The sequence below is a fragment of the Micromonospora mangrovicola genome (assembly GCF_047200535.1).
Classification (GTDB): Bacteria; Actinomycetota; Actinomycetes; order Mycobacteriales; family Micromonosporaceae; genus Micromonospora.
In genome coordinates this window covers 55,432-99,126 of the sequence record NZ_JBJZOG010000015.1, presented here as the reverse complement: position 1 = coordinate 99,126, position 43,695 = coordinate 55,432, and the positions used below count along the sequence as shown (strand labels likewise).

General features: G+C 73.7%; 40 protein-coding genes (1 of these 40 only partly in view). 35 read left to right on the top strand and 5 right to left on the bottom strand.

The window, feature by feature from the left end; all coding sequences use genetic code 11:
- Positions 1–16: 16 nt before the first annotated feature.
- Positions 17–844, bottom strand: a complete 828-nt coding sequence (locus tag ACL02O_RS09305) for an SGNH/GDSL hydrolase family protein (RefSeq protein WP_412817582.1) — start codon at positions 842–844, stop codon at positions 17–19.
- A 247-nt stretch (positions 845–1,091) separates the two neighbouring features.
- On the opposite strand from ACL02O_RS09305, the gene ACL02O_RS09300 reads away from it, so the two are divergent.
- Positions 1,092–2,141, top strand: a complete 1,050-nt coding sequence (locus ACL02O_RS09300) for a S1 family peptidase (RefSeq protein ID WP_412817581.1) — start codon at positions 1,092–1,094, stop codon at positions 2,139–2,141.
- Positions 2,142–2,307: 166 nt separating this feature from the next.
- On the opposite strand, the gene ACL02O_RS09295 is transcribed toward ACL02O_RS09300, so the two are convergent.
- Together ACL02O_RS09295 and ACL02O_RS09290 are read right to left on the bottom strand one after the other, a co-directional pair.
- Positions 2,308–3,060, bottom strand: coding sequence for a DUF998 domain-containing protein (locus ACL02O_RS09295; RefSeq protein ID WP_412817580.1), 753 nt, complete (start codon positions 3,058–3,060; stop codon positions 2,308–2,310).
- A gap of 35 nt (positions 3,061–3,095) precedes the next feature.
- The gene (locus tag ACL02O_RS09290) at positions 3,096–3,797 is read right to left on the bottom strand and encodes a hypothetical protein (protein WP_412817579.1); all 702 of its coding nucleotides are present in this window, start codon (positions 3,795–3,797) and stop codon (positions 3,096–3,098) included.
- 172 nt (positions 3,798–3,969) lie between these two features.
- Between ACL02O_RS09290 and ACL02O_RS09285 the strand changes: the two genes are divergently transcribed.
- The 5 genes from ACL02O_RS09285 (at position 3,970) to ACL02O_RS09265 (ending at position 9,621) form a co-directional block, all read left to right on the top strand.
- Positions 3,970–4,782 (top strand): hypothetical protein, encoded by an 813-nt coding sequence (locus tag ACL02O_RS09285; protein ID WP_412817578.1) that lies wholly within the window; start codon positions 3,970–3,972, stop codon positions 4,780–4,782.
- Positions 4,783–4,890: 108 nt separating this feature from the next.
- The gene (gene aspS / locus ACL02O_RS09280; protein WP_412817577.1) at positions 4,891–6,696 is read left to right on the top strand and encodes an aspartate--tRNA ligase; all 1,806 of its coding nucleotides are present in this window, start codon (positions 4,891–4,893) and stop codon (positions 6,694–6,696) included.
- 69 nt (positions 6,697–6,765) lie between these two features.
- Positions 6,766–7,575, top strand: coding sequence for an SDR family oxidoreductase (locus tag ACL02O_RS09275; protein WP_412817576.1), 810 nt, complete (start codon positions 6,766–6,768; stop codon positions 7,573–7,575).
- A gap of 85 nt (positions 7,576–7,660) precedes the next feature.
- Positions 7,661–8,284, top strand: coding sequence for an ArsR/SmtB family transcription factor (locus ACL02O_RS09270; protein WP_412817575.1), 624 nt, complete (start codon positions 7,661–7,663; stop codon positions 8,282–8,284).
- On the top strand, positions 8,281–9,621 hold the full coding sequence (locus tag ACL02O_RS09265) for an MFS transporter (RefSeq protein WP_412817574.1): 1,341 nt from the start codon (positions 8,281–8,283) through the stop codon (positions 9,619–9,621). The genes ACL02O_RS09270 and ACL02O_RS09265 overlap by 4 nt, the downstream gene beginning before the upstream one ends.
- Before the next feature lie 63 nt (positions 9,622–9,684).
- Here the strand turns inward: ACL02O_RS09265 and ACL02O_RS09260 are convergent, their stop codons facing one another.
- Complete coding sequence (locus ACL02O_RS09260; protein ID WP_412817573.1) at positions 9,685–10,425, bottom strand: GNAT family N-acetyltransferase; 741 nt, start codon at positions 10,423–10,425, stop codon at positions 9,685–9,687.
- A gap of 163 nt (positions 10,426–10,588) precedes the next feature.
- On the opposite strand from ACL02O_RS09260, the gene ACL02O_RS09255 reads away from it, so the two are divergent.
- From ACL02O_RS09255 to nusB, 15 genes are all read left to right on the top strand, one after another.
- Positions 10,589–10,801: a hypothetical protein gene (locus ACL02O_RS09255; protein ID WP_412817572.1), complete on the top strand. Its 213-nt coding sequence runs from the start codon at positions 10,589–10,591 to the stop codon at positions 10,799–10,801.
- Positions 10,802–10,874: 73 nt separating this feature from the next.
- Positions 10,875–12,377, top strand: coding sequence for a replication-associated recombination protein A (locus tag ACL02O_RS09250; RefSeq protein ID WP_412817571.1), 1,503 nt, complete (start codon positions 10,875–10,877; stop codon positions 12,375–12,377).
- 2,681 nt (positions 12,378–15,058) lie between these two features.
- On the top strand, positions 15,059–15,676 hold the full coding sequence (locus tag ACL02O_RS09245; RefSeq protein WP_412817589.1) for a hypothetical protein: 618 nt from the start codon (positions 15,059–15,061) through the stop codon (positions 15,674–15,676).
- A gap of 149 nt (positions 15,677–15,825) precedes the next feature.
- The gene (locus ACL02O_RS09240) at positions 15,826–16,287 is read left to right on the top strand and encodes a DUF948 domain-containing protein (RefSeq protein WP_412817570.1); all 462 of its coding nucleotides are present in this window, start codon (positions 15,826–15,828) and stop codon (positions 16,285–16,287) included.
- A gap of 31 nt (positions 16,288–16,318) precedes the next feature.
- Complete coding sequence (locus ACL02O_RS09235) at positions 16,319–16,624, top strand: DUF6167 family protein (protein ID WP_412817569.1); 306 nt, start codon at positions 16,319–16,321, stop codon at positions 16,622–16,624.
- The gene (gene alaS, locus ACL02O_RS09230) at positions 16,621–19,299 is read left to right on the top strand and encodes an alanine--tRNA ligase (protein WP_412817568.1); all 2,679 of its coding nucleotides are present in this window, start codon (positions 16,621–16,623) and stop codon (positions 19,297–19,299) included. The genes ACL02O_RS09235 and alaS overlap by 4 nt, the downstream gene beginning before the upstream one ends.
- Positions 19,300–19,373: 74 nt before the next feature.
- On the top strand, positions 19,374–19,835 hold the full coding sequence (gene ruvX / locus ACL02O_RS09225; RefSeq protein ID WP_412817567.1) for a Holliday junction resolvase RuvX: 462 nt from the start codon (positions 19,374–19,376) through the stop codon (positions 19,833–19,835).
- On the top strand, positions 19,832–21,055 hold the full coding sequence (gene mltG, locus ACL02O_RS09220; protein WP_412817566.1) for an endolytic transglycosylase MltG: 1,224 nt from the start codon (positions 19,832–19,834) through the stop codon (positions 21,053–21,055). The genes ruvX and mltG overlap by 4 nt, the downstream gene beginning before the upstream one ends.
- Entirely contained in the window at positions 21,052–21,861 is an 810-nt protein-coding gene (locus ACL02O_RS09215) for a shikimate dehydrogenase (RefSeq protein WP_412817565.1), read from the top strand. The genes mltG and ACL02O_RS09215 overlap by 4 nt, the downstream gene beginning before the upstream one ends.
- Positions 21,862–22,000: 139 nt before the next feature.
- Positions 22,001–23,179 carry a chorismate synthase gene (aroC, locus tag ACL02O_RS09210; RefSeq protein ID WP_412817564.1) on the top strand — a complete coding sequence of 393 codons (1,179 nt, stop codon included), beginning with the start codon at positions 22,001–22,003 and terminating at the stop codon, positions 23,177–23,179.
- Positions 23,176–23,685, top strand: coding sequence for a shikimate kinase (locus tag ACL02O_RS09205; protein ID WP_412817563.1), 510 nt, complete (start codon positions 23,176–23,178; stop codon positions 23,683–23,685). The genes aroC and ACL02O_RS09205 overlap by 4 nt, the downstream gene beginning before the upstream one ends.
- Positions 23,686–23,702: 17 nt before the next feature.
- Positions 23,703–24,779 carry a 3-dehydroquinate synthase gene (gene aroB / locus ACL02O_RS09200; RefSeq protein WP_412817562.1) on the top strand — a complete coding sequence of 359 codons (1,077 nt, stop codon included), beginning with the start codon at positions 23,703–23,705 and terminating at the stop codon, positions 24,777–24,779.
- On the top strand, positions 24,776–25,216 hold the full coding sequence (gene aroQ / locus ACL02O_RS09195; protein ID WP_412817561.1) for a type II 3-dehydroquinate dehydratase: 441 nt from the start codon (positions 24,776–24,778) through the stop codon (positions 25,214–25,216). The genes aroB and aroQ overlap by 4 nt, the downstream gene beginning before the upstream one ends.
- Before the next feature lie 444 nt (positions 25,217–25,660).
- Entirely contained in the window at positions 25,661–26,218 is a 558-nt protein-coding gene (efp, locus tag ACL02O_RS09190) for an elongation factor P (protein ID WP_412817560.1), read from the top strand.
- A 23-nt stretch (positions 26,219–26,241) separates the two neighbouring features.
- Positions 26,242–26,652 (top strand): transcription antitermination factor NusB, encoded by a 411-nt coding sequence (nusB, locus tag ACL02O_RS09185; protein WP_412817588.1) that lies wholly within the window; start codon positions 26,242–26,244, stop codon positions 26,650–26,652.
- 68 nt (positions 26,653–26,720) lie between these two features.
- Here the strand turns inward: nusB and bldD are convergent, their stop codons facing one another.
- Complete coding sequence (gene bldD, locus ACL02O_RS09180; RefSeq protein ID WP_013285505.1) at positions 26,721–27,209, bottom strand: transcriptional regulator BldD; 489 nt, start codon at positions 27,207–27,209, stop codon at positions 26,721–26,723.
- 285 nt (positions 27,210–27,494) lie between these two features.
- Here bldD and pyrR point away from each other — a divergent pair, with 285 nt between their 5' ends.
- The 14 genes from pyrR to ACL02O_RS09110 form a co-directional block, all read left to right on the top strand.
- On the top strand, positions 27,495–28,079 hold the full coding sequence (pyrR, locus tag ACL02O_RS09175) for a bifunctional pyr operon transcriptional regulator/uracil phosphoribosyltransferase PyrR (RefSeq protein WP_412817559.1): 585 nt from the start codon (positions 27,495–27,497) through the stop codon (positions 28,077–28,079).
- Positions 28,076–29,002 (top strand): aspartate carbamoyltransferase catalytic subunit, encoded by a 927-nt coding sequence (locus ACL02O_RS09170; protein WP_412817558.1) that lies wholly within the window; start codon positions 28,076–28,078, stop codon positions 29,000–29,002. Before pyrR ends, ACL02O_RS09170 begins: the two co-directional genes overlap by 4 nt.
- Positions 28,999–30,330 carry a dihydroorotase gene (locus ACL02O_RS09165; protein WP_412817557.1) on the top strand — a complete coding sequence of 444 codons (1,332 nt, stop codon included), beginning with the start codon at positions 28,999–29,001 and terminating at the stop codon, positions 30,328–30,330. The genes ACL02O_RS09170 and ACL02O_RS09165 overlap by 4 nt, the downstream gene beginning before the upstream one ends.
- Positions 30,330–31,475 (top strand): glutamine-hydrolyzing carbamoyl-phosphate synthase small subunit, encoded by a 1,146-nt coding sequence (gene carA, locus ACL02O_RS09160; protein WP_412817556.1) that lies wholly within the window; start codon positions 30,330–30,332, stop codon positions 31,473–31,475. Before ACL02O_RS09165 ends, carA begins: the two co-directional genes overlap by 1 nt.
- Complete coding sequence (gene carB, locus ACL02O_RS09155; RefSeq protein ID WP_412817555.1) at positions 31,468–34,890, top strand: carbamoyl-phosphate synthase large subunit; 3,423 nt, start codon at positions 31,468–31,470, stop codon at positions 34,888–34,890. The genes carA and carB overlap by 8 nt, the downstream gene beginning before the upstream one ends.
- 100 nt (positions 34,891–34,990) lie before the next feature.
- On the top strand, positions 34,991–36,028 hold the full coding sequence (locus tag ACL02O_RS09150) for a quinone-dependent dihydroorotate dehydrogenase (protein WP_412817554.1): 1,038 nt from the start codon (positions 34,991–34,993) through the stop codon (positions 36,026–36,028).
- Positions 36,029–36,110: 82 nt separating this feature from the next.
- Positions 36,111–37,385, top strand: coding sequence for an adenosylmethionine--8-amino-7-oxononanoate transaminase (locus ACL02O_RS09145; protein WP_412817553.1), 1,275 nt, complete (start codon positions 36,111–36,113; stop codon positions 37,383–37,385).
- Positions 37,386–37,508: 123 nt separating this feature from the next.
- Positions 37,509–38,345: an orotidine-5'-phosphate decarboxylase gene (gene pyrF / locus ACL02O_RS09140; RefSeq protein ID WP_412817552.1), complete on the top strand. Its 837-nt coding sequence runs from the start codon at positions 37,509–37,511 to the stop codon at positions 38,343–38,345.
- Positions 38,346–38,524: 179 nt separating this feature from the next.
- Positions 38,525–38,842 carry an integration host factor, actinobacterial type gene (mihF, locus tag ACL02O_RS09135; protein ID WP_046564635.1) on the top strand — a complete coding sequence of 106 codons (318 nt, stop codon included), beginning with the start codon at positions 38,525–38,527 and terminating at the stop codon, positions 38,840–38,842.
- Positions 38,843–38,868: 26 nt separating this feature from the next.
- Complete coding sequence (locus tag ACL02O_RS09130) at positions 38,869–39,402, top strand: nucleoside/nucleotide kinase family protein (protein ID WP_412817551.1); 534 nt, start codon at positions 38,869–38,871, stop codon at positions 39,400–39,402.
- Between the two features lie 44 nt (positions 39,403–39,446).
- Positions 39,447–39,713 (top strand): DNA-directed RNA polymerase subunit omega, encoded by a 267-nt coding sequence (rpoZ, locus tag ACL02O_RS09125; protein ID WP_013285517.1) that lies wholly within the window; start codon positions 39,447–39,449, stop codon positions 39,711–39,713.
- A gap of 15 nt (positions 39,714–39,728) precedes the next feature.
- Positions 39,729–40,943, top strand: a complete 1,215-nt coding sequence (gene coaBC, locus ACL02O_RS09120; RefSeq protein WP_412817550.1) for a bifunctional phosphopantothenoylcysteine decarboxylase/phosphopantothenate--cysteine ligase CoaBC — start codon at positions 39,729–39,731, stop codon at positions 40,941–40,943.
- A gap of 91 nt (positions 40,944–41,034) precedes the next feature.
- On the top strand, positions 41,035–42,225 hold the full coding sequence (gene metK, locus ACL02O_RS09115; RefSeq protein WP_412817549.1) for a methionine adenosyltransferase: 1,191 nt from the start codon (positions 41,035–41,037) through the stop codon (positions 42,223–42,225).
- 59 nt (positions 42,226–42,284) lie between these two features.
- A protein-coding gene (locus ACL02O_RS09110) for a primosomal protein N' (protein WP_412817548.1) crosses the window boundary here: on the top strand, positions 42,285–43,695 show its 5' portion. The gene runs 524 nt beyond the window's last position; 1,411 of the gene's 1,935 nt are visible here — the first part of the coding sequence; it begins with the start codon at positions 42,285–42,287; the stop codon falls past the right edge of the window.

The window sequence follows — 43,695 nt, the reverse complement described above, 5'->3', positions numbered from 1 at the left end:
CCCGGGCGGGGGAGGGTTACCAGCCGAAGCCGTTGGCGTACGAGACGCTGGCGAGCACCGCCTGCCCGCTCGTGTTGGGGTGGAAGTAGTCCCAGGTGGACACCTGGCTCAGCACGAACGGGTAGTTGAACACGGCGTTGTCGTCGAAGTCGCAGTTCGCGCCGTACGCGGTACAGGCCTGGGCGAGCTGGGTGTTGTAGTCGACCACCCGCTGCCGGACCCGGGCCCGACGGTCGACGTCGGTCTGGCTGGTCGAGGTGGGATTCGCCAGCATGGACTGGCAGATCCCGAAGAGCGCCCAGGCAGTGCGGGCGCTGCTGCTGCCCTTGCCCACGTACCACAGGCGGTAGATGTCCGGGATGCTGATCACGGCGACCCGGGCGTTGGGCAGGCCCGCCTTGATCCGGTTGAGCGCGCTGTCGATGTTGGACCGGAAGGTGGTCACCGGGGTCATGGTCGATTCCGAGCTGGTGCAGGCGTCGTTGGCGCCGATCAGCATGGTGACGTACTCGACGCCCTGGCCAACCGCGCTGCCCGCCTGGCCGTACATGTCGGCGGACTTGGCGCCGGTCTTCGCGTCGTTGTAGTTGCGGCCCTGGATGTTCGGGTTGACCGCGCGGATCCGCAGGTAGTGGCTGTTGACGCTGGAGTAGTCGCCGGTGCTGAACGACCGCGAGGTGCAGTCGGAGTACCAGCCGCAGGCGTTGAAGCCGCGGGTGATCGAGTCACCCATGCTGGCCATCGAGTTGGGTGGTGGGGTGGTGGCGGCGGCGGGACTGGCGGCGAGCAGGACGAGGGCGGTGGCGCTGGCGAGGACGGCCAGCGCGCGGCGGGTGAGGGTCATGGTGGCCTCCGGATCGCGGGTGCCGGCGTGCTGCGGTGGCCAGATCGTATAGACGACTCTCTGTGTCCACAATGTTGCGCCGGGGTTACGCCCCGCGCCCGGGTGAATTCGGGCAAAGCGATACCTTGCTTACGATCTTAAATATGTGAATACTTGGTTCGCTCGGCCGGTTCCCCCAGGTCGGCCGGGTTGCCCCCGGGTGCGTTCCTGTGACGACACCCGTCGCCCCTCTTCCGGAGGTTGTTACATGCGACCCACGAGGTCCTCACTGCGCCGCGCCGCCGCCATCGCCGTGGCCGGCACCCTGGTCACCGGCTCGCTCCTCGGCGCACCCGCCCAGGCCGCCCCCGCCTCGGCCGCGTCCCCCGACGCCGCCGCCGCCCTCGCCGCCCAGCTCGGCAACCGCGCCGCCGGCGCGTACGCCGACGCCAGCGGCAAGATGATCGTCGCGGTGACCGACGCGGCCGCCGCGCGCCAGGTGCGCGCCGCCGGCGCCACCGCGAAGATCGTCACCCGCGGTGCCGACAAGCTCAACGCCGCCGCCGCCGAGCTGGAGCGTTCCGCCAAGATCCCCGGCACCGCCTGGTGGACCGACCCGGCCACCAACCAGGTCGTGGTCTCGGTGGACAGCACCGTCACCGGCGCCAAGCTGGAGCAGGTCAAGGCCGCCGCCGCCCGCACCGGCGGCACCGTGCGGATCGAGGCCGAGGCCGGCGTGCTGACCACCCGCATCTCCGGCGGCCAGGCCATCTACAGCAGCGGCTACCGGTGCTCGCTCGGCTTCAACGTGCGCAGCGGCTCGACCTACTACTTCCTCACCGCCGGGCACTGCACGAACCTCGGGTCGTACTGGTACTCGAACTCCAGCCAGACCTCCGTGCTGGGCACCCGGGCCGGCACCAGCTTCCCGGGCAACGACTACGGCATCGTCCGGTACACCAGCAGCGTGTCCCACCCGGGCAACGTCTACCTCTACAACGGCAGCTACCAGGACATCACCACCGCCGGGAACGCGTACGTCGGCCAGTCGGTGAAGCGCAGCGGCAGCACCACCGGCGTGCACAGCGGCAGCGTCCTGGCCACCAACGCGACGGTGAACTACGCCGAGGGCAGCGTCTACGGCCTGATCCGGACCAACGTCTGCGCCGAGGGCGGCGACAGCGGCGGCTCGCTCTTCGCCGGCAGCACCGCCCTGGGCCTCACCTCCGGCGGCAGCGGCAACTGCAGCTACGGCGGCACCACCTACTTCCAGCCGGTCACCGAGCCGCTGAGCGTCTACGGCGTCAGCGTCTACTGAGCGCAAGGAGGGAGCCCTTCTCAACGCCTCGTGCATAGGAAGGGGTCCTGCTTGACAACCCGTGAACGGGCCGCCGGGCGACCTGCGGCCCGTTCCACCTACCGGGCGGGCAGGCCCGGGCGGGCGGGACGGCGCCTCCCACCCGTGCCAAAGCGGAGCACGCGACTCACCTGTGCCCTCCGCAGGCCCCCGACGGCGGCGGAGCAGGGCGCGCAGGCGAGCCCACACGGTGATCGAGCTGGGGCCCCGACGGCCGTACGGTCTCGACCGGCGGCGGGTCGGCGGCCGACCCGGGCGGCTCCGGCCGTCCCAGGGACCACCGCCGGTGCGCCCGCCGGGCGGAGAGGACCGCGAGCAGCGGCCAGAACGCGACCGCCACCGCCGTCACCCGCTCCGCCAAGCCGGTCCGGGAACCGCCGGTCACCTCCGCCACGAACCAGCCGAAGAGCGTCAGCAGCAGCAGAGTCCCGGTCAGCGCCACCGGCCGCCGGAACGCCCACGGCGGCTCCGCGCGGGCGGCCACCCGGGGCAGCCGCAGGGCCGTCGCGGCCGGCCAGAGCACCAGGGCGAGCACGGCGACCGTCGCCACGGTGCCGTGCGCCAGCGAGCCACCGACCTTCGGGCGCGGAAAGGCGACCAGCCCGACGGTGGCCGCCCCGCCCAGCGCGAGCAGGAACCGGGCGGGCAACCCCGCGGCGTGCAGCACCGCGGCGGTGCCCAGGTAGCAACAGCCAAGCAGCACCAGGCAACCCGTCATGATCCACCGGTCGGTGGCGCCCTGGCCGGCCAGTTCGCTGAGGGTGTCCCGGACCGGGTCGTACCCGGCCGGCTGGCGGGTGCCCGCCACCGTCCAACCGGTCACCAGCAGCACGGGCGCCGCCGCGGCCGTGACGACGGCCCGGACCGGTACGGCTCGCATCCGGTCACGGTAACCGGCTTCCGGCCGGTCGCGGGTCAGGCCGATGTGATCCGGGCGTCGGCCAGCATCACGACGGAGGCGGGCGACTCACACTCGACCCGTAGGGTGAGGTCGTCCGCGCCCGCCACGTCGGCGGTGAGCCGCCCCGGCGCGTCCTGCCGGGCGTCCGCGCTGCCGCGCGCCAGCCGGTCGACCGTCCCGTCGGCCCGGCGGACGGCGACGTTCACCGTCAGCCGGACGGCGGCGGGCGGGTCGTCCGGCGAGTAGGCCCGGACGGTGACGGTCAGATCCTGGTAGCGGCGCCGCAGCTCGTAGGTCACCTCGCGCTGCTTGTCCTGCGCGGTGTTCTGCGGGCACCGGACCGCGATCGCCCGGTCGAGGCCGGCCTGGCCCGTCAACGGCCGGGGGAGTTCGACGATGTTGCCGGCCCCCGCCTTCACCGGCAGGCTGTCGAGGTGCACCCCGGTCGGCTTGGTGACCGACGGGGACGGGTTCGCGGCTCCGCTCATCGGGACGGTCGCCCCACCGACGTGCGACGCGCCGTCCAGGCCCGCCGGGGTCCGGCCGCCGTCCGGATCGGTCCGTTCCCAGCCGAAGTAGTCCCGCAACAGGGCGCCCCCGCCGACGAGGACGCTGAGCACCGCGGTGATCGTGGTGATCCACACCACCCAGTTCGGGCCGTCCCGCCGCTCGGCCTGATCGGCCTCGATGGGCTGCTCCTTGTCGACGGTCGCCACGTCTCTCCCCCGGGTCGTCTGTGGTCGACGCGATTGCGCCCGTGTTTCTATCATCACGTCAGTCCACAAGCGACTCTGTGTACCCGTGCTGTCCGCTTGGCGACAGCGCGCGCTCCCCGATCCTGCGATAACCGCAGTTCGTCCGACCGTCACCTGTTCAGGAGAACCTCCCATGAGCGAGTCCCGCGGGCCGAACGACGCCCAGCCGACCTTCCCGGGAGCCAACCCGCCCGCCGGCGGTGGCGCGACCCCGCCCGGCGGCCCCGGCCGGCCCGCTGCGGCCCGACCTGGCGGCCAGGGGTTGACCCTGCTCGCCCTGGGCGTCGCCGGGCTCGCCCTGCTGCTGGCGTTCGGTTCGGCGGTCTTCGCCTGGCGGGCCATCGACCAGGCCGAGGACGCCAAGGCCATCGCGCTCAAGCCCGCCACGGTGGGTGACCGCGCCCCGGCGACCGGGCCGGCCGGCGGACAGCCGACCGAGAGCGCGCCGGCCGGAGCCGACAGCGCCACCCCGGACGACACGCCCCGCTCTCCCGGTGAGGCGCCGCCGCTCGACGCGCAGACGGTCTACCGCCCCCGGTACGAGAAGCAGATGCTGGTCCTCAAGGCATCCTGCAGCTACTCGATGTACGCCGACCTGGACGAGCCCCGCACGCAGAACGACGAAAACGGGGCGGACATCCGGTTCACCAGGGGGTGCGGCAACGATCCGTCGACGCTGCGGCTGGAGGAGGGGGTCGAGGGCACCGACGCGGCCGGCCCCGGTATGACGCCGCAGGAGTGCGCCGACAAGATCCGTACCGTGCTGATCGGCGAGAACCAGCGGGTCCCGGTGCGTAAGGGCACCGCGATCTGCATCACCACCGACTACTCCGACGCCAAGGCGCACGGCCGGCCGTGGCGGATGGCGCTGGTCGAGGTGGTGGCCGTGGCCAACGACGGCGCGGCCACTCTCCAGGTGACCGGCTGGGACATCCCCGACGCGTGAGGTCGGTCGGTCGCTCGGGTGACCGGGTTGCCGGGTGGCGCGGGGCGCGCTCCGCCAAGCTGACAGAATGCGGGGGCAGCCCCGTTCAGCGATGAGGAGACGCAAGCCGTGATCCGTACCCACAATGCCGGAAGCCTGCGCGCGGCGGACGCCGGCTCGACGGTGACGCTCGCCGGGTGGGTGGCCCGCCGGCGCGACCACGGCGGTGTCATCTTCGTCGACCTGCGGGACGCCTCCGGGGTCGTGCAGGTCGTCTTCCGGGAGGAGGACGCGCACGCGCTGCGCAACGAGTTCTGCGTGAAGGTCACCGGTGAGGTGACCCGGCGGCCCGAGGGCAACGAGAACCCGGACCTGCCGACCGGCGAGGTCGAGGTGACCGCGACCGCACTGGAGGTGCTCTCCGAGGCGGCGCCGCTGCCGCTGCCGGTCGACGACCAGGTCGAGGCCGGCGACGACATCCGGCTCAAGTACCGCTACCTGGACCTGCGCCGCAGCGGCCCGGCCAAGGCGATGCGGCTGCGCTCGCGGGCCAACCAGCTTGCCCGCACGGTGCTGCACGAGCGGGACTTCCTGGAGATCGAGACCCCGACGCTGACCCGCTCCACCCCGGAGGGCGCCCGCGACTTCCTGGTCCCGGTCCGGCTCCAGCCGGGCAGCTGGTACGCGCTGCCGCAGTCGCCGCAGCTGTTCAAGCAGCTGCTCATGGTCGGCGGCATGGAGCGGTACTACCAGATCGCCCGCTGCTACCGGGACGAGGACTTCCGCGCCGACCGGCAGCCGGAGTTCACCCAGCTCGACGTCGAGATGTCCTTCGTCACCGAGGACGACGTGATCGACCTCGGCGAGGCGATCGTCTCGGCGCTCTGGTCCGACCTGGCCGGCTACGAGATCCCCCGGCCGATCCCGCGGATCACCTGGCACGACGCGATGTCCCGGTACGGCTCGGACAAGCCGGACCTGCGTTACGGCGTCGAGCTGACCGAGCTGACCGACTACCTGCGCGGCACCGAGTTCCGGGTCTTCGCCGGCGCGATCGACGCCGGCGGGTACGTCGGCGCGGTGGTGATGCCGGGCGGCGCGTCCCAGACCCGCAAGGAGCTGGACGGCTGGCAGGACTGGGCCAAGGCGCGCGGCGCGCGCGGCCTGGCGTACGTGGTGCTCGACGCGGAGACCGGCGAGGCGCGCGGCCCGGTGGCCAAGAACCTCTCCGAGGCGCACCTGGCCGGGCTGGCCGACGCGGTCGGCGCGAAGCCGGGCGACGCCATCTTCTTCGCCGCCAGCACCAACACCCGCGAGGCGCAGGAGCTGCTCGGCGCGGCCCGGATCGAGATCGCCAAGCGGGCCAACCTGGTCGACGAGAGCGCCTGGGCGTTCTGCTGGGTGGTCGACGCGCCGATGTTCGAGCGCACGGACGAGGGCGGCTGGACGGCGGTGCACCACCCGTTCACCTCGCCGAACGCCGAGTGGGTGGACCGGTTCGAGGAGGCCCCGGACCGGGCCCTGGCCTACGCGTACGACATCGTCTGCAACGGCAACGAGATCGGTGGCGGTTCGATCCGTATCCACCGCGGCGACGTGCAGCAGCGGGTCTTCGACCTGCTCGGCATCACCGCCGAGGAGGCGCAGGACAAGTTCGGCTTCCTGCTGGAGGCGTTCAAGTACGGCGCCCCGCCGCACGGCGGCATCGCCTTCGGCTGGGACCGGGTCTGCATGCTGCTGGCCGGCGCGGACTCGATCCGCGAGGTCATCGCCTTCCCGAAGACCCGGGGCGGCTTCGACCCGCTGACCGGCGCGCCGACGCCGATCACGGCGCAGCAGCGCGCCGAGGCCGGCATCGACGCCAAGCCGAAGGCGCCGACCGGCCCGCACGCCGGCACCGCCGGCCCGGCCGCCCCGGTGGCCGACCCGACCTGACCGGGACCGCGTGATCGAAAGGTCTCCGCCATCATGGCGGGGACCTTTCGATCTTTCTGGGGGTGCGGCATGACGTTGCTCGTGGTGGGGGCCAGCGGCTTCGTCGGCGCCGAGGTGTGCCGGCAGGCGGTCGCGGCCGGGCAGCGGGTGGTCGGGACGTACCACTCCGCCGCCGTCGCGGTGCCGGGCGTCGCGGCGCGCCGGCTCGACGTCACCGACCGCGCCGCGGTGCGCGCGCTGCTGGCCGAGGTACGCCCCGACGCCGTGGTCAGCACCCCCTACCGGTACGACGACTGGACGGTCACCGCGGACGGGGCGGCCCACGTGGCGTACGCCTCCGCCGAGGTGGGGGCGCGGCTGGTGCACCTGTCCAGTGACGCCCTGCACGCCGGGCGCCCGGAGCCGTACGCCGACGACGAGGCGCCGAGCCCGGTCTTCCCGTACGGCGCGGCGAAGGCGGCGGCGGAGACGGCGGTGCGTGCGGTCGACCCGGGCGCGGCGCTGGTGCGGACGTCGCTGATCGTGGGGGAGGGGAGCAAGCAGATCCAGCTCTGCCGGGATGCCCTGGCCGGCCGGGGGTCGCTGTTCACCGACGAGGTCCGCTGCCCGGTGGACGTGACGGACCTCGCCGCCGCCGTCCTCGAACTCGTGCCGTCGGACTACGCGGGCCTGCTCAACGTGGCCGGTCCGGACGGGGTGAGCCGGGCGGAGATGGGCCTCCTGGTCGCGCGCCGGTTCGGTCTCGACCCGGCCGGTATGAAGACCACCACCAGCGCCGCCGCCGGGCTGCACCGTCCCGCCGAGGTGCGCCTCGATTCCGCCCGCGCCGCCGGCCTGCTCCGCACCCGGCTGCGCGGCATCACCGAACTGCTCGCCTGACGCCCCGTCGCGCCACTGTCGGATCGTGCACACTTTCTATGCACATTCCTTGTGCATAGAAAGTGTGCACAGATATTGTGCATGCATGACCAACGAGGAGAAGCCCGCGCCGCGTCGGGTGCGACTCGACCACGAGCAGGTGCGCGTGCTGGCGCAACCGCTGCGGACCCGGCTGCTCGGCGCGCTGCGGGTCAACGGTCCGGCGACCGCCACCCGCCTCGCCGAGCTGCTCGGCACCAACACCGGGGCGACCAGCTATCACCTGCGCCAGCTCGCCGAGGTCGGACTCGTCACCGAGGACCCGGACCGCGGCACCGGCCGGCAGCGGTTCTGGCGCGCGGCACATGACATGACCAACTGGGAGAACACCGACTTCGACGACGACCCGGACGCCCGCGCCGCCCTTGAGTGGCTCCAGGGGGAGCAGGTGCGGCACTTCGCCGAAATCGCCGAGCGGTGGTTCGCCGCCCGCGACGAGTGGTCGCCCGCCTGGCGGGACGCCTTCGGCATGGGCGACATCTTCATGACCATCCCGTCGGCCCGCCTCGAAGCGCTGAAGGCGGAGGTGTGGCAGCTGCTCGAGCGCTACCGGAATGAGGCCGACCCGGCGGAGCCGGGCGCCGAGCAGGTGCAGATCTTCCTCGCCACCCTGCCGATGCCGGCGGACCTGCGGCCCGCCACCCCGCCGCCCACCGAGGAGCAGCGATGAGCGCCCTGTCCGTACGCCAGGTCCACCGCCGTTACCTCACCCTCTACGCCCTGCGCTGGCTGCCCGGCGGCCTGCTCATCCCGGTGATGATCCTGCTGATGCAGGAGCGCGGCCTGTCGCTGTCCCAGATCGGCCTGGTCGCCACCGCGCAGGGTCTGATCGTCCTGGCGCTGGAGCTGCCCACCGGTGGGCTCGCCGACGCGCTCGGGCGCAAGCCGGTCCTCGCCGTCGCCTGGCTGATCTGCCTGGCCTCGCTGATCCTGTTCGCGGTGGCCGACTCGTTCTGGCTCTTCGCCCTGGTCTGGGCGTTGCAGGGCGTCTACCGGGCGCTGGACAGCGGCCCCCTGGAGTCCTGGTACGTGGACGCCACCCTGGCCGCCGACCCCGAGGCCGGGTACGAGCGCGGCCTCGGCCACGCCGGCACGGTCAGCGGTCTCGCCATCGGGGCCGGTGCGCTGCTCAGCGGTGGCCTCGTCGCGCTGGGTCCGGTCGGGCCGGTCAGCGCGCTGACCCTGCCGGTGCTGGTCGCCGTCTTCCTGCAGGCGATCTCGGTGGTGGCGCTGTTGGTCCTGCTGGTGGAGCAGCGGCCGGCCAAGGGCCCGGGCGCGCTGCGCGCCTCCGTGGCCGAGGCGCCCCGGATGGTCGGCCAGGCGGTCGGCCTGCTGCGCCGCTCCCGGGTGCTGCTCGCGCTCGTCGCGGTCGAGCTGTTCTGGGGCTTCGGCATGGTCACCTTCGAGTCGCTGCTGCCGATCCGCCTGTCCGAGGTGGTCGGCGGGGCCGAGCGCGCCGCCGCGCTGCTCGGACCGGCCGGCTCGGCGGCGTGGCTGGCCAACGCCGCCGGCGCCGCGCTCACCCCGTTCCTGCTGCGCCGTCTCGGCGCCGCGCCCGCCGCCGCGCTGATGCGGATCCTGCAGGGCGTGACGGTGGCCGGGATGGGCCTGCTCGCCGGCCCGGTCGGCGTGCTCGTCGCCTACCTGGCCTGCTACACCGTGCACGGCGCGTCGAACCCGCTGCACATGGGGCTGCTGCACCGGCAGGTCGACGGGCCGTACCGGACCAGCGTGATCTCGCTGAACTCGATGATGGCCCAGCCGGCCGGGGCGCTCGGCGCGGTCGTGCTGACCGCCCTGGCCGACCGCACCAGCGTCAGCCTCGCCATGCTGGTTGGCGCGGTGATGCTCGCCCTCGCCGCCCCGCTCTACCTGCCGGCCTGGCGGGCCGGTCGGGCCGGCGCCCCGGCACCGGTGGTCGACGCGGGCCCGGTCGGCCTGATGCCCGAGGGCCGACCGGAGCGGGCGACCGACCGAACGGCAGAGGCTACGAACTTGATGACGTGAACGAGTCGGTGGGCGGCGGCGGCGGACATGGCGCCGCCGCCCACCGGCTCCGCCAGGGCACCTTCAGCCGAGGTGGATCGAGGTGCGGGGCTCGCAGCCGGTGTAGCCGAGGCGGTGGTAGAGCCGGGTCGCCCCGACGTTGTCGGTGTAGACGCCGAGCGCCACGTGGTCGTAGCGGCCGAGCAGGGCCCGCGTCATCCCGGCGGTCAGCGCCGCGCCGAGCCCCCGGCCCCGCCGGTCGGGGGCCACGGTGAGGCCGGCGAGGAAGCCGATGTCGCCCCGGCTCCGGTCGGCCCCGCAGGCGACCAGGCGGTCGCCGTCGCGGATGCCGTACCAGTCGACGATGCGGGGATCGCCCGGGCGGGAGGTGGTGGTGGGGAAGGACTGCTCGATCAGCGCGTCGAGCGCCGGGTGGTCGGCCTCGGCCAGCCGCACCACCCGCTCCTGCCCGGCCTGCTCCGGCGGAGCGGTGGTGGTCCAGCGGAAGTCCCACTCGTCGAGCCGGGCGACGGTGAACCGGGCGGCCACCTCGCCCGCCGAGGCCCGGGGCAGGTGCAGCCACTGGCCGGCGTGCAGCGTCCCGTCGGCGACCAGGCCGGCGAAGACCTCCAGCGCCGGCCCGGCCGGCCCGAGCGCCCCACCCGCCGGGCCCTGCTCCGGCGGGAGCAGCCAGCCCACCGCGCCGTCGCGTCGCCAGCCCCGCGCCGCCCGGTCCCGCCAGAGCGTGTGCCGGGTGTACGGGTGGTGGCCGGTGGCGGCGAGCAGCGCGTCCCGACCCACCAGCGCCTGGTCGGCAGTGATCATGCCGCCAGCGTACGAGAGGAGAAGCCGAGGGGGTCAGTCACGACCGATCCTCGCCACCGGCCGCCGGCGCCGGGCGGCCCGGTCCAGGGTGGAGATTGACGAACAGACCGATCGGGTACATCCCTCGCCGACCTACTGGGACCCCCCACCGGAGGAACGGACAATGCTCGCCATTCTCGCGGCCATCGTGTTCGGCTTCGCGCTGCTGCTCGACTTCCTGGACACCAATCTCGGCGCCCCCGATCTGTTCAACACCCACACCCTCATGCTCATCGGCTTCCTGCTGCTCTCCCTCTACCTGGCCGGCGTCGGCAACGGCCCGGGCGGCGGTGGCCGCGGCCGCTGGTACTACGGCCGGCGGCCGGGGCGCGGCTGACCGGATCGGATCACCGGGCGCGGCCCACGGCGCGATTCCAGCGTCGCGGGCCGCGCCCGGTACTGTTCTCGTGATGGAATCCGACGCCCTCTTCACCCTCGGCGAACCCGCCGGAGCGCCCAGCGCCCCCGCGGGTTCCGGCGGCGTCGACGCGTTCACCGCCACCCGGGCGGATTCGCCCCTGCCCGTACGGATGCGGCCGGCGAACATCGACGAGCTGGTCGGGCAGGACCATCTGCTCGCCCCGGGCGCCCCGCTGCGCCAGCTCGTCGAGGGCGCCGCGCCGATGTCGGTGATCCTCTGGGGGCCGCCGGGCAGCGGCAAGACCACCATCGCCCACCTGGTCGCCCAGGCCACCGACCGCCGCTTCGTGGCCATGTCCGCGCTGACCGCCGGGGTGAAGGACGTCCGGGGCGTGATCGAGACCGCGCGGCGGCAGCGCCGGGCCGGCGGCCCGCAGACGGTGCTGTTCATCGACGAGGTGCACCGCTTCAGCAAGACCCAGCAGGACTCGCTCCTCGCCGCGGTCGAGGACCGGACGGTCACGCTGCTCGCGGCGACCACCGAGAATCCGTACTTCTCGGTCATCTCCCCGCTGCTGTCCCGCTGCGTGCTGCTCACCCTCCAGCCGCTGGACGACGACGCCGTGCGTGGCCTGCTGCGCCGCGCGGTCGCCGACGAGCGCGGGCTGGCCGGCGCGCTCACCCTGGAAGCCGGGGCGGAGGACCACCTCGTCCGCCTCGCCGGTGGCGACGTACGCAAGGCCCTGACCGCGCTGGAGGCGGCGGCCGCCACCGCCACCGCGCTCGGCACGGGGCGGATCGACCTGGCCACCGCCGAGCAGGCCGTCGACATCGCCGCCGTCCGGTACGACCGCGACGGCGACGCCCACTACGACGTGACCAGCGCGTTCATCAAGAGCATGCGCGGCTCGGACGTGGACGCGGCGCTGCACTGGCTGGCCCGGATGCTGGTGGCCGGCGAGGACGCCCGGTTCATCGCCCGGCGGCTGGTCATCTTCGCCAGCGAGGACGTCGGCATGGCCGATCCCACCGCGCTGAGCGTCGCCACCGCCGCCGCGCACGCCGTCGAGTACGTCGGCCTGCCCGAGGCGCAGCTCAACCTGGCCCAGGCGGTGATCCACCTGGCCACCGCCCCGAAGTCCAACTCGGCGACCACGGCGATCGGCGCGGCCATCGCCGACGTACGCGCCGGCCGCGGCGGCGCGGTCCCGCGCGGGCTGCGGGATGCCCACTACGCCGGCGCCCGGGGCCTGGGCCACGGTGCCGGCTACCGGTACCCGCACGACGACCACCGTGGCGTGGTCACCCAGCAGTACGCTCCGGACGATCTCGTCGGGATCGACTACTACCGGCCGAGCGGCCACGGCGCGGAGCGGGCGGTGGCCGGTCGGCTGCCGCTGCTGCGCCGGATCGTGCGCGGCCTGCCGGCACCGGCGGCGCGCGCGGAGAGCATCGTGCCGGCCACCGTGAACGGCGGTCGCCCGGCGGGTCCGGAGCAGGCCAACGGGGCGAACGAGGGCGGCAGCGACGCCGTCGGGGAGGGTCAGCAGTGATGGCGCGTGGTCCGGAGCGGCCGGAGGACGGCCCCGACGAGCGGCGTGACCCTCGTGGCAAGGGCCGTCGGTGGGGCCGGGGCAGGGCCGACGCCGAGCCGGACGAGGCGACCGCCGGCGAGGAGTTCGGCTGGATCGACGACCTGCGGACGGCGAAGCAGCAACGCGGCGAGCTCGGCCCGGACGGGGACGCGTCCGGCCCGGCGCCCGTGCGGGGCGGGAGGCCGCCCGCGGGTCCCGGGTCCCGGCCGGGCGAGCCCGCGCCGCCCGGTGGCCCGCGCCCCGGTGCGGCGCCGCCGCCCGCCGCCCGGTCCGGCCCGGACGGCCCGCCGCGCCGTGGGCCGGTGGACGGTCCGGCCTCGCCCCCGGTCCGCCCCGACGGCCCCGAGCCGGCCGCCGGCCGGCGTCGACCGGCCGACGGTCCCTGGCCCGGTACGCCCGGCCCCGGCCGGCCACCCGCCGAACCGCCCCGCCGCGGCGGGGACCCGACGACCGGTCAGCTGACACCGGCTCCACCGGCCCCCGGTCGGCCGGGCGGTCCCACCGGCCAGCCCGGCCGGATGACCCCGCCCCCCGGCCCCCGCAGCGGCCCGGCGGCCGACGCCACCCGGGGCGGCCCGGACCGGTCCAGCCCGGGTCAGGCCCCCGGCGCCGGCTGGCCGGCCGGTCCGGACGGGCCGCGCGGCGCCGTCCCGCCCACCCCACGCGGTCGTCACGGGTCCGACGGACCCGGTGGGCCGGCCGCCGGCCCGCACCCGGGTGGTGTCGACCCGGCGGCCCGGCCCGTTTCGGGTGGTGGTCGTCGGGGCGCTCCCGGTGGCGACGAAGCCGGTGTCCGCCCGGTCTCCGGCGCCGGGCGACGGTCCCTTCCCGACGGTACGGAGCCGGGGATCCGTCCGGTCTCCGGCGCGGGCCGGCGGTCGGCCGAGGCCGGCCGGGCCGGTGTGCCGTCGGCGCGCGCCGCGGCCGCCCCGCCCGGCCAGCCGGCCGAGCCGGCCGTCGGCGGCCCGCGTGCCGGTGACCCCGATCCGCGTCGCCGCGACCGGCCCGACCCGTCCGCCACCGGTGGCCAGCCCCAGCTCGACGGGCCGACCGGCGGGCGCGGGGGCGGTCGCCGCCGCGCCGCCGAACCCGACCAGTCGATGATCGTGCCGCGCAGCGGCAACGCCCCGCCGGTGCCGGGCGTTCCGCCGCGGGCCGCGCCCGCCGGACGTCGCGCCGCGCCGGACGCCCCGGACGCCCCGGCCGGTCGCCGGGCCGCTCCCGAAGAGGCAACCACCCGCACCGGTCGTCGGGCCGCCGCCGAGGAGGCACCCACCCGCACCGGTCGTCGGGCTGCTCCCGATGACGGAGTGCCGGCTGGTCGTCGGGCGGCGCCGGACGAGGGAGTGCCGGCCGGTCGTCGGGCGGCGCCGGACGAGGGAGTGCCGGCTGGTCGTCGGGCGGCGCCGGACGAGGGAGTGCCGGCCGGTCGCCGGGCGGCGCCGGACGACGGCGCGTCGGCTGGTCGTCGGGCGGCACCCGACGATGCGGCGCCGCCGGCGGGACGTCGTGCCGCCGAGGAGCCGACGACCCGCCCGGGCCGGCGCGCGGTCGCCGGGGACGCCGTGCCGCCCGCCGGTCGTCGGGCCGCTCCGGACGACGCGCCGCGCGGCAATGGTCGACGGGCGGCGGAGGACCCGGGGACGTCCGCCGGCCCGCCGGCGGACGCGCCGGGTGGACGCCGATCCGCGGCTAGCGCCCCGGGCCCGCGCCGGGCCCGCGACGACGCCGACGAGCCGCGCCCGCAGCGTCCCGAGCGGCCGGCCGACTGGCTGCGTCAGGCCGGACGCACTCCGCACACCGATCCCGCCTTGCCGACGGTCGGCCGGCCCACCGGTTCCCCGGTGGGGGAGCCGACCTCCGGCCGGCCGACCGTGCCCGGCCGGCCCGCCGCGACCCCGACCGGACGCGCCGCCGCGACCCCGACCGGACGCGCCGCCGCGGCCGCCGTGCCACCGGTGCCGGCCGACCGGTCCGGCGCCGCGCGTCCCGGTGGCCCGCGCGGCGGTGCCCCGGCCACCGGTGACCGGCGTGGCGCCGAGGTCCGGGACGCCGACTCACGCGGTGGCGTACCGGCCGGTGACCCGCGTGGCGCCGGTCCGGCCGGTGGCGTACCGCGCGGTCGTGGCCCGATGGGTGCCGACTCCCGTGCCGGCGCGGCCGTCGACGACGACCGTGGTGCCGGTCCGGCCGGGGGCGAGCCCCGGGGTGGCGGCCCGGCCCGCGGGGCGGCGCGACCCGTTCCCGAGAGACCGGCCCCGCGTACGCCCGGCGACGAGGGGCGCGCCCCGCAGCCCGGCGGCGAGCCGGGGCCGCGTGCCGGCGGCCCGGCGGTGGCCCGGGCAGCCGCCCCGGTGGCCCGACCCGGCGGACCCGACGAACGACCGGCCGGGCGGGCCACCCCGCCCGGGCCGGAGACGACCCGACCCGGTCCGGGCGGACCTGCCGGCGTAGCCCCGGTGGGACCCGGCGGGCCGGCGGTGGCCCGCGCGGCCGCGGTCGTACCGCCGGGGGAGCCGGCCGGGCCGCGACCCGGGATGGCCGACGGGCCGGCGCTGCGCCGGGCCGACGCCGAGCCGGCCGACGGCGTCGACGCGGTCGGTGGCCTGAGCGGCGCCCGGTCCGAGCTGCGCCGGCAGATGCGCGAGCGGCGGCGGCTGCGGATGGGCATCCTCGCCCTGGTCAGCGTGGTGCTGCTGGGTGCGGTCCCGCTCTTCTTCGGACTGCGCACGCTCAGCCACGACCCGGTCTTCGACACCCTCGACCAGCTCGACGTGCCCTCCTGGGCGGCCACGAAGACCGTGGACAACGTCAGCGGCAGCCGGTGGTGCGTGCAGGACTGCCGGTTGCGGGAGCGGACCGTCGAGTCGCAGAAGGCATGGAAGGAGACCGCCCAGGTCTACCAGGCGGCCCTGGCCGGGGACGGCTGGCGGCGCTGGAAGGTCGACCGCTGCCCGGAGCAGCCGGTCAAGGGCAGCTACACCTGCTGGCGGCGGGACGAGCTCACCCTCGACCTCTGGGTACGCGACCCCACCTGCGTGCCGCCGCCGGTGGACGGGGAGCCCGCGCCGTCCCCGCCGCCTTCGCCCGAAGCGGGAGAGTGCACCGGATCGTTGGTGTCGGTGAAGGTGCGCAACGCGATCGACGACGAGCGGACCGGACCACAGCCGAGCACCGATCCGTCACTCACCGGTGAGGATCCGTTCCCGACCCTCACCGACGATCCTCTCGGCGAGCTGACACGCTCACCGTCATGAGCCGCTTTCCATCACGGACGGTAGGGTCTGGGGCTGGCGGTCCCGGCTGCGCCCGCTGACCGGGATGGGTCGGCGGGCGGCGGACTGGGTAGGACGGTCGCGCGTCCCGGGGCGCCGGGCCCCGGTGACACTGGTCGAGGAGGACAGGCGTGAGATATGGAGAGGTCGCGGCGCTGATCGCGGCGATCGCGTTCGCGATGCTCGTGTTGATCCTGACCCTGCCCATCCTGCGGCTGCGGCACACCGTGGACGCCGCGACCCGCATGATCAACGACATGAACGACCGCACCGGGCCGCTGCTCGGCGACGTCAACGCGACGGTGAAGAACGTCAACACCGCGCTGGAGCAGGTGCAGACCTCCCTCGACGGGGTCAACCTCCAGCTCGCCAAGGTGGACACCATGACCACGCACGCGCAGAACGTCACCGCGAACGTGGCGAACCTGGCCGCCGTGGTCTCCGCCGCCGCCGCGAACCCGCTGGTCAAGGTGGCCGCCTTCGGCTACGGCGTGCGCAAGGCCGCCGCCGCCCGCCGGCACGCCGAGACCGAGCGCGAGGTGCGCGACACCATCAAGCAGCAGCGGCGGGCCGCCAAGCGCGGCAACCGCTGACCAGGCCGGCGCACAGCGGGAGGATGAGAGCATGAGGCGGTTGTTCTGGCTCGGCATCGGACTGGCCGTGGGCGTGCTGGTGGTACGCAAGGCCACCCGCACCGCGCAGGCGTACACGCCGGCCGGCATCGCCAGCGGGCTGTCCGAGTCCGCGGGCGGCCTCGTCGAGTCGGTCCGGAGTTTCGTCGACGACGTCCGGGCCGGCATGGCCGAGCGTGAGCAGGAGATCCACGAGGCCTTCGCCCACGGCGAGGTGTACGAAGACCAGTTCGCCGAGCTGCGGGAGGACCCGAGCATCGGCGATCGAGAGATTTTCCCGGAGGAGCACCAGCGATGAAGACGGCGGAGATCAAGCGGCGGTACCTCGCCCACTTCGAGGCGAACGGCCACGCCGTGGTGCCGTCCGCTCCGCTGCCCGCCATCAGCGACCCGAACCTGCTGTTCATCAACGCGGGCATGGTGCAGTTCGTGCCCTACTTCCTCGGGCAGCAGACCCCGCCGTACCGGCGGGCCACCAGCGTGCAGAAGTGCATCCGGACGCCGGACATCGACGAGGTCGGCAAGACCAGCCGGCACGGCACGTTCTTCCAGATGAACGGCAACTTCTCCTTCGGCGACTACTTCAAGGAGGGCGCGATCCCGCTCGCCTGGGACCTGGCGACCAAGCCGGTCGAGGCGGGCGGCTTCGGGCTGGACCCGGAGCGGATCTGGGCCACGGTCTACCTCGACGACGACGAGGCGTACGACATCTGGCGGCGTACCGGTGTGCCGGACGCGCGGATCGTGCGGCGCGGCAAGGTGGACAACTTCTGGTCGATGGGCATCCCCGGCCCGTGCGGCCCGTGCTCCGAGCTCTACTACGACCGCGGCCCGGAGTACGGCCGCGAGGGCGGCCCGGAGGTCGACGAGGACCGCTACCTGGAGTTCTGGAACCTCGTCTTCATGCAGTTCGAGCGGGGCCCGGGCGTCGGCAAGGAGGACTTCCCGATCCTCGGCGAGCTGCCGGCGAAGAACATCGACACCGGCATGGGCCTGGAGCGGATGGCCTCGCTCCTGCAGGGTGTCGACAACCTCTACGAGATCGACGAGGTCCGGCCGATCCTGGACCGGGCCGCCGAGCTGACCGGCAAGCGGTACGGGGCGCACTCCGGCCACGCGGCCAACCAGTCGCACCCGGACGACGTGCGGCTGCGGGTGATCGCCGACCACGTGCGCACCGCGCTGATGCTGATCGGCGACGGGGTGACCCCGTCGAACGAGGGCCGTGGCTACGTGCTGCGCCGGATCATGCGCCGGGCGATCCGGGCGGTCCGCCTCCTCGGCTACCAGGACCGCGCGCTGCCCGAGCTGCTCCCGGTGGCCCGCGACTGCATGGCCCCGTCGTACCCGGAGCTGGCCGAGGAGTTCGGCCGCATCTCCCAGTACGCGTACGCCGAGGAGGACGCCTTCCTCGCCACGCTGCGCGCCGGCACCACGATCCTGGACACCGCGATCGCGGAGACCAAGTCGGCCGGGCAGGCGTCGATCTCCGGCGCCAAGGCGTTCCAGCTGCACGACACCTACGGCTTCCCGATCGACCTGACCCTGGAGATCGCGGCCGAGCAGGGCCTGCAGGTCGACGCGGAGGGCTTCCGCCGGCTGATGGCCGACCAGCGCAGCCGGGCCAAGGCCGACGCGCAGGCGCGCAAGACCGGCCACACCGACGTGTCGGCGTACCGGTCGGTGCTCGACGGCGGCGGCGCGGTGGAGTTCACCGGCTACACCGAGCTGAACCGGGAGTCCCGGGTGCGGGCGCTGCTCGCCGGCGGCGCCTCGATCGACGCGGCGGTCGAGGGGGACACCGTCGAGCTGGTGCTCGACACCACCCCGTTCTACGCCGAGGGCGGTGGCCAGCAGCCCGACCAGGGTCTCATCACGGTCGGCGGCGGCCAGCTCGAGGTCTTCGACGTGCAGCAGCCGGTGCCCGGCCTGATCGTGCACCGGGCCAAGGTGGTGCGCGGCGAGGTGCGCGCCGGGGAGACCGGGTACGCCGAGATCGACGTGTCCCGGCGGCGGGCCATCTCCCGCTCGCACACCGCCACCCACCTGGTGCACCAGACCATGCGCAACTTCCTCGGCGAGTCGGCCACCCAGGCGGGTTCGCTGAACGCGCCGGGCCGGCTGCGGTTCGACTTCAACACCCCGACCGGGGTGGCGCCGAGCGTGCTGCACGATGTGGAGCAGCAGGTCAACGAGGTGCTCCTGGCCGATCTGGAGGTGCACGCCTTCATCACCACCCAGGAGGAGGCGCGCCGGATCGGCGCGATGGCGCTGTTCGGCGAGAAGTACGGCGAGCGGGTCCGGGTCGTCGAGGTCGGCGACTACGCCCGCGAGCTGTGTGGCGGCACGCACGTGGCCCGCTCGGCCCAGCTCGGCCTGGTGAAGATCCTCTCCGAGGCATCGGTCGGCTCCGGTGTCCGCCGGATCGAGGCCCTGGTGGGCATGGACGCGTTCGGCTTCCTGGCCCGGGAGCACCTGCTGGTGTCCCGGCTGGCCGAGCTGTTCCGGGTGCCCGGCGAGCAGGTCGCCGACCGGGTCGAGCAGACCGTCACGCAGCTCCGCGACGCTGAGAAGGAGCTGGAGAAGCTCCGCGCCCAGCTGGTGCTGGGCGGCGCGGCGAGCCTCGCGGCGGGGGCGAAGGACGTGCGGGGTGTCGCGTACGTCGGCACCGAGGCGCCCGAGGGCGCGGCCGGCAACGACGTGCGGACCCTGGCCCAGGAGATCCGCGGCCGGATCGACCCGGCCCGGCCGGCGGTGGTCGCGGTGGCCGCCCGCGCCAACGGCAAGGCGTCCCTGGTGGTGGCGGTCAACCCGGCCGCCCGGGGTCGCGGGCTGACCGCGAAGGACCTGGTGAAGGCCGCCTTCTCCGGGCGGGGCGGCGGCAGCGACGACCTGGCCCAGGGCGGCGGCCTGCCCGCCGCGGAGGCGCCGAACCTGCTGCTGACCGTGGAGAAGGCGATCGCCGACGCGTGATCGTCGGACCGATCGACGCCAGGGCGGACCATCCGGTCCGCCCTGGCCCGTACCTGAGGGGAGGTGTCCGGTAGATGGCTGAACCGTCCCGCGGGGTGCGTCTCGGGGTCGATGTCGGGCAGGTCCGGGTCGGGGTGGCCCGATCCGATCCGCACGGCATCCTGGCCACCCCGCTGGTTACCCTGGCCCGTGACCTGAACGCGGCACCGGACGCGGTGCCGACCGACATGGCCGAGCTGGTCCGGCTGGCCGCCGAGCACGAGGCGGTCGAGATCGTGGTCGGCCTGCCGGTCAACCTTGCCGGAAAGCACGGCCCGGCGGCGGCGAACGTATCAGCGTACGCTGCCCGCTTGGCCGATGTAATGAGGCCGATTCCGGTGGCGCTGACGGACGAGAGGATGTCGACCGTGGTGGCGAGTCGTAGGCTGGCCGAACGGGGCGTCCGGGGTAAACGCCAACGGGCGGTGGTCGACCAGGCCGCCGCGGTGGAGATTCTGCAGAGCTGGCTGGACGCACAGCGGAGGCGGACGCAATGATCGACGATCTTGACCTGGGGTTCGAAGAGTCGGAGAGGGGGGAGAAGGGCCGGCATCGGAAGGGCGCGGTACGCAAGCGCCAGGGCAGGTCCGGCGGCGGCCGGGGCAAGACCATCTTCGCTCTCCTGATGGCGCTCGTGCTGTTGGGCGGCATCGGCGGCGGCGCGTACATCGGGTTCGACCGGATCCGGAACCACTTCGTCACGCCCGACTACGACGGGCCGGGCTCGGGCGAGGCGCTGGTCGAGGTCAAGGCGGGCGACACGCTCACCGACATCGGCAACACCCTCTACGACGCCGGCGTGGTGAAGAGCACCAAGGCGTTCATCGAGGCCGCCGACGCGAACTCCCGCAGCAAGAACATTCAGGTCGGCCGGTACAAGGTCCGCAAACAGATGAAGGCCGCCGACGCGGTGACCCTGCTGCTGGACCCGAAGAGCCGCATCGTCAACGGGGTGACCATCCCCGAGGGCACGATCAGCCTGAACATCTACGCGATCCTGTCCAAGCAGACGAAGATCCCGGTGAAGGAGTTCCAGGCCGCCGCGAAGGATCCGGTCGCGCTGGGTGTGCCGGAGTTCTGGTTCAAGCGCGACGACGGCAAGAAGGTCACCAAGAGCGTCGAGGGTTTCCTCTACCCGTCGACCTACGAGATCCCGCCGAAGGCCACCGCCGAGCAGATCCTGTCGATGATGGTGGACGAGTTCCTGCGCGTCACCCAGCAGATCGACTTCGTCGACCGGGTGCAGCAGGAGCGGAAGATCTCGCCGTACGAGGCACTGATCACGGCCTCCATCGCCCAAGCGGAGGCGGTCGACCCGAAGGACTTCCCGAAGGTCTCCCGGGTGATCTACAACCGGGTCTACGCCGGCAAGATCGGCTGCAAGTGTCTGGGCATCGACAGCGGCATCAACTACTGGAAGCGGCTGCAGGGCAAGGACCCGAAGGACTCGGACGTCCTCACGCAGAGCGAGATCCACGACCTGAAGAACCCGTACAACACGCACGACGTCGCCGGTCTGCCGATCACCCCGATCAGCAACCCCGGCGAGGGGGCGCTCAAGGGTGCGCTGGACCCGCCGCCGGGCGACTGGATCTTCTTCATGACCGTGGACAAGAAGGGCACGATGGGCTACGGCTCCAACGACGCCGACTTCCGCAAGCTGCAGAAGCAGATGTGCGACAACGGCGTGCTGACCGGGACGAACTGCGGATCGTGAGGGCCGCCGTCGTCGGCAAGCCGATCGCCCACTCGCTCTCGCCGGTCATCCACCAGGCCGGGTACGCGGCGGCCGGGCTGACCGGCTGGTCGTACACCCGGATCGAGTGCGCCGCCGACGAGCTGGCCGGCCTGGTCGCGGGCCTGGGCCCGGAGTGGGCCGGGCTGTCGGTGACCATGCCGGGCAAGGAGGCGGCGCTCGCGCTGGCCGACGCGGCCTCGCCGGTCGCCGCCGCGGTCGGCGCAGCCAACACGCTGGTACGCGGCGCCGACGGCACCTGGTACGCCGACAACACGGACGTCACCGGCATGGTCGAGGTGCTCACCGCCGCCGGCTGCGCGGCGGGCGCCGTGGTCACCGTGCTCGGCGCGGGCGGCACCGCCCGCGCCGCCATCGCGGCGGCGGCCCGGATCGGCGCCGCCGAGGTGACCGCGGTGGCCCGCCGCCCCGAGGCGGTCGACGAGCTGCGGCCGGTGGCCGCGGCGGCCGGGGTGCCGCTCGCCGGCGCCGACTGGGACGGCGCCCCGGCGCACGCCCGCGCGGACCTGGTGATCTCGACGGTGCCCAGGGGGGTGGCCGACCCCCTCGCCGACAACTTCGACTGGCGCCCCGGGTCGGTCTTCTTCGACGCCCTCTACGATCCGTGGCCGACCCCGCTCGCGGCCGCGGCGCTCACCGCCGGCTGCCGGGTGGTCTCCGGGTTGGACCTGCTGCTCGCCCAGGCGGTCGGCCAGTTCGAGCAGTTCACCGGGGTGCCGGCCCCGGTCGAGGCGATGCGCGCGGCGGTGGCGGCGGCCCGCGGCTGATCCGGGCGGGCGATCACCTTCCGCCGCGGCCCGGCACGAGCGCGGGCCGCGGGATCCGAGCGCGGCGCTCGGCGTCCGCAGGGCGGGACGGGACGGGCGGCGCATCGGGGCGGCCACCGGGCGTGACAGACTGACCGCTGTGTTGCGCTGGTTGACCGCAGGTGAATCGCACGGACCCGCCCTTGTCGCGATGCTCGAAGGGGTGCCCGCCGGCATCGAGCTGACCACCGGGGAGATCGCCGGTGAGCTGGCCCGGCGCCGGCTCGGTTATGGCCGGGGCGCCCGGATGTCGTTCGAGCAGGACGAGGTCGAGATCATCGGCGGGCTCCGGCACGGCGTGACGATCGGCAGCCCGGTGGCGATCCGGGTGGGCAACTCCGAGTGGCCCAAGTGGCGGACCGTGATGGCCGCCGACCCGGTCGACCCGGACGAGTTGGCCGCGCAGGCCCGCAACGCCCCGCTGACCCGTCCCCGGCCCGGCCACGCCGACCTGGCCGGCATGCAGAAGTACGGCCACACCGACGCCCGGCCGATCCTGGAACGGGCCAGCGCCCGGGAGACCGCCGCCCGGGTCGCCGTCGGCACGGTGGCCAAGGCCCTGGTCAAGCAGGCCCTCGGCGTCGACATCGTCTCGCACGTGGTGGAGTTGGGCCCGGTGGCGGCGAAGCCGGGCCTGCGGCCGGCCCCGGAGGACGCCGTCCGGATCGACGCCGACCCGCTGCGCTGCCTCGATCCGGAGGCCAGCGCCCGGATGGTCGCCGAGGTCGACGCGGCGAAGAAGGCCGCCGACACCCTCGGCGGGGTGGTCGAGGTGCTCGCCTACGGGGTACCGCCGGGTCTGGGCAGCCACGTGCAGTGGGACCGCAAGCTCGACGCCCGGCTGGCCACCGCGCTGATGTCGATCCAGGCGATCAAGGGAGTGGAGATCGGCGACGGCTGGCAGCAGGCCCGGTCCCGGGGCTCCGCCGCGCACGACGAGATCATCCCGACCGCCACCGGCGTGCGCCGGGTGACCGACCGGGCCGGCGGCCTGGAGGGCGGCATCACCACCGGCGAGCCGCTGCGGGTGAAGGCGGCGATGAAGCCGATCTCCTCGCTGAACCGGGCGCTGTCCACCGTCGACGTCACCACCGGCGAGCCGGCCACCGCGATCAACCAGCGGTCGGACGTCTGCGCGGTGCCGGCGGCGGCGGTGGTCGCCGAGGCGATGGTGGCTCTGGTGCTGGCCGAGGCGGCGGTGGAGAAGTTCGGCGGCGACTCGGTCGCCGAGATGCGCCGCAACCTGACGAGCTACCTCGACAACCTGGTGATCAGATGAGCACCCGGCCGGTCTGCGTGCTGGTCGGGGCGCCCGGCTCCGGCAAGACCACGGTCGGGGAGGCGCTCGCCGGGGCGCTGGGCGTCGCGTTCCGGGACACCGACGCCGACATCGAACAGCTGGCCGGCAAGCCGATCCCGGAGATCTTCGTGGACGAGGGGGAGGAGCACTTCCGTGCCCTCGAACGGGCGGCGGTGGCGGCGTCGCTGGCCTCGCACGCCGGGGTGCTCGCCCTCGGCGGCGGCGCGGTCCTCGCCGAGGACAACCGGGCCGCGTTGATCGGTCACACCGTCGTGCACCTGTCGGTGGAGCTGCCCGATGCGGTCAAGCGGGTCGGGCTCGGCGCCGGCCGGCCGCTGCTGGCACTTAATCCGCGGGCCACGCTGAAGCACCTGATGGAGCAGCGCCGCCCGCTCTACGCTGAGGTGGCGACCGCGACCGTGATCACCGACGGGCGCACTCCGGAGGAGCTCGCCGCCGAGATCGCCGCCCTGCTCAAGCCCTGACCCACCACGGAGTGGACATGGACGACGTGACCCGGATCCCGGTCGGCGGCGAGCGGCCGTACGACGTGCTGGTGGGACGTGACCTGCTCAACCCGCCGCCGCGGCTGCTGCCCGGCGCGGAGCGGGTGGCGTTCCTGCACGCGCCTCCGCTGAAGGCGCTGACCGAGGGGATCGCCGAGCAGGTCCGCGCGGCCGGCGTGACACCGCTGCTGATCGAGGTGCCGGACGCCGAGTCGGGCAAGCACATCGACGTGGCCGCGGCCTGCTGGGACCGGCTGGGCGAGGCGGGCTTCACCCGTACCGACGCGGTGGTCGGGGTGGGCGGCGGCGCGGTCACCGACCTGGCCGGCTTCGTCGCGGCCTGCTGGCTGCGCGGGGTGCGCTGGGTGCCGGTGGCGACCTCGCTGCTCGGCATGGTCGACGCGGCCGTGGGTGGCAAGACCGGGATCAACACGGCGGCCGGCAAGAACCTGGTCGGTGCCTTCCACCCGCCGGCCGGGGTGATCTGCGACCTGGCGACGCTGGACAGCCTGCCCCCGGCCGACCTGGCCTCCGGGATGGCCGAGGTGGTCAAGTGCGGGTTCATCGCCGACCCGGTGATCCTCGAGCTGGTCGAGCGGGACCCGGCCGCCGCGCTGGACCCGGCCGGGCCGGTGGCCCGGGAGCTGATCGAGCGGGCCGTGCGGGTGAAGGCGAACGTGGTCTCCGGTGACCTGCGCGAGTCCGGGGTACGCGAGGTGCTCAACTACGGGCACACGCTGGCCCACGCGATCGAGAAGGTGGAGGGCTACCGCTGGCGGCACGGGCACGCCGTCGCGGTGGGCCTGGTCTACGCGGCCACCCTGGCCCGGCTCACCGGACGGTTGGACGCGGCCAGCGCCGAGCGGCACCGCACGGCGGTCGCCGCGCTCGGCCTGCCCACCGGCTACCGGGCGGACGCCTGGCCGCAGCTGCTCGCCACGATGCGGGTGGACAAGAAGGCCCGGGGCAACACGCTGCGGTTCGTGGTGCTGGACGGCCTGGCCCGCCCGGCGATCCTGGAAGGCCCGTCGGACGAACTGCTGCACGAGGCGTACCGGGAGATCAGCTCATGAGGGTGTACGTGCTCAACGGGCCGAACCTGGGCCGGCTCGGCACCCGGCAGGTCGACGTGTACGGGATCACCAGCTACGCCGACCTGGTGAAGCTGTGCGTGGCGACCGGCAGCGAGTTGGGGTTGGACGTGGTGGTCCGGCAGACCGACGCCGAGCACGAGCTGCTCGGCTGGCTGCACGAGGCGGCCGACGAGCAGGCGGCGGTGGTGTTGAACCCGGCCGCCTGGTCGCACTACTCGATCGCGGTCCGGGACGCCTGCGCGATGCTCCGCGGCCCGCTGGTCGAGGTGCACATCTCCAACATCCACGCCCGGGAGGAGTTCCGGCACCACTCGGTGGTCTCCGCGGTGGCCACCGGCGTGATCTGCGGTCTCGGTGTGGACGGCTACCGCCTGGCCCTGCACCACCTGGCGACCCGCCTCGCCGCAGGGGCCTGACCTCGCCCGGTCCGTCCCCCACCGCCCGGTCCGTCCCTGCCCGTTTGGCTGACCGGCCGGCGACGCGCCCGGCGGCGGTTGCTCTGCGTGTTCGTTGCCTTCGTCGCTTTCCGCGAACGCCGGCGCTGGCATGCATCCTTCGCCGCCTTTGCTCTGCTGCAACCCACGCAGCACCGTTGTGACCTGCGGCGACGCGGCCCGGGGTGCCCCGGCTGCGGGTCGCAGCCGATCACGGTGGGTGTCTGCTGCCTCCGTTGAAGCAGAGCAAAGGCGGCGAAGGGATGGGCCCGAGCGCTTGAGCGCGCTCGCTCTGAGTGATGTTCGGCACGTCGGCCCGGTGCGGCGGGGGTGGCCGGCGCTGGCGGCCCGCAGCGCGGCCGACCCGGTTCGACACAGCTAGTAGACTTCTTGGGTCTGTCCGCCAATTGATGATCAAGGCAGGAAATGGCCACCACCAACGACCTCAAGAACGGCCTGGTACTCAACCTGGACGGCGAGCTGTGGGCCGTCGTCGAGTTCCAGCACGTCAAGCCCGGTAAGGGTGGCGCATTCGTGCGTACCACGCTGAAGAACGTGCTGTCCGGCAAGGTGGTCGACAAGACCTTCAACGCGGGCACCAAGGTCGAGACCGCGACCGTCGACAAGCGCACCATGCAGTACCTCTACGCCGACGGCGAGGACTACGTCTTCATGGACCTGGAGACGTTCGACCAGATCACCGTCCCCAACGGCACCGTCGGCGAGGCGGCCAACTACCTCCTCCCCGAGGCCGAGGCGACCGTCGCCACCCACGAGGGCGTGCCGCTCTACATCGAGCTGCCGACCTCCGTGGTACTCGAGGTCACCTACACCGAGCCGGGTCTGCAGGGCGACCGCTCGACCGGCGGCAACAAGCCGGCCACCGTCGAGACCGGCGCGACCGTCCAGGTGCCGCTCTTCATCACCACCGGCGAGAAGATCAAGGTCGACACCCGCGACGGCCGTTACCTCGGCCGAGCCTGATGGCCGAGGGCCCCAAGCAGCAGATGCCGGCGCGCCGCAAGGCGCGCAAGCGGGCGCTGGACGTGCTCTTCGAGGCCGACCTGCGGGACCGGCCCCCGGTCGAGGTGCTCGCCGGCTACGTCGAGCGGATCGAGAAGCCCCGCCCGGAGCACCTGGACTACGCGGTGGGTCTGGTCGAGGGCGTCGCGGCGCACCTCGACCGGATCGACGAGGTGATCGCCAGCTACGCCGAGGGCTGGACGCTGGACCGGATGCCGGTGGTCGACCGCAATCTCGCCCGGATCGCGGTGTACGAGCTGCTCTACGTCGACGAGATCGACGACGCGGTGGCGATCAGCGAGGCCGTCGAGCTGGCCCGCCAGATGTCGACCGACGACTCGCCGCGCTTCCTCAACGGCCTGCTCGGCCGGATCGCCGAGTACGCCACCCGCTGAGGCTGCCGGTCAACACGACAGGGCCCGTGCCGGACGGCACGGGCCCTGTCGTGTGCGACAGCGGTCGGTCAGGACGCGAAGAACGCGCGCGGGTCGGCGACCAGCACACCGTGCTCGGTGAGCCGCTCGATCAGGCCCGACGGCGAGGCGTCGTAGACGATGGCCAGGGCGCGCAGGTCGTCGGCGCGGATGGAGAGCACCCGGCCGTTGTAGTCGCCGCGCTGCTGCTGGATGGCGCGGGCGTACCGGGCGACGTAGGCGAGGTCCTCGGAGGCCTCGTCGTAGAGCCGCTCCAGGTCCAGGACGATCTTGCTGGTGGGCTCGTGGCGCACCCCGCTGCCGTCGGGCAGCAGCTCCGAGACGGGAACGCGGTAGAAGTCGGCCAGCTCCGCCAGGCGGGACACGGTGACGGCCCGGTCGCCACGCTCGTACGAGCCGACCACCACGGCCTTCCACCGCCCGTTCGACTTCTCCTCCACCCCCTGCAGGGACAGGCCCTGCTGCTGGCGGATGGAGCGCAGGCGAGCGCCCAGCGACTTGGCGTATTCAGAGGGCATTCGGACACTCCCAGTGCTGCTCGGGGTTCTCCCAGCTATCGCTACGGAGCGTGACGGTACGGGGATTGCGACACGCGGTCAAGTGTTCGAGACGACCACGTGTGCGGGGCGGGTACGGCTTGTCCGCATTTCTCCACGCTGACCAGCAGGTCAGGACCGGCGGCGGTCGGCCCGGTGACCGCTGGTAACCTGGCGTGAAGCCCCGGTCCGGGCCCCGCAGGGCCCGCCCGGTCATCCAGACGTCCTTTAACGACCCGTCCCGTGAGGCGGGGAAGGAGGTCCGCCGTGGCCTACCCACCGGCTGCCCATTCGTCGCCACCGCGACAACCCTCGGTGAAGGTGATCCTCGCCGCCGCAGACGTGTCGCGGGTGGTCGACCGCATCGCCCACCAGATCCTGGAGAAGACCCAGGGCGCCGCCGACACCGTGCTGCTCGGCATTCCCACCCGGGGTGTGCCCCTGGCCCGGCGGCTCGCCGCCCGGATCAGCACCTTCGAGGACGTGACCGTCCCGGTCGGCGTGCTCGACATCACCCTCTACCGCGACGACCTGCGCCGGCACGCCACCCGTGCGGTCGGCCCGACCGACCTGCCGTCCGCCGGGATCGACGGCAAGCGGGTGATCCTCGTCGACGACGTGCTCTTCTCCGGCCGTACCGTGCGGGCCGCGCTGGACGCGCTCAGCGACGTCGGTCGCCCGGCCTCGGTGCAACTGGCCGTCCTGGTCGACCGCGGCCACCGCCAGCTGCCCATCCGCGCTGACTACGTCGGCAAGAACATCCCGACCGCGCTCGCCGAGAGCGTCAAGGTCACGCTCGCCGAGACCGACGGCGCCGACGAGGTCAAGCTGTACGGGGGGAGCCCTTCATGATCAGGCACCTGCTCTCCGGGGCCGACCTGGACGCGGCCACCGCCACCCAGATCCTGGACACCGCCGCCGAGATGGCCACCGTCGCCGGCCGCGAGGTCAAGAAGCTGCCCGCGCTGCGCGGCCGGACCGTGGTCAACCTCTTCTACGAGGACTCCACCCGGACCCGGATCTCGTTCGAGGCGGCCGCCAAGCGGCTCAGCGCCGATGTGATCAACTTTTCGGCCAAGGGCTCCAGCGTGGCCAAGGGCGAGAGCCTGAAGGACACCGCGCTCACCCTGCAGGCGATGGGGGCCGACGCGGTGGTCGTCCGGCACCCCGCCTCCGGCGCCCCGCACCGGCTGGCCAACTGGGTCGACGGGTCGGTGGTCAACGCCGGTGACGGCACCCACGAACACCCCACCCAGGCGCTGCTCGACGCGTACACGATGCGCTCCCGGCTCGGCCGGATCGCCGGCCTGCACGTGGCGATCGTCGGCGACGTGCTGCACTCCCGGGTGGCCCGCTCCAACGTGCTGCTGCTCTCCACCCTCGGTGCCAAGGTCACCCTGGTCGGCCCGCCGACCCTCATCCCCGTCAACATCGCGCAGGCGCTCGCCCCGGGCGCCGACGTCTCGTACGACCTCGACGCCGTTGCACCCGGCGTGGACGTGGTGATGATGCTGCGGGTGCAGCGGGAGCGGATGAACGACTCCTACTTCCCCTCGGCCCGCGAGTACGCCCGCCGCTACGGGCTGGACGGGCCACGCATGCGCCGGCTGCCCGAGCACGCGATCGTCATGCACCCCGGACCGATGAACCGGGGCATGGAGATCACGCCCGAGGTGGCCGACTCGCCCCGCTCCACCATCGTCGAACAGGTCGCCAACGGGGTCTCCGTGCGGATGGCCGTCCTCTACCTGCTGCTCGGAGGGAACAACCGGTGACCGCGTACCTGATCAAGAACGTGAGCGTGGTCGGTGCGGCGCCGACCGACCTGCTGATCCGCGACGGTGTCGTGGCGGAGACCGGCGCCGGGCTCGACGCGTCGGACGCCACGGTGATCGACGGCGCGGGCCTGGTCGCCCTGCCCGGCCTGGTCGACCTGCACACCCACCTGCGCGAGCCGGGCCGGGAGGACGCCGAGACCGTCGAGTCCGGCTCCCGGGCGGCGGCGCTGGGCGGCTACACCGCCGTCTGCGCGATGGCGAACACCTCGCCGGTGGCCGACACCGCCGGTGTGGTGGAGCAGGTCTGGCGGCTCGGCGGGGAGGCCGGGCTGGTCGACGTGCAGCCGATCGGCGCGGTGACCGTCGGCCTGGCCGGCGAGCGCCTGGCCGAGCTTGGCGCGATGGCCGACTCGGCGGCCCGGGTGCGGATCTTCTCCGACGACGGACACTGCGTCGCGGATCCGAAGCTGATGCGCCGCGCGCTGGAGTACGTCAAGGCGTTCGACGGAATCATCGCCCAGCACGCCGAGGAGCCCCGGCTCACCGAGGGCGCGCAGATGCACGAGGGGGAGGTCTCCACCCGGCTCGGGCTGACCGGCTGGCCGGCGGTCGCCGAGGAGGCGATCATCGCGCGGGACGTGCTGCTGGCCGAGCACGTCGGCAGCCGCCTGCACATCTGCCACGTCTCCACCGCCGGCAGCGTGGAGGTGCTGCGGCACGCCAAGGCGCGCGGAGTGAAGGTCACCGCCGAGGTCACCCCGCACCACCTGCTGCTCACCGACGAGGTCGTGAGCGGAAGGAGTGAGCTGGCAAGCCCCGCACTCGCGAACAACTGGAGCCCGGCGGCCAGCTACGACCCGGTCTTCAAGGTCAACCCGCCGCTGCGGACCGCGAGCGACGTCGCCGCGCTGCGGGCGGCCCTGGCGGAGGGCGTGATCGACATCATCGCCACCGACCACGCCCCGCACGCCGTGGAGGACAAGGAGTGCGAGTGGGCGTACGCCCGGCCGGGCATGCTCGGCCTGGAGACGGCGCTCTCCATCGCGCTGGACGTGCTCGGCCCACAGTGGGACCTGATCGCCGAGCGGATGTCCCGCGCCCCGGCCCGGATCGCCGGTCTGGACGGGCACGGCGTCGACCCCGCGCCCGGTGTGCCGGCCAACCTGACCCTGGTCGACCCGGCCGCCCGGCGGGTCATCGAACCGGCGGAGCTGGCCAGTCGCAGTCGCAACACCCCGTACGCCCGCATGACGCTGCCGGGTCGCATCGTGGCGACCTTCCTGCGCGGCGAGCCGACGGTCCTGGACGGAAAGGCTGTCAAGTAATGGCTGAGCGCAGATCGGCGATCCTCGTGCTGGAGGATGGCCGGACCTTCCACGGCGAGGCGTACGGCAGCGTCGGGGAGACCTTCGGTGAGGCGGTCTTCAACACCGGCATGACCGGCTATCAGGAGACCCTGACCGACCCCTCGTACCACCGGCAGGTGGTGGCGCAGACCGCGCCGCACATCGGCAACACCGGCGTGAACGGCGAGGACGACGAGTCCGGCCGGATCTGGGTCGCCGGGTACGTGGTCCGTGACCCGGCCCGGATCGGCTCCAACTGGCGCGCCACCGGCGGCCTGGAGGACCGGCTCGCCGCCGAGGGCGTGGTCGGCATCAGCGGCGTCGACACCCGGGCGCTCACCCGCCACCTGCGGGAGCGGGGCGCCATGCGGGTCGGCATCTCCAGCGTCGACGACGACCCGCGTGCCCTGCTCGACCGGGTCCGCCGGTCGCCGCAGATGGTCGGCGCGGACCTCTCCGCCGAGGTGACCACCGCCAAGCCGTACGTGGTGGCGGCGCAGGGCGAGCACCGGTTCACGGTCGCCGCGCTGGACCTGGGCATCAAGCGCAACGTGCCGCGCCGGCTCGCGGCGCGCGGCGTCACCACCCACGTGCTGCCCGCCGGCGCCACCATCGAGGACCTGCTGTCGACCGGCGCGGATGCGGTCTTCTTCTCCCCGGGGCCGGGTGACCCGGCCACGGCCGACGGGCCGGTGGCCCTGGCCCGCGAGGTGCTGAGCCGGCGGATCCCGCTGTTCGGCATCTGCTTCGGCAGCCAGATCCTCGGCCGGGCGCTCGGCTTCGGCACCTACAAGCTCGGCTACGGCCACCGTGGCATCAACCAGCCGGTGCTCGACCGGGCCACCGGCAAGGTCGAGGTGACCAGCCACAACCACGGCTTCGCGGTGCAGGTGCCGGGCGCGCAGGCCGGGGCCGTCGTCCCCGACCAGGTGATCGACACCGAGTTCGGCGGCGTCCAGGTGTCACACGTCTGCCTCAATGACAACGTGGTCGAGGGGCTGCGGGCCAAGGATGTGCCCGCCTTCACCGTCCAGTACCACCCGGAGGCGGCGGCCGGCCCGCACGACGCGGACTACCTGTTCGACCGTTTCGCCGAGCTCATCGAAGGCGGCAAGAATGCCTAAGCGGACCGACCTCAAGCACGTGCTGGTGATCGGCTCCGGGCCGATCGTGATCGGGCAGGCCTGCGAGTTCGACTACTCCGGCACCCAGGCCTGCCGGGTGCTGCGCAGCGAGGGGATCCGGGTCAGCCTGGTCAACTCCAACCCGGCGACGATCATGACGGACCCGGAGTTCGCCGACGCCACGTACGTCGAGCCGATCACCCCGGAGTTCGTCGAGCTGGTCATCGCCAAGGAGCGCCCCGACGCGCTGCTGCCCACCCTGGGCGGGCAGACCGCGCTGAACACCGCGGTGGCCCTGCACGAGGCCGGCGTCCTGGAGAAGTACGGCGTCGAACTGATCGGCGCCAACATCGAGGCGATCAACCGGGGCGAGGACCGGCAGCTGTTCAAGGACATCGTGGCCAAGGCCGGCGTACGCCTCGGTCTGGACGACCCGTCCTCGCTGGTGCCGCGGTCCCGGGTCTGCCACTCCATGGACGAGGTCCGCGCCACCGTCGCCGAGTTGGGCCTGCCGGTGGTGATCCGGCCGTCGTTCACCATGGGCGGTCTCGGCTCCGGCATGGCGCACAACGACAAGGACCTGGAGCGGATCGCCGGGGCCGGCCTGGCCGCCAGCCCGGTGCACGAGGTGCTCATCGAGGAGAGCGTGCTCGGCTGGAAGGAGTACGAGCTCGAGCTCATGCGCGACCGCCACGACAACGTGGTGGTGGTCTGCTCCATCGAGAACGTCGACCCGATGGGCGTGCACACCGGCGACAGCGTCACCGTCGCCCCGGCGATGACCCTCACCGACCGGGAGTACCAGCGGCTGCGTGACCTCGGCATCGCCGTGCTGCGCGAGGTCGGGGTGGACACCGGCGGCTGCAACATCCAGTTCGCGGTGAACCCGGCCGACGGCCGGATCGTCGTGATCGAGATGAACCCCCGGGTGTCCCGCTCCTCGGCGCTCGCCTCCAAGGCCACCGGCTTCCCGATCGCCAAGATCGCCGCGAAGCTGGCCATCGGCTACACCCTGGACGAGATCCCGAACGACATCACCCTGAAGACCCCGGCGGCGTTCGAGCCGACCCTGGACTACGTGGTGGTGAAGATCCCCCGGTTCGCGTTCGAGAAGTTCCCCGGCGCGGACCCGGAGCTGACCACCACCATGAAATCGGTCGGCGAGGCGATGAGCCTCGGCCGCAACTTCACCGAGGCGCTGAACAAGGCGATGCGCTCGATGGAGACGAAGGCAGCCGGATTCTGGACTGTGCCGGATGAGGTCGTCGCTGCCGCGACGGGCACCGGCCCGGCCGGCGCGACGAAGGAGAACACCCTCGCCGCGCTGCGGATGCCGCACGACGGCCGGCTCTACACGGTCGAGCGGGCGCTGCGGCTGGGCGCGTCGATCGCGGAGGTGGCCGAGGCCTCCGGCGGGATGGACCCCTGGTTCCTGGACCAGATCGCCGCGCTGGTCGAGCTGCGCGCCGAGATCGTCGACGCCCCGGTGCTCGACGCCGACCTGCTGCGCCGGGCCAAGCGGGCCGGCCTGTCCGACCGGCAGCTCGCCGCGCTCCGTCCCGAGCTGGCCGCCGAGGACGGCGTCCGTACCCTGCGCCACCGGCTCGGCGTCCGACCGGTCTACAAGACCGTGGACACCTGCGCCGCCGAGTTCGAGGCGACCACGCCCTACCACTACTCCACGTACGACCAGGAGACCGAGGTCGCGCCCTCGGACCGGCCCAAGGTGATCATCCTGGGCTCGGGGCCGAACCGGATCGGCCAGGGCATCGAGTTCGACTACTCCTGTGTGCACGCCGTTCAGGCGCTGCGCAGCGCGCCGATCGGCTCGGGCCCCGCGTCCGGTTCCGGCGCCGGGGGCACCGGCTACGAGACGGTCATGGTGAACTGCAACCCGGAGACCGTCTCCACCGACTACGACACCGCCGACCGGCTCTACTTCGAGCCGCTGACCTTCGAGGACGTCCTGGAGGTGTGGCACGCCGAGGACTCCTCCGGCCGGGCGGCCGGCGGCCCGGGCGTGGTCGGGGTGATCGTGCAGCTCGGCGGGCAGACCCCGCTCGGGCTGGCCCAGCGGCTGAAGGACGCCGGCGTGCCGGTGGTCGGCACCTCGCCGGAGTCGATCCACCTGGCCGAGGAGCGGGGCGCGTTCGGCGCGGTGCTGGCCCGGGCCGGGCTGCGCGCCCCGGCGCACGGCATGGCGACCTCGTACGACGAGGCGAAGGCGATCGCCGAGGAGATCGGGTACCCGGTTCTGGTGCGGCCGTCGTACGTGCTCGGCGGGCGGGGGATGGAGATCGTCTACGACGATGCCACGCTGCGCGACTACATCGGCCGGGCCACCGACATCTCGCCCGACCACCCGGTGCTGGTGGACCGCTTCCTCGACGACGCCATCGAGATCGACGTGGACGCGCTGGTGGACGCCGACGGCGACGTCTACCTCGGCGGGGTGATGGAGCACATCGAGGAGGCCGGGATCCACTCCGGCGACTCGTCCTGCGCGCTGCCGCCGATCACCCTGGCCGGCTCCCATCTGGCCCAGGTCCGCCGCTACACCGAGGCGATCGCCCGGGGGATCGGAGTGAAGGGCCTGCTCAACGTCCAGTACGCGCTCCAGGGCGACATGCTCTACGTGCTGGAGGCGAACCCGCGCGCCTCCCGGACGGTGCCGTTCGTCTCCAAGGCGACCGCGGTGCCGCTGGCCAAGGCGGCGGCCCGGATCGCGCTCGGCGCGACCATCGCCGAGCTGCGCGCCGAGGGGATGCTGCCGCCCGCCGGGGACGGTGGCACCATGCCGGCCGACGCCCCGATCGCGGTCAAGGAGGCGGTGCTGCCGTTCAAGCGGTTCCGTACCCCGTCCGGCAAGGGCATCGACGTGCTGCTCGGCCCGGAGATGAAGTCCACCGGCGAGGTGATGGGCATCGACACCGGATTCGGCCAGGCGTTCGCCAAGTCGCAGGCCGCCGCGTACGGGTCGCTGCCGACCACCGGCAAGATCTTCGTCTCGGTCGCCAACCGGGACAAGCGCGGCATGATCTTCCCGATCAAGCGCCTGGCCGACCTGGGCTTCGAGATCGTCGCCACCACCGGCACGGCCGAGGTGCTGCGCCGGCACGGCATCGCCTGCGAGCAGATCCGCAAGCACTACGAGGCGGGCGAGGGCGCGGACGCGGTGTCGCTGATCCTCGGCGGCGACGTGGCCCTGGTGGTGAACACCCCGCAGGGTTCGGGCGCGAGCGCCCGTTCGGACGGCTACGAGATCCGCAGCGCGGCGGTGACGGCGGACATCCCCTGCATCACCACGGTGCCCGGCGCGGCCGCCGCGGTGATGGGCATCGAGGCCCGCATCCGGGGCGACATGCGGGTCCGTCCCCTCCAGGAACTCCACGCCGCCCTGCGAGCCGGGGAGTGACCGCCCGTCCCGCGCCGGCCATGAGGCCGGCGGCGGTGGAGGAGATCCACATCGCCGTCAACTTCATGATCGGCGAGACGGTGCGGTGGGGAGGCGCAGCGTGATCTTCGAGCAGGTCGTGCGGCCGCAGTTGTTCCGGATCGGTGGCGGGGACGCCGAGCGGGCGCACGAGTGGACGCTCGACCGGCTGGCCTCGGTGTCGCGGCGGCCGGCGGCGCTGGCCGCGCTGCGGGCCCGGTACTTCCGGTCGGCGCCGCGCACGGTGTTCGGGGTGGACTTCCCGAACCCGGTGGGGCTGGCGGCCGGGATGGACAAGAACGGGGTCGCGCTGCCGGCCTGGCCGGCGCTCGGCTTCGGCTTCGTCGAGGTCGGCACGGTCACCGCGCACGCCCAGCCGGGCAACCCCCGGCCCCGGCTGTTCCGGCTGCGCGACAGCGAGGCGGTGGTCAACCGGATGGGCTTCAACAACGCCGGCGCCGAGGCCCTCGCGGCCCGGCTGGCGGCGCTGCCGCGCCCGCTCGGCGTGCCGCTGGGCATCTCGCTCGGCAAGTCCAAGGTGACCCCGCTGGACGAGGCCGTCGACGACTACCTGGCCTCGTACCGGGCGCTGAAGGAGCACGGCGACTACTTCGCGGTCAACGTGTCCTCACCGAACACTCCCGGGCTGCGGTCGCTGCAGGACCGGTCCCACCTGGACGCGCTGCTCGCGGCGTTGGTCGGGGAGAAGCCGGTGCTGGTGAAGATCGCTCCGGACCTCACCGAGCCGGCCGTCGCCGAGCTGCTGGAGGTCTGCCTGGACTGCGGGGCGGCGGGCGTGATCGCCACCAACACCACGCTGGGCCGGGACGGGCTCGCCCCGGCCGACCGGGCGCGGGGGGAGGAGACCGGCGGTCTGTCCGGGCGTCCGCTGACCGGGCGCGCCCGCGAGGTGGTCGCCTTCGTCCACCGGGAGACCGGTGGCCGGCTGCCGGTGATCGGCGTCGGCGGCATCCTCGACCCGGATGACGCGGCCCGGATGTTCGACGCCGGCGCCAGCCTGGTTCAGCTCTACACCGGATTCATCTACCGCGGCCCGGCCCTGGTCCGGTCGGTCGCCCGGGCGACCGCGCCGGCGACGGTACCGGCCGGCCACCGGTGAACGAGGGCCGGGCGGGACACCTCCGGAGGGATCCGGCCGGCCCGACGCGGGACACGCCCGCGAGGACACGAAGGAGAGTCCCGTGACCCCCGAGGAGATCCTCGCCGTCGACCGCCGGCACGTCTGGCACCCGTACGCGGCGCTGCCGCCGGCCAGCCCGCCGTACGTGGTGGAGAGCGCCGAGGGCGTACGGCTGCGGCTGGCCGACGGCCGCGAGCTGGTCGACGGGATGTCGTCCTGGTGGGCGGCGATCCACGGCTACCGGCACCCGGCGCTGGACGCCGCCGTCACCGATCAGCTCGGCCGGATGAGCCACGTGATGTTCGGCGGCCTCACCCACGAGCCCGCGGTGCGCCTGGCCCGGACCCTGGTCGAGCTGTCCCCGGACGGCCTGGAACACGTCTTCCTCGCCGACTCGGGCTCGGTCAGCGTCGAGGTGGCGGTGAAGATGTGCCTGCAGTGGCAGCGGGCCACCGGGCGGCCGCAGCGCCGCCGGCTGGGCACCTGGCGGGGCGGCTACCACGGTGACACCTTCCACCCGATGAGCGTCTGCGATCCGGAGGGCGGCATGCACCACCTCTGGGGCGACGTGCTGCCCCGGCAGGTCTTCGCCCCGGTGCCGCCGGGCGGGTTCGACACCCCACCCGACCCGGCGTACGAGGCGGCCCTGGTGGACGCGGTCGAGCGGCACGCCGACGAGCTGGCCGCGGTGATCGTGGAGCCGGTGGTCCAGGGGGCCGGCGGCATGCGCTTCCACCATCCGCACTACCTGCGGGTGCTGCGCGAGGTGACCCGGGCGCACGGCATCCTGCTGGTCTTCGACGAGATCGCCACCGGCTTCGGCCGCACCGGGACGATGTTCGCCGCGGAGCACGCCGGGGTCGCCCCGGACGTGCTCTGCGTCGGCAAGGCGCTCACCGGCGGGTACCTCACCCTGGCTGCCGCCCTGTGCACCGCCGAGGTGGCCCGGGGCATCTCCGCCGACGGGGTCCTCGCCCACGGGCCGACCTTCATGGGCAACCCGCTCGCCTGCGCGGTCGCCAACGCCTCCCTGGGCCTGCTGGCGGCCGGGGACTGGGCCGGGCGGGTGAGGCGGATCTCCGCGGGGCTGCGGACCGGCCTGGAGCCGCTGCGGGGCGCGACCGGGGTGGCCGACGTCCGGGTGCTCGGCGCGATCGGCGTGGTCCAGCTCGACCACGAGGTGGACCTGCCCCGGGCCACCGCCGCCGCCGTCGCCCAGGGCGTCTGGCTGCGCCCGTTCCGCGACCTGATCTACACCATGCCGCCGTACGTCACCGACGAGGCCGACGTGGCGCGGATCGTGGCCGGCATCGAGGCGGCGGTCAAGGCGGGCTGAGCCCGTACCGGGCCGGCCGCGGCCCGACCCGCCGGCCACGGGGGCCGGCACCGGACTACCCGGGCGACGGCGCAGCCGTCGCGCACACCGCGGCGCAGCCGCGCACAGGAGAAGGAGATTCGCATGGAGAGCTTCGGCGCCCGTCTGCACCGGGCCGTGGCCGAGCGGGGACCGCTCTGCGTGGGTATCGACCCGCACCCCGGGCTGCTGGCCCGGTGGGGGCTGTCCGACGACGTGGCGGGCCTGGAGCGGTTCAGCCGCACGGTGGTGGAGGCGCTCGGCGACCGGGTCACCGTGGTCAAGCCGCAGTCGGCGTTCTTCGAGCGCTTCGGTTCGCGGGGTGTCGGCATCCTTGAGTCAACTATCCGACAGTTGCGAAATTCGGGCGCACTCGTTCTGCTCGACGTCAAGCGTGGCGACATCGGATCGACGGTCAGCGCGTACGCCGCGGCGTACCTCGATCCATCCAGCCCGCTGTATGTCGACGCGATCACGGCGAGCCCCTACCTGGGAGTAGGCTCCCTCGCGCCGATGTTCGAGCTGGCCGCCGCGAACGGGGGTGGCGTCTTCGTCCTGGCGCTCACCTCCAACCCGGAGGGCGCCGCCGTGCAACGCGCCGTCGCGGCCGACGGGCGGACCGTGGCGCAGACTGTAATCGACGAGATTTCCCAGCTCAACCAGGGTGCCGAGCCGCTCGGCAGCTTCGGTCTGGTAGTCGGCGCGACGATCGGTGACACCGGTCACGACCTCTCCGCCGTGCACGGTCCGCTGCTCGCCCCGGGGCTGGGCGCCCAGGGCGCCACGGCGGCCGACCTGAGCACCGTCTTCGGCTCCAGCCTCTCCGCGGTGTTGCCGTCCTACTCCCGTGAGGTGCTGAACGCCGGACCCGACGTGGCCGCCCTGCGGGCCGCCGCCGAGCGGGCGCTGGCCGACTGTCGGGGGGCCCTGGCCGGTGTGTGACTGACTGACGGCTCGGTCACTTTCCGTTGATCTTCGCGCGTCCACGTTGCCGAAAACGCCGTTGACCGCTAGTTTTCCCCGCGCTGGGAACCACGGACCCCTTTGGTTGCCAGCGTCACCACGTTTCACAGCAGCGGCGGTGCGTTCCGCCCGTCGCATGAGGGACCTGAGGAGAACTGGTGCCGCTCCCGTCACTGACCCCCGAGCAGCGCGCTGCCGCGCTGGAGAAGGCCGCGGAGATCCGCAAGGCCCGTGCCAAGCTGAAGGAGGACCTCAAGCAGGGCAAGACCAGCCTCGCGACCGTCCTCGAGCAGGCCGAGTCCGACGATGTCGTCGGCAAGCTGAAGGTGTCGGCCGTGCTGCAGGCGATGCCGGGCATCGGCAAGATCCGGGCCACCCAGATCATGGAGAAGCTCAAGATCGCTGACAGCCGTCGCCTGCGTGGCCTGGGCGAGCAGCAGCGCAAGGCTCTGCTTGGAGAGTTCGCCGCCAACTGAGCGCCCTGGGCGTGTAGAAACAAGCGGTGAGCACGGATGACGAGGCGCGCCCGGCGGCTCGGCTCACTGTCCTGGCCGGACCCTCGGGGGACGGCCGGGAGAGTGTCGTCGAGTTGGTCCGGGCGCGCTTTCCGTCGGTGTGGCGGCCCGTGCCCGCGACCACCCGACCGCGGTGCCCCGGCGAGGTGCCCGGGGTCGACCGGCTTTTTCTCGACGCCGCCGCGTTCGACCGGATGATCGCGGCCGACGAGCTGCTGGAGTGGTGCCGGATCGGCCCGTACCGGCGCGGGGTGCCGCGCGAGGGCGTCCGGTCCCGGCTCGCCGAGGGGCGACCCGTGCTGCTCGCGCTGGACCTGCCCGGCGCGCTCGCCGTCCGGGCCGCCGTGCCGGACGCCCAGCTGGTGCTCCTCGCGCCGCCGGCGTACCGGCCGGACCCGGCCGTCGCGGCCGCCTTCGCACACGCCGTGCGGCACGACCGGACCGAGCGCGTGGTGGACGAGCTGGTAGGCTTGCTCGGTTCTTCAATTCTGGCTCCGGCCCAACCGCGCCCGAGCGGTTGAGAGCCACCGCTTGCGGGCGGCGCACACGACGCAGAGGTTTATCCGTGGGATCCATCGCCACCAACCCCGAGGGCATCACCAACCCGCCGATCGACGAGCTCCTCGAGAAGACGACCTCGAAGTACGCGCTGGTGATCTTCGCCGCGAAGCGCGCGCGCCAGGTCAACGCCTACTACAGCCAGCTCGGCGAGGGCCTGCTGGAGTACGTCGGCCCGCTCGTGGAGACCACCCCCCAGGAGAAGCCACTCTCCATCGCCATGCGCGAGATCAACGCGGGTCTGCTCACCGCCGAGCCGACCGACCAGCCGTAAGTCCCACCCGCGCCGATGACCGCCGAGATCGTTCTCGGGGTCGGTGGCGGCATCGCCGCCTACAAGGCGTGTGAGCTGCTCCGGCTCTTCACCGAGTCGGGCCACCGGGTCCGGGTCGTGCCGACCGCGTCGGCGCTCCGCTTCGTCGGGGCGCCGACCTGGGCCGCACTCTCCGGCCAGCCGGTCGCCGACGACGTCTGGTCCGACGTGCACGAGGTGCCGCACGTCCGGCTCGGCCAGCACGCCGACCTCGTGGTGGTGGCCCCGGCGACCGCCGACCTGCTCGCCAAGGCCGCGCACGGCCTCGCCGACGACCTGCTCACCAACACCCTGCTGACCGCCCGCTGCCCGGTCGTGCTCGCCCCGGCGATGCACACCGAGATGTGGGAGCACCCGGCCACCGTCGCCAACGTCGCGACGCTGCGCTCCCGGGGCGTCCTGGTGATCGAGCCCGCCGTCGGGCGGTTGACCGGCAAGGACACCGGCAAGGGTCGGCTGCCCGACCCGGGGGAGATCTTCGCGGTCGCCCGCCGGGCCCTCGCCCGGGGCGTCGCCGCCCCGGCCGACCTGAGCGGCCGGCACGTCGTGGTCACCGCCGGCGGCACCCGCGAGCCGCTCGACCCGGTCCGCTTCCTCGGCAACCGCTCCTCCGGCAAGCAGGGGTACGCGTTCGCCCGCGCCGCCGTGGCCCGGGGCGCCCGGGTCACCCTGATCTCGGCCAACGTCGCGCTCGCCGACCCGGCCGGTGTGGACCTGGTCCGGGTCGGCACCACCGAGGAACTGCGCAAGGCGACGCTGGAGGCGGCCGCGGACGCGGACGCCGTGGTGATGGCCGCCGCACCCGCCGACTTCCGCCCGGCCACCTTCGCGCCAGGTAAGATCAAGAAGGCGGAGGACGGCAGCGCGCCCACCATCGAGCTGGTCACCAACCCCGACATCGCCGCCGAGCTGGGCCGCTGTCGGCGGCCCGAGCGGGTGCTGGTGGTCTTCGCCGCCGAGACCGGGGACGCCGAGGCGAACGGGCGGGCCAAGCTCGCCCGCAAGCGGGCGGACCTGATCGTGATCAACGAGGTGGGCGTGGACAAGGTGTTCGGCGCGGAGACCAACGCGGCCACGGTGATCGGGGCGGACGGGTCGGTGCGCCGGCTGCCCGAGCAGCCGAAGGAGGAACTGGCCGACGCCGTCTGGGACCTCGTGGTCGCCCGGATCGGCAGCAATCCCGACGATTGATCGCTCCGCATTCGCCGCGTCACCCTGGATCCACGGTGACTAAACTGCCGCCGAGCGACCGTTCAAGAGTTACCAGATGCTTAGGAGTGCCGTGACACGTCTCTTCACGTCCGAATCGGTCACGGAAGGCCACCCGGACAAGATCGCCGACCAGATCAGTGACGGCATTCTCGACGCGCTGCTCGCCAAGGACCCGCACAGCCGCGTCGCGGTGGAGACCCTGATCACCACCGGTCAGGTCCACGTCGCCGGCGAGGTCACCACCAAGGCGTACGCCGACATCCCGACCATCGTCCGCGAGACGATCCTGGAGATCGGGTACGACTCGTCGAAGAAGGGCTTCGACGGTGCCTCCTGTGGCGTCAGCGTCTCCATCGGCGCGCAGTCGCCGGACATCGCGCAGGGCGTGGACAACGCCTTCGAGCTGCGCACCGGAGGCTCGGAGAGCGCGCTGGACGCGCAGGGCGCCGGCGACCAGGGCATGATGTTCGGCTTCGCCTGCTCGGAGACCCCTGAGCTGATGCCGCTGCCGATCGCGCTCGCCCACCGGCTGGCCCGCCGCCTCGCCGCGGTGCGGAAGGACGGCACCGTGCCGTACCTGCGGCCGGACGGCAAGACCCAGGTGACCATCGAGTACGACGGGCTGCGCCCGGTCCGCCTCGACACGGTCGTCGTCTCCAGCCAGCACGCCGCCGACATCTCGCTCGGCTCGCTGCTCACCCCGGACATCCGCGAGCACGTCATCACGCCCGAGCTGGAGGGCCTCGGTCTGGAGACTGAGGGCTACCGGCTGCTGATCAACCCGACCGGACGGTTCGAGATCGGCGGCCCGATGGGCGACGCCGGACTCACCGGGCGGAAGATCATCGTCGACACCTACGGCGGCTACGCCCGCCACGGCGGCGGCGCCTTCTCCGGCAAGGACCCGTCCAAGGTGGATCGGTCCGCCGCGTACGCGATGCGTTGGGTCGCCAAGAACGTGGTCGCCGCCGGCCTGGCCGAGCGCTGCGAGGCGCAGGTCGCGTACGCGATCGGCAAGGCCCACCCGGTGAGCCTGTTCATCGAGACCTTCGGCACCGAGACCGTGCCGGTCGCCTCGATCGAGAAGGCCGTCGCCGAGGTCTTCGACCTACGCCCGGCCGCGATCATCCGGGATCTCAACCTGCTCCGCCCGATCTACCGGCAGACCGCCGCGTACGGCCACTTCGGCCGCGAGCTGCCGGACCTGACCTGGGAGAGCACCGACCGGGCCGCCGACCTCAAGTCGGCCGCGGGAGCCTGACCGGCGCCAGGCGCAGCGACCGGCGACCCGCTTCGGGGTCGCCGGTCGCTCACGTCTGCGTGGACCTGCCCCTGGCCCACCTCGACCGCCCGTTCGACTACCTGGTCCCCGCCGAGCTGGACGCCCAGGCGCAGCCCGGCGTCCGGGTGAAGGTGCGCTTCGCCGGCCAGCTCGTCGACGGGTGGCTGCTGGAGCGGGCCGAGCGGTCCGACCATCCCCGGCTGGCGTACCTGGAGAAGGTGGTCTCCCCGGTGCCGGTGCTGGCCCCGGAGGTCGCCGGTCTGGCCCGCGCGGTCGCCGACCGGTACGCCGGCAGCCTCGCCGACGTGCTCCGGCTCGCCGTCCCGCCCCGGCACGCACGGGTGGAGAAGGAACTCACCGCCGCCCTGCCCGGACACCCCGCCGAGCAGCCCGACGCCGGGTCGCCGGAGGGTCGCCCGGTCGACCCGCGCGGCTGGCGGGACTATCCGGCCGGACCGGCCCTCCTGCGCGCGCTGACCGACGGGCGGGCGCCCCGGGCGGTCTGGTCCGCGCTGCCCGGCGAGGACTGGGCCGCCCGCTACGCCGACGCCGTCGCCGCCACCGTGGCCGGCGGCCGGGGCGCGGTGGTCGTGGTGGCCGACGCCCGCGACCTGGACCGCCTCGACGCCGCGCTCACCGACGCCCTCGGGCCGGGGCGGCACGCCCTGCTCTCGGCCGCGCTCGGCCCGGCCCGCCGCTACCGGGCCTTCCTCGCCGCGCTGCGCGGCGACGTGCCGGTGGTCGTCGGCACCCGCTCGGCCATGTTCGCCCCGGTCGCGCGGCTCGGTCTCGTCGCGATCTGGGACGACGGGGACGACCTGCACGCCGAGCCCCGGGCGCCGTACCCGCACGCCCGCGACGTGCTGCTCACCCGGGCCCGGCTCACCGGCGCGGCCGCCCTGGTCGGCGGGTACGCCCGTACCGCCGAGGCGCAGCTGCTGGTGGAGACCGGCTGGGCCCGGGAGGTGGTCGCCGACCGGACGACCCTGCGGGCCCGGGTGCCGGCCATCGCCCCGACCGGGGACGACCCGCAGCTGGCCCGCGACCCCGGCGCCGCCTCCGCCCGGCTGCCGAGCCTGGCCTGGACCGCCGCCCGGGACGCGCTCCACGCCGACCTGCCGGTGCTGGTCCAGGTGCCCCGCCGTGGCTATCTGCCCTCGGTGGCCTGTGCCGACTGCCGGACCCCGGCCCGCTGCCCGCACTGCGCGGGGCCGCTCGCCCTGCCCTCGGCCGAGGGGGCGCCGGCCTGCCGCTGGTGCGCGCGGGTCGCCGCCGCGTACGCCTGCCCGCAGTGCGGTGGCCGGCGGCTGCGCGCCGCGGTCACCGGTGCCCGGCGGACCGCCGAGGAGCTCGGCCGCGCCTTTCCCGGCGTCCCGGTGCGCACCTCCGGCCGTGAGGAGGTGCTCGGCACGGTGCCCGGCGGGGCGGGCCTGGTGATCGCCACCCCGG

Excerpts from the sequence above, each read along its gene's own strand:
- ACL02O_RS09305 (WP_412817582.1), bottom strand. The coding sequence starts at position 844 with ATGACCCTCACCCGCCGCGCGCTGGCCGTCCTCGCCAGCGCCACCGCC.
- ACL02O_RS09300 (WP_412817581.1), top strand. The coding sequence starts at position 1,092 with ATGCGACCCACGAGGTCCTCACTGCGCCGCGCCGCCGCCATCGCCGTG.
- ACL02O_RS09295 (WP_412817580.1), bottom strand. The coding sequence starts at position 3,060 with ATGCGAGCCGTACCGGTCCGGGCCGTCGTCACGGCCGCGGCGGCGCCC.
- ACL02O_RS09285 (WP_412817578.1), top strand. The coding sequence starts at position 3,970 with ATGAGCGAGTCCCGCGGGCCGAACGACGCCCAGCCGACCTTCCCGGGA.
- ACL02O_RS09275 (WP_412817576.1), top strand. The coding sequence starts at position 6,766 with ATGACGTTGCTCGTGGTGGGGGCCAGCGGCTTCGTCGGCGCCGAGGTG.
- ACL02O_RS09270 (WP_412817575.1), top strand. The coding sequence starts at position 7,661 with ATGACCAACGAGGAGAAGCCCGCGCCGCGTCGGGTGCGACTCGACCAC.
- ACL02O_RS09265 (WP_412817574.1), top strand. The coding sequence starts at position 8,281 with ATGAGCGCCCTGTCCGTACGCCAGGTCCACCGCCGTTACCTCACCCTC.
- ACL02O_RS09260 (WP_412817573.1), bottom strand. The coding sequence starts at position 10,425 with ATGATCACTGCCGACCAGGCGCTGGTGGGTCGGGACGCGCTGCTCGCC.
- ACL02O_RS09255 (WP_412817572.1), top strand. The coding sequence starts at position 10,589 with ATGCTCGCCATTCTCGCGGCCATCGTGTTCGGCTTCGCGCTGCTGCTC.
- ACL02O_RS09250 (WP_412817571.1), top strand. The coding sequence starts at position 10,875 with ATGGAATCCGACGCCCTCTTCACCCTCGGCGAACCCGCCGGAGCGCCC.
- ACL02O_RS09245 (WP_412817589.1), top strand. The coding sequence starts at position 15,059 with ATGCGCGAGCGGCGGCGGCTGCGGATGGGCATCCTCGCCCTGGTCAGC.
- ACL02O_RS09235 (WP_412817569.1), top strand. The coding sequence starts at position 16,319 with ATGAGGCGGTTGTTCTGGCTCGGCATCGGACTGGCCGTGGGCGTGCTG.
- alaS (WP_412817568.1), top strand. The coding sequence starts at position 16,621 with ATGAAGACGGCGGAGATCAAGCGGCGGTACCTCGCCCACTTCGAGGCG.
- ruvX (WP_412817567.1), top strand. The coding sequence starts at position 19,374 with ATGGCTGAACCGTCCCGCGGGGTGCGTCTCGGGGTCGATGTCGGGCAG.
- mltG (WP_412817566.1), top strand. The coding sequence starts at position 19,832 with ATGATCGACGATCTTGACCTGGGGTTCGAAGAGTCGGAGAGGGGGGAG.
- ACL02O_RS09205 (WP_412817563.1), top strand. The coding sequence starts at position 23,176 with ATGAGCACCCGGCCGGTCTGCGTGCTGGTCGGGGCGCCCGGCTCCGGC.
- aroB (WP_412817562.1), top strand. The coding sequence starts at position 23,703 with ATGGACGACGTGACCCGGATCCCGGTCGGCGGCGAGCGGCCGTACGAC.
- aroQ (WP_412817561.1), top strand. The coding sequence starts at position 24,776 with ATGAGGGTGTACGTGCTCAACGGGCCGAACCTGGGCCGGCTCGGCACC.
- efp (WP_412817560.1), top strand. The coding sequence starts at position 25,661 with ATGGCCACCACCAACGACCTCAAGAACGGCCTGGTACTCAACCTGGAC.
- nusB (WP_412817588.1), top strand. The coding sequence starts at position 26,242 with ATGCCGGCGCGCCGCAAGGCGCGCAAGCGGGCGCTGGACGTGCTCTTC.
- bldD (WP_013285505.1), bottom strand. The coding sequence starts at position 27,209 with ATGCCCTCTGAATACGCCAAGTCGCTGGGCGCTCGCCTGCGCTCCATC.
- ACL02O_RS09170 (WP_412817558.1), top strand. The coding sequence starts at position 28,076 with ATGATCAGGCACCTGCTCTCCGGGGCCGACCTGGACGCGGCCACCGCC.
- carA (WP_412817556.1), top strand. The coding sequence starts at position 30,330 with ATGGCTGAGCGCAGATCGGCGATCCTCGTGCTGGAGGATGGCCGGACC.
- carB (WP_412817555.1), top strand. The coding sequence starts at position 31,468 with ATGCCTAAGCGGACCGACCTCAAGCACGTGCTGGTGATCGGCTCCGGG.
- pyrF (WP_412817552.1), top strand. The coding sequence starts at position 37,509 with ATGGAGAGCTTCGGCGCCCGTCTGCACCGGGCCGTGGCCGAGCGGGGA.
- coaBC (WP_412817550.1), top strand. The coding sequence starts at position 39,729 with ATGACCGCCGAGATCGTTCTCGGGGTCGGTGGCGGCATCGCCGCCTAC.